The sequence below is a fragment of the Clostridiaceae bacterium genome, from assembly GCA_012840395.1.
Lineage (GTDB): Bacteria > Bacillota > Clostridia > Acetivibrionales > DULL01 > DULL01.
Genome location: DULL01000033.1, coordinates 1 through 50,320 on the forward strand (window position 1 = coordinate 1; position 50,320 = coordinate 50,320).

General features: G+C 38.8%; 45 protein-coding genes and 1 pseudogene. 33 read left to right on the forward strand and 13 right to left on the reverse strand.

Annotated elements, in window-relative coordinates; genetic code table 11:
* Positions 1–242 precede the first annotated feature (242 nt).
* From GXX20_03975 to ligA, 4 genes are all read left to right on the forward strand, one after another.
* Positions 243–1,427 (forward strand): glycosyltransferase family 4 protein, encoded by a 1,185-nt coding sequence (locus GXX20_03975; GenBank protein ID HHW30821.1) that lies wholly within the window; start codon positions 243–245, stop codon positions 1,425–1,427.
* 151 nt (positions 1,428–1,578) lie between these two features.
* On the forward strand, positions 1,579–3,246 hold the full coding sequence (locus GXX20_03980; GenBank protein ID HHW30822.1) for a ribonuclease J: 1,668 nt from the start codon (positions 1,579–1,581) through the stop codon (positions 3,244–3,246).
* 33 nt (positions 3,247–3,279) lie between these two features.
* Complete coding sequence (locus tag GXX20_03985; protein HHW30823.1) at positions 3,280–3,984, forward strand: M50 family metallopeptidase; 705 nt, start codon at positions 3,280–3,282, stop codon at positions 3,982–3,984.
* A 259-nt stretch (positions 3,985–4,243) separates the two neighbouring features.
* Positions 4,244–6,244, forward strand: a complete 2,001-nt coding sequence (ligA, locus tag GXX20_03990; protein HHW30824.1) for an NAD-dependent DNA ligase LigA — start codon at positions 4,244–4,246, stop codon at positions 6,242–6,244.
* 357 nt (positions 6,245–6,601) lie between these two features.
* Here ligA and GXX20_03995 read toward each other — a convergent pair whose 3' ends face one another.
* The 3 genes from GXX20_03995 to GXX20_04005 form a co-directional block, all read right to left on the reverse strand.
* Positions 6,602–8,338, reverse strand: a complete 1,737-nt coding sequence (locus GXX20_03995) for a glutamine--tRNA ligase/YqeY domain fusion protein (GenBank protein ID HHW30825.1) — start codon at positions 8,336–8,338, stop codon at positions 6,602–6,604.
* A gap of 116 nt (positions 8,339–8,454) precedes the next feature.
* On the reverse strand, positions 8,455–9,912 hold the full coding sequence (locus GXX20_04000) for a glutamate--tRNA ligase (protein ID HHW30826.1): 1,458 nt from the start codon (positions 9,910–9,912) through the stop codon (positions 8,455–8,457).
* Between the two features lie 354 nt (positions 9,913–10,266).
* Positions 10,267–10,617: a hypothetical protein gene (locus GXX20_04005; protein ID HHW30827.1), complete on the reverse strand. Its 351-nt coding sequence runs from the start codon at positions 10,615–10,617 to the stop codon at positions 10,267–10,269.
* 447 nt (positions 10,618–11,064) lie between these two features.
* On the opposite strand from GXX20_04005, the gene GXX20_04010 reads away from it, so the two are divergent.
* Positions 11,065–11,565 carry a superoxide dismutase family protein gene (locus tag GXX20_04010; protein HHW30828.1) on the forward strand — a complete coding sequence of 167 codons (501 nt, stop codon included), beginning with the start codon at positions 11,065–11,067 and terminating at the stop codon, positions 11,563–11,565.
* 96 nt (positions 11,566–11,661) lie between these two features.
* On the opposite strand, the gene GXX20_04015 is transcribed toward GXX20_04010, so the two are convergent.
* The 3 genes from GXX20_04015 to GXX20_04025 all read right to left on the reverse strand — a co-directional run bounded on the left by GXX20_04015 (position 11,662) and on the right by GXX20_04025 (position 14,716).
* On the reverse strand, positions 11,662–12,867 hold the full coding sequence (locus GXX20_04015; protein ID HHW30829.1) for a cofactor-independent phosphoglycerate mutase: 1,206 nt from the start codon (positions 12,865–12,867) through the stop codon (positions 11,662–11,664).
* A 191-nt stretch (positions 12,868–13,058) separates the two neighbouring features.
* Entirely contained in the window at positions 13,059–14,189 is a 1,131-nt protein-coding gene (locus GXX20_04020) for a sodium ion-translocating decarboxylase subunit beta (GenBank protein HHW30830.1), read from the reverse strand.
* A gap of 146 nt (positions 14,190–14,335) precedes the next feature.
* Positions 14,336–14,716: a hypothetical protein gene (locus GXX20_04025; protein ID HHW30831.1), complete on the reverse strand. Its 381-nt coding sequence runs from the start codon at positions 14,714–14,716 to the stop codon at positions 14,336–14,338.
* A 363-nt stretch (positions 14,717–15,079) separates the two neighbouring features.
* Between GXX20_04025 and GXX20_04030 the strand changes: the two genes are divergently transcribed.
* The 7 genes from GXX20_04030 (at position 15,080) to GXX20_04060 (ending at position 20,375) form a co-directional block, all read left to right on the forward strand.
* A complete protein-coding gene (locus tag GXX20_04030) occupies positions 15,080–15,901 on the forward strand; it encodes a tRNA threonylcarbamoyladenosine dehydratase (protein ID HHW30832.1) in 822 nt (273 codons plus the stop codon).
* 190 nt (positions 15,902–16,091) lie between these two features.
* Positions 16,092–16,769, forward strand: coding sequence for a hypothetical protein (locus GXX20_04035; GenBank protein ID HHW30833.1), 678 nt, complete (start codon positions 16,092–16,094; stop codon positions 16,767–16,769).
* Between the two features lie 42 nt (positions 16,770–16,811).
* Positions 16,812–17,474, forward strand: a complete 663-nt coding sequence (locus tag GXX20_04040; GenBank protein HHW30834.1) for a hypothetical protein — start codon at positions 16,812–16,814, stop codon at positions 17,472–17,474.
* 218 nt (positions 17,475–17,692) lie between these two features.
* Positions 17,693–17,899 carry a 4Fe-4S binding protein gene (locus GXX20_04045; protein ID HHW30835.1) on the forward strand — a complete coding sequence of 69 codons (207 nt, stop codon included), beginning with the start codon at positions 17,693–17,695 and terminating at the stop codon, positions 17,897–17,899.
* Between the two features lie 126 nt (positions 17,900–18,025).
* Positions 18,026–19,087, forward strand: a complete 1,062-nt coding sequence (locus tag GXX20_04050) for a 3-methyl-2-oxobutanoate dehydrogenase subunit VorB (protein HHW30836.1) — start codon at positions 18,026–18,028, stop codon at positions 19,085–19,087.
* A 4-nt stretch (positions 19,088–19,091) separates the two neighbouring features.
* Positions 19,092–19,838, forward strand: coding sequence for a 2-oxoglutarate oxidoreductase (locus tag GXX20_04055; protein ID HHW30837.1), 747 nt, complete (start codon positions 19,092–19,094; stop codon positions 19,836–19,838).
* Between the two features lie 3 nt (positions 19,839–19,841).
* The gene (locus GXX20_04060) at positions 19,842–20,375 is read left to right on the forward strand and encodes a 2-oxoacid:ferredoxin oxidoreductase subunit gamma (GenBank protein ID HHW30838.1); all 534 of its coding nucleotides are present in this window, start codon (positions 19,842–19,844) and stop codon (positions 20,373–20,375) included.
* Between the two features lie 256 nt (positions 20,376–20,631).
* On the opposite strand, the gene GXX20_04065 is transcribed toward GXX20_04060, so the two are convergent.
* Positions 20,632–20,952 (reverse strand): hypothetical protein, encoded by a 321-nt coding sequence (locus tag GXX20_04065; GenBank protein HHW30839.1) that lies wholly within the window; start codon positions 20,950–20,952, stop codon positions 20,632–20,634.
* A 457-nt stretch (positions 20,953–21,409) separates the two neighbouring features.
* Between GXX20_04065 and GXX20_04070 the strand changes: the two genes are divergently transcribed.
* The 9 genes from GXX20_04070 to GXX20_04110 all read left to right on the forward strand — a co-directional run bounded on the left by GXX20_04070 (position 21,410) and on the right by GXX20_04110 (position 30,118).
* On the forward strand, positions 21,410–21,736 hold the full coding sequence (locus tag GXX20_04070; protein HHW30840.1) for a hypothetical protein: 327 nt from the start codon (positions 21,410–21,412) through the stop codon (positions 21,734–21,736).
* A complete protein-coding gene (locus tag GXX20_04075) occupies positions 21,723–23,684 on the forward strand; it encodes a V-type ATP synthase subunit I (GenBank protein ID HHW30841.1) in 1,962 nt (653 codons plus the stop codon). Before GXX20_04070 ends, GXX20_04075 begins: the two co-directional genes overlap by 14 nt.
* A 2-nt stretch (positions 23,685–23,686) precedes the next feature.
* Positions 23,687–24,178, forward strand: coding sequence for a V-type ATP synthase subunit K (locus GXX20_04080; protein HHW30842.1), 492 nt, complete (start codon positions 23,687–23,689; stop codon positions 24,176–24,178).
* 68 nt (positions 24,179–24,246) lie between these two features.
* Positions 24,247–24,855: a hypothetical protein gene (locus GXX20_04085; GenBank protein HHW30843.1), complete on the forward strand. Its 609-nt coding sequence runs from the start codon at positions 24,247–24,249 to the stop codon at positions 24,853–24,855.
* Positions 24,856–24,870: 15 nt separating this feature from the next.
* Positions 24,871–25,875 (forward strand): V-type ATP synthase subunit C, encoded by a 1,005-nt coding sequence (locus tag GXX20_04090; protein ID HHW30844.1) that lies wholly within the window; start codon positions 24,871–24,873, stop codon positions 25,873–25,875.
* Positions 25,868–26,185: a V-type ATP synthase subunit F gene (locus tag GXX20_04095; protein ID HHW30845.1), complete on the forward strand. Its 318-nt coding sequence runs from the start codon at positions 25,868–25,870 to the stop codon at positions 26,183–26,185. Before GXX20_04090 ends, GXX20_04095 begins: the two co-directional genes overlap by 8 nt.
* Positions 26,186–26,292: 107 nt before the next feature.
* On the forward strand, positions 26,293–28,062 hold the full coding sequence (locus tag GXX20_04100; GenBank protein ID HHW30846.1) for a V-type ATP synthase subunit A: 1,770 nt from the start codon (positions 26,293–26,295) through the stop codon (positions 28,060–28,062).
* 1 nt (position 28,063) lies between these two features.
* Complete coding sequence (locus tag GXX20_04105) at positions 28,064–29,443, forward strand: V-type ATP synthase subunit B (protein HHW30847.1); 1,380 nt, start codon at positions 28,064–28,066, stop codon at positions 29,441–29,443.
* A 21-nt stretch (positions 29,444–29,464) separates the two neighbouring features.
* Complete coding sequence (locus tag GXX20_04110) at positions 29,465–30,118, forward strand: V-type ATP synthase subunit D (GenBank protein HHW30848.1); 654 nt, start codon at positions 29,465–29,467, stop codon at positions 30,116–30,118.
* A gap of 181 nt (positions 30,119–30,299) precedes the next feature.
* Here the strand turns inward: GXX20_04110 and GXX20_04115 are convergent, their stop codons facing one another.
* The gene (locus GXX20_04115; protein HHW30849.1) at positions 30,300–31,457 is read right to left on the reverse strand and encodes a hypothetical protein; all 1,158 of its coding nucleotides are present in this window, start codon (positions 31,455–31,457) and stop codon (positions 30,300–30,302) included.
* A gap of 468 nt (positions 31,458–31,925) precedes the next feature.
* Between GXX20_04115 and GXX20_04120 the strand changes: the two genes are divergently transcribed.
* The 6 genes from GXX20_04120 (at position 31,926) to GXX20_04145 (ending at position 38,206) form a co-directional block, all read left to right on the forward strand.
* The gene (locus GXX20_04120; protein HHW30850.1) at positions 31,926–32,900 is read left to right on the forward strand and encodes an SIS domain-containing protein; all 975 of its coding nucleotides are present in this window, start codon (positions 31,926–31,928) and stop codon (positions 32,898–32,900) included.
* 49 nt (positions 32,901–32,949) lie between these two features.
* On the forward strand, positions 32,950–33,819 hold the full coding sequence (locus GXX20_04125; GenBank protein ID HHW30851.1) for a fructoselysine 6-kinase: 870 nt from the start codon (positions 32,950–32,952) through the stop codon (positions 33,817–33,819).
* Positions 33,820–34,027: 208 nt separating this feature from the next.
* Complete coding sequence (locus tag GXX20_04130; protein ID HHW30852.1) at positions 34,028–35,371, forward strand: extracellular solute-binding protein; 1,344 nt, start codon at positions 34,028–34,030, stop codon at positions 35,369–35,371.
* 281 nt (positions 35,372–35,652) lie between these two features.
* The gene (locus tag GXX20_04135) at positions 35,653–36,531 is read left to right on the forward strand and encodes a sugar ABC transporter permease (GenBank protein ID HHW30853.1); all 879 of its coding nucleotides are present in this window, start codon (positions 35,653–35,655) and stop codon (positions 36,529–36,531) included.
* Between the two features lie 17 nt (positions 36,532–36,548).
* Positions 36,549–37,379 (forward strand): carbohydrate ABC transporter permease, encoded by an 831-nt coding sequence (locus GXX20_04140; protein HHW30854.1) that lies wholly within the window; start codon positions 36,549–36,551, stop codon positions 37,377–37,379.
* Between the two features lie 5 nt (positions 37,380–37,384).
* The gene (locus tag GXX20_04145) at positions 37,385–38,206 is read left to right on the forward strand and encodes a TIM barrel protein (GenBank protein HHW30855.1); all 822 of its coding nucleotides are present in this window, start codon (positions 37,385–37,387) and stop codon (positions 38,204–38,206) included.
* 37 nt (positions 38,207–38,243) lie between these two features.
* On the opposite strand, the gene GXX20_04150 is transcribed toward GXX20_04145, so the two are convergent.
* Positions 38,244–38,966 carry a GntR family transcriptional regulator gene (locus tag GXX20_04150; protein HHW30856.1) on the reverse strand — a complete coding sequence of 241 codons (723 nt, stop codon included), beginning with the start codon at positions 38,964–38,966 and terminating at the stop codon, positions 38,244–38,246.
* 276 nt (positions 38,967–39,242) lie between these two features.
* Here GXX20_04150 and GXX20_04155 point away from each other — a divergent pair, with 276 nt between their 5' ends.
* The 4 genes from GXX20_04155 to GXX20_04170 all read left to right on the forward strand — a co-directional run bounded on the left by GXX20_04155 (position 39,243) and on the right by GXX20_04170 (position 44,686).
* Positions 39,243–41,261 carry a diguanylate cyclase gene (locus GXX20_04155; GenBank protein HHW30857.1) on the forward strand — a complete coding sequence of 673 codons (2,019 nt, stop codon included), beginning with the start codon at positions 39,243–39,245 and terminating at the stop codon, positions 41,259–41,261.
* Positions 41,262–41,332: 71 nt separating this feature from the next.
* The gene (locus GXX20_04160; protein HHW30858.1) at positions 41,333–41,866 is read left to right on the forward strand and encodes a PAS domain S-box protein; all 534 of its coding nucleotides are present in this window, start codon (positions 41,333–41,335) and stop codon (positions 41,864–41,866) included.
* A complete protein-coding gene (locus GXX20_04165; protein HHW30859.1) occupies positions 41,793–44,189 on the forward strand; it encodes a diguanylate cyclase in 2,397 nt (798 codons plus the stop codon). Before GXX20_04160 ends, GXX20_04165 begins: the two co-directional genes overlap by 74 nt.
* A gap of 158 nt (positions 44,190–44,347) precedes the next feature.
* Positions 44,348–44,686, forward strand: coding sequence for a HEAT repeat domain-containing protein (locus GXX20_04170; protein HHW30860.1), 339 nt, complete (start codon positions 44,348–44,350; stop codon positions 44,684–44,686).
* An 86-nt stretch (positions 44,687–44,772) separates the two neighbouring features.
* Here the strand turns inward: GXX20_04170 and GXX20_04175 are convergent, their stop codons facing one another.
* The 3 genes and pseudogenes from GXX20_04175 to GXX20_04185 all read right to left on the reverse strand — a co-directional run bounded on the left by GXX20_04175 (position 44,773) and on the right by GXX20_04185 (position 46,730).
* Complete coding sequence (locus tag GXX20_04175) at positions 44,773–45,177, reverse strand: hypothetical protein (GenBank protein HHW30861.1); 405 nt, start codon at positions 45,175–45,177, stop codon at positions 44,773–44,775.
* A gap of 14 nt (positions 45,178–45,191) precedes the next feature.
* Positions 45,192–46,188 (reverse strand): annotated as a pseudogene (gene floA / locus GXX20_04180) (flotillin-like protein FloA).
* A gap of 41 nt (positions 46,189–46,229) precedes the next feature.
* Complete coding sequence (locus tag GXX20_04185) at positions 46,230–46,730, reverse strand: hypothetical protein (protein HHW30862.1); 501 nt, start codon at positions 46,728–46,730, stop codon at positions 46,230–46,232.
* A 419-nt stretch (positions 46,731–47,149) separates the two neighbouring features.
* On the opposite strand from GXX20_04185, the gene GXX20_04190 reads away from it, so the two are divergent.
* A complete protein-coding gene (locus GXX20_04190; GenBank protein HHW30863.1) occupies positions 47,150–47,959 on the forward strand; it encodes a sugar phosphate isomerase/epimerase in 810 nt (269 codons plus the stop codon).
* Positions 47,960–48,143: 184 nt separating this feature from the next.
* A complete protein-coding gene (locus tag GXX20_04195) occupies positions 48,144–48,947 on the forward strand; it encodes a hypothetical protein (GenBank protein HHW30864.1) in 804 nt (267 codons plus the stop codon).
* Between the two features lie 487 nt (positions 48,948–49,434).
* Here GXX20_04195 and GXX20_04200 read toward each other — a convergent pair whose 3' ends face one another.
* Positions 49,435–49,980: a biotin transporter BioY gene (locus GXX20_04200; GenBank protein ID HHW30865.1), complete on the reverse strand. Its 546-nt coding sequence runs from the start codon at positions 49,978–49,980 to the stop codon at positions 49,435–49,437.
* Positions 49,981–50,320 lie beyond the last annotated feature (340 nt).

Consider the following 50,320-nt stretch of genomic DNA (forward strand, 5'->3'; position numbering starts at 1 on the left):
GTTATTGTAATATTAAACTGAGCCATGGTTCATCCTCCTCGGTTTGGTATTTGATGGTACTTATATTCTAACCGAGGTATGAGCTTTGGCTCAACTTCTTTTTACACCATTATATAGACTTAATCTAGGACAGAATCATAATACATAAAAGTGAGGCAAAAGTTAAACAATAAACAGAGCTATTATCTTCTATAGCAATAATTAAAGAAACAGTAGTAATAATTTGAAAAATGGAGGAATCTATGCGCATACTTATGCTGTCTTGGGAATATCCTCCCAGAATAATCGGGGGAATATCCAGAGTAGTACATGACCTTTCCCACAAGCTGGGGGAAATGGGAAATGACATTAATGTAGTAACCTGTTGGGAAAATGGCACAAAAGAAATTGAACTTCAGGGCAATGTCACTGTTCACAGGGTTCGCCCATATGAGAACTCCAATAATTTTATACAATGGGTGCTGCAATTAAACTTTGCGCTGCTTGAATGCTGTATAAAAATAATTAACCAAAAAGGCAGCTTCGATATAATCCACTCTCATGACTGGATGGTGGCTTTTGCATCAAGGACTTTGAAGCATGCCTATAAGATTCCGCTCATTTCAACAATACATGCAACAGAATGGGGCAGAAACGGAGGGATACATAACAGTATACAGAGCTATATTCACGGAATAGAATGGTGGCTTACTTATGAGTCCTGGAAAGTAATAGTAAACAGTTATTATATGAAAAAGGAAGTAGCCGGTATATTTAATCTTCCTGAGGATAAAATCCATGTTATACATAATGGAGTTGATGTCAATAAATTTAATGATGTTGCCAGAGACCAGGATTTCAGAAGGAAATTTGCCCAGGATAACGAGAAAATTATATTCTTTGTGGGAAGGCTTGTAAATGAAAAAGGAGTCCAGATTCTTGTTGAATCAATGCCCAAAATAATAAAAAATTATTGGGACGTAAAGTTCGTAATAGCCGGGAAAGGACCCCAGTTAGACTATCTCAGACAGCGGGTTGGTGAACTTCAGGTTGCAGATAAAGTTTATTTTACAGGATATGTGAGCGAAGAAGAGCTTAAAAAACTGTACAAATGTGCTGATATAGCTGTATTCCCAAGTTTATATGAACCCTTCGGCATAGTTGCCCTGGAAGGTATGCTGGCAGAAGTTCCTGTGGTAGTTTCAGATACAGGAGGTCTTGGTGAAATAGTACAGCATGGTATTGACGGAATGACAGCATATGTAGGTAACAGTAATTCATTGGCCGACTGCATACTTGAGCTTCTATTTAATCCGGAAAAAGCTGAGAGCATAAGAAAAAGTGCCCTGACAAAGGTTTACAGCAGTTATAATTGGGACATAATAGCAAAACATACAATGGACGTATATCATCAGGTGTTATCAGAAAAAAACAAAAGCAGTTGGTGAAATAAGATGACGGCTCTTTCTTGCATTTCTGTCTTGCTTGTGGTCTTCCTGCAAAGCAGGGTAAATATTTTGTAATTTTATTCAATAATATGTTATAATGGTTCTGGTTTATAAGTGATCGGAAAATATAATGATTTACGGAGGTTTTTTTGTGGCCAAAAGCAAGAAAAAATTAAAAATAATACCTTTGGGAGGATTACAGGAGATCGGAAAAAATATTACAGTCTTCGAGTACGGTGATGATATAGTAGTCGTAGATTGCGGGCTTGCTTTTCCAGAGGATGACATGTTGGGTATTGATCTTGTCATACCTGATGTAACATATTTAGAAAAAAACAAGGAGAAAGTTAGAGGAATAGTTATTACCCATGGTCATGAAGACCATATCGGAGCACTCCCCTATGTATTGAAAGACATTAATGTACCTGTGTATGGGACCAGACTTACATTAGGTCTTCTTGAATATAAACTGGCAGAACATAAAATGCTTGCAGATGTAAAACTTAATACTATCAAGCAGGGAGATACTATTACCCTTGGTTGTTTTAAGATAGAATTTATCCGCTCCAACCATAGCATAGCAGATTCGGTTGCATTAGCAATATACACACCTGTTGGGACGATAGTCCATACCTCTGACTTTAAGATTGATTACACTCCAATTGACGGAGAACCCATGGATTTGAAAAGGCTGGCCGAGATTGGAAAAGAAGGGGTGCTGCTGCTTATGGCTGACAGCACAAATGTTGAAAGGCCGGGCTATACCATGTCTGAAAAGACCGTTGGAGCAACTTTTGAAGAAATATTCATGAATTCAAGGGGAAGAATACTGGTTGCCACTTTTGCTTCAAATGTTCACAGGATACAGCAGGTAATAAACAGCGCTGTGAAATCAAACAGAAAAGTGGCAGTATGTGGCAGAAGCATAGTAAATGTTGTAAATGTGGCAAAAGAGCTTGGCTATTTGACAATACCTGAAGGTGTCTTTGTTGACATAGACAATATTGATAAATATAGTCCCGACAGGGTGGTCATTATTACCACCGGAAGCCAGGGAGAGCCAATGGCAGGACTGTCAAGAATGGCTGCTTCAGATCACAGGAAGGTGGATATCGTTCCGGGAGACCTTGTTATCATTTCAGCATCACCAATACCTGGAAATGAAAAAATGATTTTCAAGGTAATTAACGAATTATTTAAAAAGGGAGCGGAAGTAATATATGAATCCCTGGATGAAATACATGTATCCGGACATGCCTGCCAGGAGGAATTAAAGCTTATACACACCCTGGTAAAACCAAAGTTTTTTATACCGGTACATGGTGAATACCGCCATTTAAAACGGCATGCAAACCTTGCTAACAGTCTTGGAATGCCCTTGCAGAATATTTTCATAATGGATAACGGTAATGTGCTGGAACTTACTTCTGATTCAGCAAAGATGAACGGAAATGTAACCGCAGGAAAAGTCCTTGTAGACGGTTTAGGAGTCGGAGACGTTGGAAACATAGTTTTAAGAGACAGAAAACATTTATCCCAGGATGGACTTATTGTAGTGGTTATAACAATTGACAATGAAACAGGGGCAGTAATCGCAGGACCTGATATTATTTCAAGAGGTTTCGTATATGTCAGGGAATCAGAAGATCTGATGGAACAGGTAAAAGCAATTATAAAAGGTTCCATTGAAAAGTTTGAAAACAAGGGGAAAAACGACTGGTCATCCAAGAAAAGCATCATAAAAGATGATCTCAGAGAATTTTTATATGAAAAGACAAAGAGAAACCCAATGATTCTGCCTATAATAATGGAAATCTAGTTTTAAATATTTTGTGAGGAGAAAAAGAATACAATGAAACGTTTCTGGAAGTATTTGCTGATTCTGGTAGCAGTAGTTGCCCTGTGGAATACAGGTATCATTAAGCCACTGAAACTTTTTGCGGTTTTTCTTCACGAACTTGGCCATGCATTTATGGGCTTAGTTTTTGGATATGGATTGCAGGAACTTAATATAGGCTTCAATGAAAGCGGATATGCCCTGGTTAAGAGCAAAAGCTGGTTTTCCTCTTTTATGGTGGCAAATGGGGGATATTTGGGAAGTGTGCTCTTTGCACTGCTGATTTTATATCTAAAAAGGACATTCTTTAAGAGATACATACTAGGGACTTTAGCAGTTATTTTCATGATCGTTTCAATAAAGTATTCTGGATTTTCATTTACATTAATATATTCCATAATTTTTACAGCATTGGTTTTACTGATTTATATGGTTGATAATGAAAATGTTATAGAGTGGGCAATAGATATAATGGGTATTTCCAGCCTTGCTTATGCTGTTTATGATACTTTTGTTGATACCATACTACTTCAGATTAATTTAAAGTTCCACCTGATCAGAGGCTGGAAAGTTGAGCAGCCTCTTACGGACGCAGTTCAGCTTGCGCAAATGACAGGAATACCTGCCATAGTATGGGGCATCATATGGATAATAATATCAATGTTTGCAATTTATATGGTGTTGCTAAAAGATAATAAATCAAGGAAACGCTATTATTGAGATGGCATTACAGAAGGTTAAAAGCAAAAAGTAAATGGCCAGCCAGCAGCCAATGGCAAAAGAGAAATAAAATCCAGTATAAAGTCAATATATAGCCAATGGCTTAAGTCAATAGCATAAGCTAATATAAGGCTAATAAGCTAATATAAGGCTGATAGTATAAGCCTAATAGCATAAGCTTATAACAAAAGTCAGAACTCAATAACCAATTATAATAGCAGAACTATAAAAACAGAACCAAAATCCAGGGGGATGTTTTATGCGGGATGATCCATTAAAAAGAATAGAGGAATTACGAGAGATAATAAGCTACCATGATTATAAATATTATGTAGAAGATAATCCTGAAATAAGTGACCATGAATATGACGCACTGTACAGGGAACTGGAGGAACTTGAAAGCCAGTTTCCCCAGTATGCTTCACCGCTTTCTCCTACTCAGAGAGTGGGGGGAAAGCCTCTTGAAGGTTTCCAGAAGGTATTTCATACGATACAAATGGGAAGCCTTCAGGATGTTTTTAGTGAGGGAGAGCTTTATGCCTTTGACAGGAGAGTTAGAGAAGCCCTTCAGGAAAAGGTCGAGTATGTTGTTGAAAGAAAGATTGACGGGCTATCTGTATCACTTGAATATGAAAACGGGTTATTTGTAAGAGGAGCTACAAGAGGAGATGGACTAATAGGAGAAGATATCACCCAGAACCTCAAGACAATAAAGTCCATTCCCATGGTGTTAAAAGAAAAATTGCCTCAGCTTATTGTAAGGGGCGAGGTTTTTATATCTAAAAATGATTTTATTAAACTGAACGAAGCCCAGGAAGAAGCAGGAATGCCCCTCTTTGCCAATCCAAGGAATGCGGCTGCAGGATCTCTGAGACAATTGGACCCTAAAATAACTGCCGGAAGAAAGCTGGATATATTTGTATTTAACATACAGAAAGTAGAAGGAAGAACCTTTGCCACTCATTCTGAAACATTGGAGTTTATGAAAAGTGCAGGATTAAAAGTCATTCCGGGGTATAAGGTTGTAGGCAGTATAGAAGAAGCTATAGAGGAGTTGAAACTTATAGGGGATCAACGAGGAGAACTGCCTTATGAAATAGACGGAGCGGTAATAAAAGTTAACTCTCTCAGGCAGAGAGAGATACTGGGAAGTACTACGAAAACTCCTAAATGGGCTGTTGCATATAAATACCCGGCGGAAAAGAAGCAGACCAAAATAAAACAGATTTGGGTAAATGTTGGCCGGACAGGCGTTTTAACACCGAATGCCCTATTAGAACCTGTTCGCCTCGCAGGAACAACTGTAAGCAGGGCTACTTTGCACAATATGGACTATATAAAGCAGAAAGATATAAGAGTAGGGGATACTGTCTGGGTTCAGAAGGCCGGTGATATTATTCCTGAAGTCTTGGATGTGGTGTTTACAGAAAGGACAGGGGAGGAAACAGAGTTCCAGATGCCGGAAAAATGCCCTGTCTGCGGAGCTCAAGTCGAGAGGGAAGAAGGGGAAGCGGCTTACAGATGTATAGGAATAGAATGTCCTGCCCAGCTTTCCAGAAGTATTATTCATTTTGCATCAAGAGACGCTATGAACATTGAGGGACTTGGCCCGGCAAATGTGAAGGTTTTACTTGATGGGGGCTTTATACAGGGAATTGGAGATTTATATTACCTCCATGAAAAGAGAGAAGAACTTGAAAAAATACAGCGGATGGGTAAGAAGTCGGTTCAAAATCTTCTAAACTCAATAGAAGCTTCAAAGAACAATGATATTGACAGATTAATTTATGGGTTTGGAATTAGAAATATAGGTTTGAGGGCGGCGCAACTCCTAAGCCAGAATTTTGAGTCAATAGATGCCCTTTCAAAGGCTTCAGTCGAAGATATAGTAAAAATACCTGAGTTTGGAGAAAAGATGGCCAACAGCGTTGTAACATTCTTTAAACAAGAACAAACTGCAGATACTATATCTAAACTTCGGAATGCAGGTGTAAATTTAAGAAGCCTTGGAAAAAAGGAAATCAAGGATAACAGGTTTGAAGGATATACATTTGTGCTGACAGGAACTTTGCCCACATTAACCAGGGCACAAGCTACAGAAATTATAGAGTCATTTGGAGGAAAAGTATCTGGAAGTGTTTCCAAAAAGACCAGTTATGTGCTTGCAGGGGAAGATGCAGGAAGCAAACTAGATAAAGCAAAAACCCTGGGAATAAGGATAATTGATGAAGAAGAATTCAGGAAAATGATCTCAACTTAAATTTGAAAATGATTTCAACTCAAATTTTTTAAGCAAACTCGCTTAGCATTGCATCAGTTCGGTTCCCGCTTGTAGAAGCGAGAAACTACTTAATGCTTTGTTAAGACATTGTTTTCAAAAGATTCTTAAGACTTTGGAATAAAATAATGGTAATCTATTCAGACTCCAGATAGATTACCATTATATATTTTTATTGGTTTATTTATCATCAGCTAGCAAACTCGCTTAGCATTGTTGCATCAATTCAGCTCCTGCTTATAGAAACGAGAGACTTCTTAATGCCTGATTAAATGAATTAATTGGATTAATTTCAATAATTTCAAAAATAAAATCCGGATACCTGATTTAACCCGATTTTTATTTTCCTTCTTTAGACTCAATTTTAGCCCAGGTATCTTTAAGCCCTACAATCCGGTTGAACACCAGCTTGCCTTCACTGGAGTCCTTATCAACGCAAAAATATCCCATTCTTAAAAACTGGAATCTGTCACCTACACTGACATTTGCCAGGGAGGGCTCAATCTTGCAGTTGGTCAGAGTAATCAGTGAGTCTTTATTAATATAAGATGTAAAATCAACGCCTTCTTTTTCTTCACCCGGATTTGGAACGGTAAATAAATTGTCATAAAGGCGAACCTCAGCATTCAAAGCATGAGCTTCAGATACCCAGTGGAGGGTTCCTTTAACCTTTCGGCCGTCCGGATTCCATCCGCCTCTGGATTCCGGATCATAAGTGCAATGAAGTTCCACAATATTCTCATTTTCATCTTTTACCACACTGTTGCAGGTAATATAATATGCATGCTTAAGCCTTACTTCCCGTCCTGGAGACAGCCTGAAGAATTTCTTGGGTGGGTCCTCCATGAAATCTTCCTTCTCAATATATACTACTTTAGAAAAAGGCACCTTCCTGCTTCCCATATCAGGATTCTCCGGGTTGATCTCCGCATCGAACCATTCTACCTGGCCTTCAGGATAATTATCTATTACCACTCTGAGTGGATTCAGAACAGCCATTACACGGGGAGCTCTGGCATTCAGGTCCTCACGGATACAATGTTCAAGCAGTGCAATATCTACTATGCTGTTGGTTTTTGCAACACCAATACGGTCACAAAAATCCCTTATTGCTTCAGGAGTATATCCGCGTCTTCTCAGGCCTGAAATTGTGGGCATTCTTGGATCATCCCAACCTGATACATATTTTTCTTTAACAAGCTGCAGCAGCTTACGCTTACTCATAACTGTGTAGTTTAGGTTGAGACGGGCAAATTCAATCTGCTGGGGACGCTCTTCAAACCCAAGGGATTCAAGTACCCAGTCATAGAGAGGACGGTGGTCCTCAAATTCCAAAGTACAAATGGAGTGAGTTATGCCTTCCAAATAATCTGAAATGGGGTGAGCGAAATCGTACATTGGATATATACACCATTTATCACCCGTCCTATGATGAGTTGCCCTCAAAATTCTGTAAAGGACAGGATCCCTCATGTTAAGATTAGGGGAGGCCATATCAATTTTTGCTCTTAACACACGGGAACCATCGGGAAATTCTCCTGCCCGCATGCGCCTGAAAAGGTCCAGGTTTTCCTCAACTGACCGGTTACGGTAGGGGCTTTCTTTACCAGGTTCAGTGAGAGTACCTCTGTACTGCCTTATTTCCTCTGCAGACAAGTCACATACATAAGCCTTGCCGGCTTTTATAAGCTGTTCAGCAAATTCATACATTTTTTCAAAATAATCTGATGCATAATATAACCTGTCGTCCCAGTCAAAACCCAGCCAGCGGACATCTTCCTTAATGGATTCCACGTACTCCACTTCTTCTTTTACAGGGTTGGTATCATCAAATCTGAGATTAGTAAGACCTCCATTAAAAGCAGCAATGCCAAAATTAAGGCATATGGATTTGGCATGACCTATATGAAGATAACCATTTGGTTCAGGAGGAAACCTGGTATGAACCCTTCCTCCATATTTACCGGTTTCTTTATCACGGTCAATTATATCTTGTATAAAACTGGTAGAAATCGCGTTTACTTTACTATCAGCATTATTAGCTTCTGAATTTTTAATGTTTTCATTATCCACCATAATCAAATCCTCCTTCCGAAGCATAGGGACGGTTCTTCTGCTTCCAAAGTTATTGTTCTCACGAAGCATAGGGACGGTTCTTTTGCTTCCAAAGTTATTGTTCTGTTACTTGCTTCCTAAATAGAGTTTTCAAGCTTTTCAAAACCTATGCGTATCCTTCTTAATGTTTCCTCTTTACCAAGAACCTCTGCCAGTTCTGTGGCTCCTCCGGGAGTAACCTGCTTTCCTGAAACAGCAGTACGAACCGGCCAGAGTATCTGGCTATTTTTAATTCCCATTTCATTTGCTTTTGCTATAAGGGCTTCCCAAATAGTATCGTTATTCCATTCATCCAATTTTTCTAAAACAATAAGTGCCTCTCTAAGGCTGGTTAAGGAGTTTTCCAGCGTAGTCTTCATCTTCTTGTTAATATAAATGGAAATATCATAATCCGGTAACTCTTTAAGAAAATCAATATTGTCAGGTATAGTATTCAACACCTCGGTCCTCGGCTGAAGCAGCTTGCTTACTTTAAATAGATCTATTTTATCTTCAGGCAATCCTTTATAATACGGCTTAGCAAGCTCATGGAACTTTTCCGGACTTAGTTTTCTGATATATTCTCCATTCATCCAGTTAAGTTTATTTATATCAAAGATAGCCGGTGATTTACTAATACCCTTTATGTCAAAGACTCCTTCAAGCTCCTTAAGGGAAAATATCTCCTGGGTTCCCCCGGGACTCCAGCCTAATAAAGCTACATAATTAATAATTGCTTCTACAAGATAACCCATGGATATCAGATCTTCAAAGGACGGGTCTCCTGCCCGCTTGCTCAGCTTCTGTCCCGAAGACTTTAGTATTAGAGGTACATGTACGTAAGTAGGAATTTCCCAACCAAAGGCTTCATATAACAGGTTGTATTTAGGAGCAGAGGACAGATATTCATTGCCCCTTACAACATGAGTGATCTTCATAAGATGGTCATCGATTACATTGGCAAAATTATATGTAGGAAGTCCGTCTGATTTAATCAGAATCTGGTCTTCCAGAGTGCTGTTCTCAACAGTGATTGTCCCATAAACAGCATCCTCAAAACTGGTTGTTCCAGTGTCCGGCATTTTCTGCCTTATCACATAGGGCTCTCCTTTTGCCAGCTTTTCTTCAACCTCTTCTTTGGAAAGGCCAAGACAGTGCCTATCATATTTATATACCTGCCCTGCAGCTTCACATTCAGCTTTCTTTTCAGCAAGCCTTTCTTTCGAGCAGAAGCAATAATAGGCTCCACCTAGTTCAACAAGCTTTTTTGCCCATTTAATATAAATATCTTTCCTCTCACTTTGTACATAAGGGCCATAGGGGCCACCAATATCAGGACCCTCGTCATGCTGGAGTCCTGCCATTTTTAAAGTGTTATATATAACATCTGTAGCTCCTTCTATGTATCTTTCCTGATCTGTATCTTCAATTCTGAGAATAAATTTCCCACCAAATTTCTTAGCTATCAGATATTCATATAAAGCTGTTCTCAAATTTCCAATATGCATATACCCCGTTGGACTGGGTGCAAATCTGGTTCTAATTTCTGCAGCCATGTTATAATCTCCTTTTTCAAGGTCTAAAGTTATTATTGATTATATTATTTTGATAAATTTTCGTCAAGAATTGTTAAGTGTATGGAAAATGCCACATTTAAAGAATTTCACATTATAAGAGCCATATTCAAAAAGCTCAAAGCTCTGTAATGAAATATAGCCCTTTTTCAGGTGCTTGCGTTATTAGAATTATTCCGGGAATTGCTGTTCATCAGAAAAATTCACTTGCCAAGAATTCATAAAAAATATAATAATATGCTAAATATATAATAAAATGCTAAATAAAAAAAGAAAACAATATGCTATAAGCAGGGAAGAAATAATCCATCCTCCTGCTTATAGCCTTAAAAATTCTTACCTTTCCTGGGATACTCTTTTATTGATCATAGCGATAGATTCTTTGATTGCATCGTGCAGAACATTCTTTTCTTTTGGTAAGCTGGCGGCTAGTTGCTGGAGGTGGGTTTTTGCATTCTCTCTTCCGCGAATTCCAAGAGATTTGATGGTTTGTAAAAGTACTTCTTCGTCCTTCTCACTTAATAAAGAAATTAACAGGTTGTAGGTATTTTCGTCAGTTGCATTTCCAAATTCAGCGGCAAACTCAACTTTGGTCTGCGAATCTGCTTTTGCCAATTCTTTGTTGATCTTATTCCATCGTCGCCATTTGATGAGTCTTGCGATTTTATCTTGCTTTTTACCTGACATATTATACCTTCTTTCTCCTTAATGGAATTATTGTATAATACAACTGAGACGTGGAAACTAATCTGGATAAGACTTAGAAGATAGTAAATTTTGCTAATAAAATATTATCATAATTATCATGTCCTGTCAATGAAATCAGTGAGATCAACAAAACCGGAGAAATCAATAAACAAAATTAAACCAATGAATCCAATGAATAAATAAAACAATAAAACTATAAATCATAAAGCAATAAAACAAAAAATCAAAAATTAAAAAATTAAAAAATCAATAAATCAATAAATCAATAAATCAATAAATCAATAAATCAATAAATCAATAAATCAATAAATCAATGTAATGTTCATCTCTGGAAAAATTCTTGTATCAAAATACATTTAGTTTACATAAACTATAATATAGCTATTGCATATTATGGAATAAGAATAATTGGAGGAATAAAATAATATGAATCTATATAAAATGCCCGGAACTCCAATTCAACCCTGCATGGCTTATGCCGTGATCAGGGGAGGCCCTCTTGCTCCTCAGATCAGGGGAATAGTATGGTTTATAGATGTACAGGGAGGAACCTGGGTTGTTGTTAATGTAACAGGACTTCCCAGATACACACCGGGAAATGAAAACGAAAAGCCCGTAGGCCCTCATGGATTCCACATCCATGAAAAAGGTAATTGTGAAATAGGGGATCCCAATGATCCTTTTTTGGCAGCAGGAAATCACTGGAATCCAACAAACCAGCCACATGGCAATCATGCTGGAGATTTTCCTGTGCTGTTCTCAAATGACGGGATGGCCTCCATGGCTTTCTTCACAAACAAATTCAAGCCTTTGGAGGCGGTAGGGAAAGCCGTCATCATACATCAAAGCCCTGATGACTATCAGACACAACCTGCAGGAGGCGCCGGCAAACGTCTTGCATGCGGCATAATAAAGAGGGCTTACTAAGCTTTGCACTAAACTTCAGATATGCTTTGCTTAATAAGCCCCGACATATAAAATTATTTTAAATAAATTACAAATAAGTAAGTATATTATGGCAAATTATTTAAGGAGCTTGTCCATCATAAGGTATCCTTCATTTATCATAATACCGCTTGACCTTGCCTCATACTCATCAAAGCTTTCAACACCGGAATCCTTACGCTTACTTTTCTGGTAAAGCACATAGGGAACCGGTTCGCCGGTATGGGTACGCAGAGACAAGGGGGTAGGATGATCCGGCAATAGCAATATCCTATAATCATCATACTTATCTAGCCCTTGTAACAAAGGCCCTACTATTTTTTCGTCAATAAGTTCAATAGATTTAACTTTATTCTCGATTTCATGCCTGTGCCCGCACTCATCAGGAGCCTCAACATGAATAAAAACAAAATCCTGTCCTGATTCAAATTCTTTAAGGGCAGCTTCAGCCTTGCCTGTAAAATTAGTGTTGATGTTTCCTGTAGCCCCTTCTACATCACATGATTTGAGGCCGGCACATATTCCAATACCTTTTACCAGGTCAACAGCAGAAATTACAGAGCCTTTTATGCCATACTTTTCATAAAAGCTTGTGAGAGAAGGCTTTCTCCCATTACCCCACAGCCATATTGAATTGGCAGGGCGAAGCCCCTTGGCGATTCTTGCCTTGTTTACAGGATGGTTTTTAAGGATATCATAACTCTTAACCATCATTTCAAGAAGCATTTTACTGTTATCGCCCTTGGGCAGATATTCTGTAATCTTCTTTTCCAGGATATCGTGAGGTGGGGTAAGGTCATATTTCGAGTTATCACCTCTAAGGACTAAACAATGACGGTAGCTGACCCCGGGGTAGAACTCCACTTTGCTGCTTTTTAAAAGAAGATTGAGTTCCTTTATAAGCTGGGCTGCCTCCTCAGAAGATATTTCATCGGAACTGTAATCCACCATTGTCTTATCTGCATATTCAACCTCATCCGATAGGGTAACAAGATTACACCTGAAAGAAACATCATCAGGCGACAGGTCAATACCCATGCTGACGGCTTCCAAAGAGGAACGGCCGGTATAATACCGCACAGGGTCATATCCCATAACAGAGAGATTTGCTACATCGCTGCCCGGAGGCAAACCATCCGGAATTGTCTTAACCATTCCTATTTCCCCATACTTTGCCAGAAAATCCATATTAGGTTTATATGCATACTGCAAAGGTGTTTTATTGTCTAATTCTGGTATAGGATAGTCAGCCATCCCATCTCCAAGTACAACAGCGTATTTCATGAGCATTGACCTTTCTATTAATTAATATCAACTAACAAAACTAATTAACAAACTAATATCGCACATTCCAGCCATCTAAATTTGCAAAGCTTTTTTTCTAATAACCAAAAACTATTTACTTATCTTTAAACTATCTGCTCTCATTTAACAGACTACTTTAACAAACTACTTTAACAAACTACTTTAACAAACTACTTTAGCATGCTGAGCAATACTCCGGCAGCAACAGCTGAGCCTATTACACCTGCCACATTGGGACCCATTGCATGCATGAGCAGGAAGTTGCTTGGATTAGCTTCTTGTCCGACTTTTTGTGAAACACGGGCTGCCATGGGTACTGCTGAAACTCCTGCTGAACCAATAAGTGGATTAACTTTTCCTCCAGTTGCCCAGTACATAATTTTTCCGAACAGTACTCCACCAGCAGTGCTTATTGAGAAAGCAACCAGGCCTAACAATATAATTCCTAAGGTCTTAGGATCCAGGAATGTTTCACCTGTTGCAGTGGCACCTACCGACAAACCTAAGAATATGGTAATTATGTTAATCAGCTCATTTTGAGCAGTTTTACTGATTCTTTCAACAACACCGCTTTCACGCATTAAATTTCCAAACATGAGCATGCCTATCAGCGGAGCTGCATCAGGCAGGAATAAGGATACTATTAAGGATACCAGTATCGGGAAAATAATTTTCTCAACTTTGGATACCGGCCTTAACTGCTCCATAACAACTTCTCTTTCCTTCTTAGTAGTTAGAGCTTTCATAATAGGCGGCTGTATAATTGGTACCAGAGCCATGTATGAATAAGCCGCAATTGCTATGGGACCAAGCAGATGGGGAGCTAATTTAGTGGTAACAAATATTGCAGTAGGGCCATCTGCTCCGCCGATTATTCCTATTGCTCCTGCTTCCTGAGGAGTGTAGTTCAATATTATTGCTCCAAGGAAAGTAAAAAATATTCCTAACTGGGCTGCCGCACCTAAAAGCAAGCTCTTAGGATTGGCAAGAAGGGGACCGAAGTCTGTCATTGCGCCTATACCCATAAAAATAAGCGGAGGATATATTCCAAGCTTAACTCCCTGATACAGGTAGTAAATTAGGCCTCCTTCATTATATGAGCCAAGGTTGGCAAAAGGAAGATTTGCCAAAAACATCCCGAAAGCTATGGGCAAAAGAAGCAGAGGCTCATACTTTTTTGCAATTGCAAGATAAATCAAGATGAAAGAAATAGCTATCATTACATACTGCTGCCAGGTTCCTGTAACAAAGCCCGAGGCTTCAACTAGATTAATTATTGTGTTTATAAAATCTGAAAACATTATTTTGACCGTCCCTTTTCAGTTATATTTTTCGTAGTTTTTAATGGAGATTCTCGCTTTATACCCTTCGTTATCTACGACATTAATGAACATCACATCGGGTAGTTCCTACCCTAGTTTATATTATAGCAATTCATCTTCTATAATTATAATCTTCCGGAAATTACCTCAGTCCTGCCTGCAATGTTCCAAACAGGAGAGGTTACTGGAATTCGTCTGTAAGAAGTTACCCTGATTTTTGTATCAGGTCTTGTCATTCCGCTTGCCATTATAGCCACTGTAAGTACTGCAATCAGTTCACTGTCTGAGTCAGCTGCCTTGGTTTGAGTGCTGACTGACTCACTGTATGAAGCTGTATCAGAACCTTCTGGCTGATTATCTGCTGAAGCGGGATTATCAGGCCTATTCTTTTTTGTATTAGAAACTTTGCCAAATAAAGAAATTATCAAAGAAAGGACCAGTAATGAACTAAAAACAACTACCATTCCCGTAATTATTACATTAATAGATAAGGATAAATTTTCCATGTCTGCACCTCCTTTAATGTATAAATGGTCACTGTGTTAAACTTATCACAATCTTATTTCATAGTCAATCTTATTTTAGTGATAAGTAATTTCAATAATATTTAATAGTATTTAATAAATATTATACATCCAATAATATAATATGTCCAAGTTAATATGATATAAGTTATAATATACTGGTAGAAACTATATGTGCTATAGAGAGCTCGCTTTGCTCGGGGATTAAACTATTAGCAAGTGCTATTTAAAGTTCTGTCTATATTAAATTATATAGTGCTTTATAGTACTTTATTATGCTATAGGCCGGCTAATTAAGATACCGGTTAATTTAAGTCAAGAGGTGAAAACAAAAGGAAGTTGAATATGGAACATGAATTTATCCGGGCAGAAATGCTTCTTGGAACCGATGGGTTAAATAAATTACGCTCCAGCAAAGTGGCGGTATTCGGTGTTGGGGGTGTGGGATCATTTGTAGTGGAAGCCCTTGCCCGCTGTGGAGTTGGCCATCTGGTACTAATAGATAAAGATAATATTGCCATATCAAATATAAACAGGCAGCTTCATGCCACCTCAAAAACCATAGGGAAATCAAAAGTGGAGGTTATGAGGGACAGAATTTTGGAAATCAATCCAAAAGCCCAGGTAACTGCCATACAGAAATTCTATTTGCCGGAAACAGCTTCCGAGTTATTAAGCAATGATTATGATTATATTGTGGATGCGGTGGATACGTTAACGGCAAAGATAGATCTTGTAGTAAGGGCGAAAGAAATGGGTATCCCCATAATATCAAGCATGGGGGCAGGCAACAAGATGAACCCTGCCATGTTCGAGGTAGCGGATATTTATGAAACTTCAATAGACCCTATTGCAAAGGTTATGCGAAGGGAGTTGAGGAAGAGGGGTATAGACTCTCTTAAGGTGGTTTATTCCAGGGAAGTACCAATGAAACCGAAAATACCTGGCGGATCTATTGCCTGTGAACAAATTGAAAATGAAAGAGATGATAGAGATGATAGAGATGATATGGATCAATTAGACCAGCAATTAAGCATTCAGCAAAGCGGACAAACAAAAAAAACAAGAAAAGAATTGCAGCCTCCCGGAAGCCTTTCCTTTGTTCCTTCGGTAGCGGGGCTTATTATTGCTGGAGAGGTAGTAAAGGACTTAATCGGAATGACATAATCAAAGATTGCAATGACATAATCAAAGATTTTACTGGAACAAATTAACCAGGGCAACTTAACCAGGGTAACTTAACCAGCACAACTTAACCAGAACGATTTAACCAAGATGACTTGACCGCTTAAAAACTGAGACAAGTGAAAGAAAGAAACAATTGCATGAAAAAGACCATTAAGAAGGGAAAGAGAAAATGCTGGACAGACGAATTAATATATTTACAGGGCACTTTGGCTCAGGAAAAACCGAAATCTCAGTAAATTACGCAATTAAACTTCAGGAAAGTGGAAATAAGACAGCTATAGTGGATTTAGATATAGTAAATCCATATTTTAGAACAGCCGATGTAAAAGAGCAGTTGGAGAAAATGGGCATATGGGTAATAACTCCCTTATATGCCAATACCAATGTGGATGTGCCGGCTCTTCCGCCGGAAATCAACACTCTATTTGAAAAAAAGGAGTACAAGGTTGTATTGGATGTGGGAGGAGATGATGATGGAGCCAGGGTGCTCTCCAGGTACAGGGAACAAATATTAAATGACGACTATGAAATGTTCTTTGTAATAAGCGCCAGAAGGCCAATGACAGATACCAGGGAAAAGATACTGGAAATGATTGCAGATATTGAGGCAAGCTCGAGGATAAAGGTTACCAGGCTCATAAATAATACCAATTTACTTGGAGACACAGGAATAAAAGATATTATTGAAGGACATAAATTGGTAGAGGAGGTTTCCTCCATATTAAATATTCCAATAGCTTTTACAAGCGGATTTGCAGAAACAATGAAAGAATATGAAAAAATCAGGGAAAAACAGAATATACCTTTATTTAAAATGGATAAGCTGATAAGACTGCCCTGGGAGTGACTACCCTGGGGATGGTGTGAAGCGTTAAGAAGGGGGATTAAAATGTACAGATATGAGTTTATACCAGATATTAAGCAAACAAAGTATTTAAATCAAGTGTGGGACATTCTGTGTGAATGCGATAAAGATTTTGTACCGCCCTTATCATACAGGAATGATACAAAGCAAAAGGACTTTTCGAATATTTATCAAAAGAACAAACAGTTAACGGCCGACCACAACGATGAAATAGTCAGCAATGACGGAAAAGTCAGCGAAAAAACAAGTGAAAAAACAGAAGGCGACAAACCAACAGGAAATAAGCCTATAGAGAATGAGCCTACTGAGAATAAGCCTACAGAATATTTTAACAATATGATCCAGCAGCATTTTATTCTGGCTATAGATGAAAATGATTATGTGGCAGGATTCCTTTCCTTTAAAATTGATTATGCCGCATTGGAGGAAATAACAAAAAACATATACATGTCAACGGCCTGCATAAGGAAAAAAGACAGAGGTAAAAGGATTTCCGGAGAATTTTATGAATATGTGGAGTATAAACTTCCGGAAGAATACAGGCGTGACAAAATTCTGACCAGAACCTGGTCAACAAACGAAAAACAGATACACATTTTCACAAAACGAGGTTACAAGCCTGTAAAAGTACTGCCAAATGACAGAGGCCCCGGAATTGATACCATCTATTTTCTCAAGCAGGTATAGCATATAATTTAGGTGTAGCATGTAATTTGGGTATAGCATGTAATTGGTGCAGCATGTAATTAAGGTATAGCAAGTAATTCAGGGAAAAATGTATTGCAAAATAACATTCCCTTTATGCAACTCCTCGGGAAAATAAGGTTGCATTCATTTTTTAAGAGTTTTATAATATGTAGAAACGTTTCGTTAGATTCACTATTTTAGATATGTGAGGTTAGATTATGGCAAAAGTAACTTTTTTTGAAGATATTTGCAAGGGATGTAAATTGTGCACCACCGTATGCCCTAAAAAAATTGTTGTTATGAAAACAGACAAGCTAAATGCAAAAGGATTTCACCCTGCAGGAATTACAGATATGGAAAAATGCATAGGCTGTGCCTTTTGCGCGGCTATATGCCCTGACTGCGTAATTCAGGTGGAAAAGTGAAGCACAGGGACGGTTCTTCTGCTTCCGAAGCATAGCGGTTCTTCCGAAGCATGGGGACGGTTCTTCTGCTCCCAAGAGAAATTCAGATACAAAAGCAGGGATTAGAATTAAGGAGGATACGTTTAAATGGGAGAAAAACTATTAATGAAGGGAAATGAAGTTATTGCTGAAGCAGCAATACGGGCAGGCTGCAGGCATTATTTCGGTTATCCTATTACACCGCAGACCGAAATTGCTCATTATATGGCAAAAAAGATGCCTTTGATAGGTGGCACTTTTGTGCAGGCGGAAAGTGAAATAGCTGCAATAAATATGGTATATGGAGCTGCCAGCGCAGGCGCAAGAGTAATGACAACATCATCAAGCCCTGGAATTAGCCTCAAACAAGAAGGGATTTCCTACGCTTCATGTGCCGAGCTTCCTGCGGTTATTGTAAATGTAGTAAGGTGCGGACCGGGACTTGGTGGAATACTTCCTGCACAATGCGACTATTTTCAGGCAGTAAAAGGCGGAGGTCACGGGGATTATAAAATGGTAACCCTGGCTCCCTGCAGTGTTCAGGAACTCTATGAACTTACTGTTGAGGCCTTTAATATTTCCGATAAATACAGAATTCTTACAATGATAATGGCTGACGGAATGCTTGGCCAGATGATGGAAGTTGTCGAGTTCAAAGAAAAAGAAGATATATATGCAGCAGATAAAAGCTGGGCTGTTACAGGTACCGGAATGAAGAGGGAACACAACATCATAACTTCAATATATATTGAACCGGAAGTACTTGAAAAACACAATCTAAAGCTTCAGGCAAAGTACGCGGCCATTGCGGAGGCTGAGACCAGAGTAGAAGTATATAACTGTGAAGATGCCGATGTAATAGTTGCAGCATTTGGAACTGTGGCAAGAATTATAAAGAACGTAATTAAAACTGCAGCCCAGGAAGGAATTAAGGTAGGCCTTATAAGGCCCATAACACTTTGGCCATTCCCGTCGGCAGCTTTTGAGAAATATGCAGAAGTGCCCAAGGCATTTCTTTCAGTAGAAATGAATGCAGGTCAGATGGTTGAAGATGTAAGGTTGGCGGTAAACGGAAAGAGGCCGGTTCATTTCCATGGCAGAATGGGCGGAATGATACCTACTCAAAAGGAAATACTGGACAAAATCAAGGAAATTGTAAAGGGGAAATAAAATTATGGCAGTAATATTTAAGAAACCACATGCGCTAACAGATGCTACCTTTCATTATTGTCCTGGCTGCACTCATGGAATAATCCACAGACTGGTAGCCGAGGTAATAGATGAACTGGGTATTGAAGGAGAAACTATAGGAGTATCGCCGGTAGGCTGTACTTACAATAACTATTTGTACTTTAACTGCGATATGGTTCAGGCAGCTCACGGAAGGGCTCCGGCAGTTGCAACAGGTATCAAAAGGGTACATCCAGATAAAGTTGTATTCACATATCAGGGAGATGGTGACCTGGCAGCCATTGGCACCGCGGAAATTGTTCATGCAGCCACAAGGGGAGAAAAAATCACTACCATATTTGTAAACAATGCAATTTATGGTATGACTTCAGGACAGATGGCTCCTACTACGCTAATCAACCAGGTTACTACTACAACCCCCTACGGAAGAAAGACCGAAGTCCACGGTTATCCTTTAAAAGTATGCGAGCTTTTGTCTACCATAGACGGAGCTGCATTTGTAGAAAGAGTAGCGGTAAATGATATTAAAAACATCAATAAAGCAAAAAAGGCAATAAAAAAGGCTTTCCAGGTTCAGATGGCCAAGAAAGGTTTTTCAATTGTAGAAGTACTTTCAAGTTGTCCCACAAACTGGGGGCTAAGCCCTGAAGAAGCCCTGAAATGGATTGAGGAAAACATGATGCCTGTTTATCCTCTTGGAAATTTTAAAGGAAAGGATCTGGAGGTGTAAGCTATGGTACATGAGGAAATTATTATCGCAGGTTTTGGAGGGCAGGGAATTCTGTCAGCCGGAAGGCTCCTGGCATTTGCAGGGATGCTTGAAAACAAGCATGTATCATGGCTCCCATCCTATGGTCCTGAAATGAGAGGAGGCACGGCAAACTGTAACGTGGTTATTTCAGATGAACCTATTGGTTCACCCATACTGAACAGTTGTACATCCCTTATAGTTATGAATGGGCCTTCCCTGAACAAATTTGAGAAATATGTTGAAAAAGGTGGAATCATAATAACTGATAGTTCCCTTGTTGACAGAGTTCCTGAAATTGAGGGAGTAGATGTATATCCCATACCGGCTACACAAATGGCCAATGATATGGGAAATGCCACATTTGCAAGTATAATTCTTTTAGGAAAACTTCTAAAAGTAACCAAAATTGCATCAATGGAGAATTTTGAACTGGCTTTAAGAAAAGTTCTTCCGGAAAAATATCATAATCTGATACCGGATGAAATGAAGGCTTTAAAAGCAGGTGCAGAATATTAGAGCAGTGTGGCGGCGGTACTTAAGGAATGTGGGAATAGATACAAAAATAAGTTGCAGAAGGGTGTTTAACTGTCAGGACACGATGTGGCAAGTGAAACATTCGCTTGCCATATCATTTTGCAGAACAAAAGGTTAATTTTTAGTTTTTCTAAGGTTTTTTAAATTAAGGTTTTTTTAAATTGAGAAAAATAACTTTTCCTGTGCCTTGGAAGCAGAAGAACCGTCCCCTTGCTTCCGAAGAACCGTCCCCTTGCTTCTATATATATACTTCCCTGTATCCTTTTCCTGAGATATAGGAAACTTCCTCAAAGGTATAGCCTCGAAACTTATGTTCATGGTCAAGGCTGGATTCTAAAATGCCTTCCATTTTGTGAATGTGGCCGTTTTCGGTTTTTATCGGAATACCGGTTATGCCGGAAAAATAATGAGTATGGTCATTATATGAAGAAACTCCGTAAAAAAAGTGAAAATGCAAGTTATTAACTCCAAGCATATGGCTTGCATAGCCCACTAATTTGTGCGGGTGTCCATTGGAATATTCTGATTCAAATTTGTATTTGTGCTTATGAATAAACATTATTACCACCAATATTATAATATGTTATTTTTTAAATATTATAAAGGAAAATAATGTATAAGTTCAAGAATATGAACAATGATCCGGATTGCGGACATAATCTGGGCATTCACCCTTCTTTTCTATTGACATTACTGATGCAATACGGGTATTATTGTTACTAGGTAATAAATAATAAAATAAATAACGATTAATTAAGTATATAATTAAAAACAATTAAATAAAGCCGTTAAATTAAAGATAATAAAAGATAACAAGCTAAAATAATCAAATTATTTAAATAGAGGCAATTTATAATAAACTTGTTCAGTGAGGGATTGCAAGACCCCCACTGAATCCCCGAACGAAGCGAGGTTGCTTTTTATTAACGGTTTAATAAAAACTATTATTATTATTAAACTGATGTATACCTAGGCATAATAGTTATATACATAAGTAAAGGCGAGGCGGTGAAAAGATGTCAGTTGAGATACTAAAATCAATCAGGCAGACAGAATTGGAAGCCGAACAAATAGTAAAGCAGTCTGTTGCCGATGCCAGACAGATATTGGCCGACGCAGAAAGCATGGCTGCCTCTATTCTTGAGAAAGCAGAGGAAGAAGCCCTCGAACAAAGCAGATCAATTATTTCCATGGCAGAGAAAGAAGCACAGGCCGAGGTTGAAAAAATAATGATGCAGGCGGAGAAAGAGTGCAAAAATATAAAGAAACAGGCAGAGAAGAATTTAGATGCGGCAGTAGAATTAATTATTGGGAGGATTATAAAGATCCATGGCAATAGTTAAAATGAATAAATTGTCCCTAGTAGGTCTTGACAGCCAAAAAGAGCATATTATTGAAGACCTGATGAATATAGGGGTAGTGGAAGTAAGATGTATTGAAGCTCCTGAGGAAACTGAGACATGGAAGGAATTGGTTACATACGACGGTGATGAGGATGAAGTAGCAAGGCTCGAAGAACAAATGACAAGAATAAAATGGGCTATTGATTACCTCTCACCCTATAACCAGGAAAAAAAAGGACTTTTTCAGCCAAAAAGAACTGTTGATAAAAACAGCCTCAATAACATAATTAAAAATCAGCAGGATTTATGGCATGTTATAGAAGAAATTGAAGCTACCGATGATGTTATTTCTTATCTAAAAAATGAAGAAAACAGGCAGGAAACCCTTATTGCCTCCCTTCAGCCCTGGAGGGAACTGGATGTTCCTGTGGATAGCGAGGCTACTAAGCATACAGGCATTTTACTGGGTACCACGCCTGCCGTGTCGGTTATTTCAGACCTTCAGAATGAACTGAAAGAAGCCTATCCGGCAAGTTATCTGAAACTTATCAGCTCGGACAAGGACCAGAATTATCTCATGGTTCTTTACCATATTTCAGGTGAAGAAGAAGTTCTTTCCGTATTGAAAAAATATGGCTTTTCGAAGGCTACTTTCAGGGATATTACAGGAACTGCCGAAGAGAATATAAACAAAGCCAGGAAAAATATTGAAAAGATAAACAAACAAAGAGAAGAAGAAGTTAGTAAAATCGCGGCTCTTGCTTCACGAAAAAATGAGCTGGAAGTTTTATACGACTATTTTACAGTGCTAAGGGATAAGAAAAAGGTACTGGAGAATATAGTGAAAACCAATATGACATTTATGCTTGAAGGATGGTTCCCTGAAGCAGAGAAAAATAGACTGATTGAAATATTGCAAAAATGGGATTGTGTTATAAACATCAGGGAACCTGAAAAGGGTGAAGAGCATCCTATTCTTCTGAAAAATAATTCCTTTGTACAACCCTTTGAGCTTATAACCGAGCTATACAGCCTTCCAAGCACCAAGGATGTGGATCCCAACTTCCTTATGTCGCCATTCTTCTTTGTATTTTTCGGCATGATGGTAAGTGATGCGGGATATGGCCTTGTAATAGCTTTACTGACAGGGCTTATACTATGGAAATTTAAACCGCAGGGAATGGCATATAAACTCATTAAGCTTGGTTTTTTCGGAGGAATTTCCACATTAATCTGGGGAGCTTTGTTTGGTGGATGGTTTTCTGACATTATAAGCATTGTAACTGGAGGAAGATTCGTTATCAAGCCTTTATGGTTCAACCCTCTTGATGATCCCATGCGCCTCCTTGTATGGTCCTTCATATTCGGCGGATTACATATCCTAGTCGGCCTTGGGATAAAGGGATATATGATGATAAGAGATGGCCTGATAAAGGATGCGATTTTTGATATAGGATTCTGGTATATATTCCTAATTGGTATTGGATTGCTCTTTGCAGGAGGAACTATTGCCACAGTTGGCAAATACATGGCAATAGTTGGCGCAATCCTGCTGGTTCTTACCCAGGGAAGAAGCAAGAAGGGAATAATAAGCAAATTTTTTGCCGGAGTCTTAAGCTTGTACAACTCAGTAGGCTACATGAGTGATGTACTCTCTTATTCGAGACTTCTGGCACTGGGGCTTGCCACAGGAGTTGTGGGCTCTGTTATAAATGCCATGGGAACCCTTTTAGGGTTTAATATATTTGGAATATTAATGCTTATAATAGTTTTCACAGTAGGGCATTTATTTAATATTGCGATAAATGCTCTGGGAGCTTACGTACATGCCAGCCGTCTCCAATACGTGGAGTTTTTCGGCAAGTTTTACGAGGGCGGAGGGAAACCCTACGACCCCTTTAAAATTAAAACAAAATACACAAATATCATTGACAGGAGGCAAAATTAGTTATGAAATGGTATGAATTTTTTCTTGATGGTACTTTTCTAGCATTAGCAGGGGCAGCTATAGCTGTAATTGTTGCAGGTATTGGATCTGCAAGAGCAGTAGGAATGGTTGGTGAGGCCGCTGCAGGGTTGATAAGCGAAGAACCTGAGAGATTTGGACAAACCCTCTTGCTGCAGGCACTTCCAGGAACCCAGGGTATATACGGATTGCTCACTGCATTCGTTATTCTTACCAAGATAGGTGTAGTAGGCGGAGCAGATGTTAATGTTGGAACTGTACAAGGACTGTTACTATTTGGAGCCGCGATCCCGATTGCTATAGTTGGTTATTTTTCAGCTATTGCTCAGGGCAGGGCTGCTGCCGCAGGTATAAATATTGTAGCTAAAAGACCTTCAGAACTGGCAAAAGCAATTACATACGCTGCAATGGTAGAAACCTACGCAGTTTTAGCATTGCTTGCTTCCATACTGATGGTATTCGGTATTCAGCTGTAATTCAGCTAATATCGGCCTTACATCTAATATTTGATTTAGCTAATAATAAGAACGAGGGAGTGTCCCGGATGGAAGGAATAGACAAAATTAAAGAAAAAATACTGGAAGAGGCAAATCAGCAGGCTTGCTCAATTATTGACAAAGCCGAAAAGGAAGCAGATGAAATTATAAAAAATGCCGAGGAAAAGGCTGCCGGCAAAAAAAGCCAGGAAGCAGAAAAGGCCAGGATGGAAGCAGAAAACAAAAAGAGCAGAATAATAGCTGCTGCCCATATGGAAACCAGAAAACGTAAACTCAAGGCCAAACAGGAAATGATAGATGAGGCATTTAACAAGGCAGTGAACAAGTTGAGCACAATGCCTGAAGACCAGTATATAGATATACTTGCAAATATGGCTGTCCAGGCAATAACAACCGGGACGGAAGAAATAATTCTCCCGGATAAGGACAGAAATAAGTTTGGCAAGAAATTAATCGATGCTGTTAATAAAAAGCTCAAAGGAAAGGGTGTCGCAGGCAAGGTATCACTTTCTGAAGAGAGCAAGAATATAACTTCCGGCTTTATAATAAAATCAGGAAATATAGAAATAAACAATTCTTTTGAGTCGTTAATAAGAATGGAAAGAGATAATCTGGAACCCGAAGTGGTAAAAATACTTTTCCCAGGGGTTTCCTGAAGGGAGGGAACAGATCTGGCAGCTGATACACATTACGCCTATGCAGTAGGAAGAATAAGGGCAGTTGAAAAAAGGCTCCTTGATAAAGGGAAATTAGACAGGATGATAGATTCAAAATCTCCTGAAGAAGCCATGAAGGTGCTTACCGATGCAGGCTACGGGTATTCATCAGGAGATGTATCTACTCCCTTCGATTATGAAAAATTATTAAAAGAAGAAGAAAAGAAAACATATAAGTTTCTGGAGGAAATAGCACCTGAGCCGGAAATATTCGGCCTTTTTCTCCTGAAAAATGATTATCATAATATAAAGGTTCTGTTAAAAGGGGAATTCTCAGGGAATTCTGATGAATCTCTACTGCTTCAGACAGGCACAATTTCAATCCCTGTGCTGAAAACGTCCATAAACAACAGGAAGTTTGACGCGCTTCCTGAAATTATGGCAAAGGGCATTAAAGAAGCCATTGACACATACGGCAGAACAACTGACCCCCAGGTAATTGACATTATACTGGATTCAACCTGTTTTAATCATATGAAGGAAAAAGCCCGGTTTTCAGAGAAAGATTATCTGATAAAAATGGTTGAGATTTTAATTGATCTTGCTAACATTAAAATTTTTATCAGGTTAAAAGCTCTTGATAAATCCATAGATTTCCTGCAGAAAGTCCTTCTGAAAGGTGGTAGCATACCTGAAGAAAAGTTCTTTACCGGTATGGGGGAATCAATGGATAAAATTATAGAGAATTTCAAGAACACCCCATATGAAAAGATATGCCAGGAAGGTATAACTTCCTATATGGCTACCGGAAGTTTAAGCATTTTTGAAAAGCTTTCAGATGATTATGTAATGAGTTATGTTAAGAAATACAAAAATCTCACTTTTGGAGTTGAACCTTTAGTAGGATACTTGATAGGAAAAGATACCGAAATTAAAAATGCCAGAATAATTATGGTTGGGAAAATAAACAACATTAATAATGATGTTATAAGAGAAAGGCTGAGGGAGATTTATGCATAAAATCGGAGTGCTAGGAGATAAAGACAGCATATTGGGTTTTAAGGCTCTTGGCCTGTCGGTATTTCCGGTAACAGATAAAAACGAAGCGGCTGAAACCCTGCACAGGCTGGCTAAAGAAGAATACGCAGTAATATATGTAACCGAGCAGGTTGCAGAAAAAATCCAGGAGCACATTGACAGGTACAAAGACAGCAGGCTGCCTGCAATAGTGCCTATACCGGGCAATCAGGGTGTGCTTGGAATGGGGATAAGGAACTTACAGAAAACAGTTGAGAGAGCAGTTGGAGCAAATATACTAGACGCTTTTTAATAGATGTTAAAAGCAGATTATAGATGGTAAAAGCAGATTATATTTGAAGTTATCAAACAGATAATACTCGACGCTTTTTAAACAGATGATGGAAGGAAGGGATTTTGATGAACCAGGGAACCATAGTTAAAGTATCAGGACCTCTGGTAATTGCCAAAGGTATGAGCCAGGCAAATTTGTTTGACGTCGTAAGAGTTAGCGAACAACGCCTAATAGGCGAAATAATAGAAATGCATGGGGACAGGGCATCCATTCAGGTATACGAAGAAACAGCAGGATTAGGCCCCGGAGAACCTGTAGTTTCCACAGGTGCGCCTCTGAGCGTTGAATTGGGCCCTGGTTTGATTGGTACAATATTTGACGGAATACAAAGACCCCTTGCAACAATCAGAGAACAGTACGGAAACAATATAGTCAGAGGAATAGATATAACTCCTCTGGATAGAAGTGCCAAGTGGAATTTTGTTCCAACAGTTGAAGCAGGGACAAAAGTAGTTCCAGGAGATATTATTGGTACCGTTCAGGAAACAGTGGTGGTAGAACACAAAATAATGGTGCCCTATGGAGTTGAGGGAACCATTGTTGAAATAAATAAGGGAGAATTCACATTAGAAGATACCGTTGCCAGGATAAAGGACAGCAGCGGAAAAATAGTGAATGTTACTATGCTCCAGAAATGGCCTGTTCGTAAGGGCAGACCCTATAAAGAAAAACTGCCCCCTGATACACCTTTAGTAACCGGTCAGAGAGTAATAGATACATTATTCCCCTTGGCAAAGGGTGGCGTGGCAGCCGTACCGGGTCCTTTCGGAAGCGGTAAGACGGTAGTCCAGCACCAGCTGGCAAAATGGGCTGATGCTGATATTGTAGTATATATCGGCTGCGGAGAGCGCGGAAATGAGATGACCGACGTTCTTCTGGAGTTCCCTGAATTGAAAGATCCACGGACAGGGGAATCTCTTATGAAAAGAACGGTTCTTATAGCCAATACCTCTGATATGCCTGTTGCGGCAAGAGAAGCCTCAATTTATACCGGCATCACCATAGCTGAATATTTCAGGGATATGGGTTATAGTGTGGCTCTAATGGCGGACTCAACATCCCGTTGGGCTGAGGCCTTAAGAGAAATGTCCGGAAGACTTGAAGAGATGCCTGGTGAAGAAGGGTATCCTGCATACCTGGGTTCCAGACTTGCCCAGTTCTATGAAAGGGCAGGAAGAGTGGTATCCATGGGGCAGGAAGGCAGAGAGGGATCAATAACAGCCATAGGTGCCGTATCACCTCCTGGAGGAGATTTATCAGAGCCGGTTACCCAGTCAACCTTAAGAATAGTAAAAGTATTCTGGGCTTTGGATTCAAGCCTTGCCTACAGAAGGCATTTCCCGGCTATAAGCTGGCTCCAGAGTTATTCACTGTATCTGGACAGGCTGGACAACTGGAATAACATGAATATAGCCAGGGACTGGAGCAATTTGAGAAGTGATGTAATGAGAATTTTGCAGGAAGAAGCAGAGTTGGAGGAAATAGTAAGGCTGGTAGGTATAGATGCACTGTCGGCAGGAGACAGGCTTACCCTGGAAGCTGCGAAGTCTATAAGAGAGGACTACCTCCATCAGAATGCTTTCCATGATGTAGATACCTATACATCCTTAAATAAACAATATAAAATGCTGAAACTCATAATGGCATATTACTACAAAGGCAAAAAAGCCCTGGAAAACGGAGTGGGAATAAAAGAACTGTTTGCACTGCCTGTCAGGGAAAAGATAGGAAGATGCAAATACGTAAAAGAGGACGAAGTTGATGCTGTTTTCAGTGAGATCGAGAAAGAACTGAACGAGCAGATGGATGCACTGGTATCAAAGGAGGTAAAGTAAAATGTTGAAGGAATATAAAACCATTTCAGAAGTTGCTGGCCCTTTGATGCTTGTAAAAAAAGTTGAGGGAGTAAAATTCGGTGAACTTGGTGAAATAGAACTTGCTAATGGGGAAACCAGAAGCTGCAGGGTTCTTGAAGTAAGTGAAGACAGTGCGCTGGTTCAGCTATTTGAAAGCTCTGCGGGAATAAATGTAGCAGAAAGTAAGGTAAGGTTCCTGGGAAAAGGAATTGAACTGCCTGTGTCCATGGACATGCTTGGCAGAGTTTTTGATGGACTCGGCAGGCCAAAGGACGGCGGACCTAATATCATACCAGATAAAAGGCTTGATATTAATGGGTTACCTATGAATCCCGCTGCCAGGGACTATCCTTCTGAATTTATACAGACAGGAATATCTGCAATAGATGGGTTGAATACTCTGGTCAGAGGACAGAAACTGCCTATTTTCTCCGGCTCAGGTTTGCCCCATGCACAGCTTGCTGCTCAGATAGCAAGACAGGCAAAGGTTCTGGGAACCGACAGCAAATTTGCTGTTGTGTTTGCCGCCATAGGAATTACCTTTGAAGAAGCAGACTTTTTTATAAGCGATTTTAAGAGGACAGGAGCTATCGAGCGTTCTGTACTTTTCACAAACCTGGCCAACGACCCGGCTATCGAACGTATAGCCACACCCAGAATGGCCCTTACGGCAGCAGAGTACCTGGCTTTTGAAAAGGACATGCACGTGCTGGTAATACTTACCGATATTACCAACTATGCTGAAGCACTTCGTGAAGTATCAGCAGCAAGAAAGGAAGTCCCCGGAAGAAGAGGATATCCGGGATACTTATATACAGACCTGGCTACAATGTATGAAAGGGCAGGAAGACAGAGAGGCAAAGCAGGAAGCATCACCTTGATACCAATACTTACAATGCCTGAGGATGATAAAACCCATCCAATACCTGACCTTACAGGATATATAACCGAAGGACAGATTATACTTAGCAGGGAGCTGTACAGAAAATCCATAATGCCTCCCATAGACGTTCTTCCATCCCTGTCCCGTCTGAAAGACAAGGGAATCGGAAAAAGTAAAACCCGTGAAGATCACGCGGATACAATGAACCAGCTCTTTGCGGCATACGCCAGAGGAAAGGAAGCCAAGGAACTGGCAGTTATTCTGGGAGAAGCGGCTTTATCAGATACTGATAAGCTGTATGCCAAATTCTCTGATATCTTTGAAAAAGAATATGTATCCCAGGGCTTTGATGAGGAAAGAACCATTGAGCAAACTCTTGATTTAGGCTGGAAACTCCTTTCCATATTACCTGTGGGAGAATTGAAACGTATCAGGGACGAGTATATTGAAAAATACCTGCCCTCCCAGGAACAATAACTGATGTAAGGAGATAAAGCTATGGCTATAATGCGTGTCAACCCAACCCGTATGGAGCTTACGAGACTGAAAAAAAGACTTGTTGTAGCTCGCCGGGGACACAAGCTTTTAAAAGATAAAAGAGATGAGTTAATGAAAAAATTCCTTGATCTTGCAAGAAAGAACAAGGAGTTTCGTGAAAAAGTTGAAAAGATGCTCATGGAAGTCCACTCAAACTTCCTGGTGGCAAGAGCTGTCATGTCTTCAGAAGTATTAGAGGAAGCTCTGATGTTCCCTAAAGAAAGGGTATCCCTTGAGGTATCATCCAAGAACGTCATGAGCGTGGAAGTGCCTGTGCTGGATTATAAAACCGAAAGCAATGATCCCGGCAATATATTCCCTTACGGCTTTGCAACCACCTCGGGAGAACTGGACGGGGCAATAAAAGCATTATCCGGTGTAATGCCATATATGCTGCAGCTGGCTGAGATGGAAAAAACCGCCCAGCTCCTTGCAGAAGAAATAGAAAAAACCAGAAGAAGGGTAAACGCCCTGGAATATGTACTTATACCCCAGCTCACTGAGACAATAAGGTACATTACCATGAAGCTGGATGAAAACGAAAGAGGCAACCTCACAAGGCTCATGAAGGTCAAGGACATGATGCTGGAGCAGGCCCGCCAAAGCAGAAAATAGTGGAAGCGCGGGGAAGCGCAGGGACGGTTCTTCTGCTTCCGAAGCAAGGGGACGGTTCTTCTGCTTCAGTCCTAACGCTTAGAAATTAATGGGACATTTTCTTTGCCACATTTTGAAAGCATTAAGGCGCAAAGGAAATGTCCCTTTCATATTATTCATCTTTCATATTATTCATTGAGTTCTAATATCTGCCGTACTTATCAAGCATTTTCATGGCATAATTATACTTATCCAAACTTACGGAAGGAGGCACACTATGGTCTGAATGATAGATATAGCCTCCTCCTTTCATAGCTTTAGTAATCTTAGTTTTAATTTCTTCTTCAATATCTTCATAACTTCCTGACAATTTTATCACATTGATATTACCCCAAAAAGTTAGGTAATTATTATATTGTTCTTTTAAGTGAATGACATTCATGCCTGTATTAGCTTGCAAAGGCTGAACAACATCAATGCCTGCTTCGATGAAATATGGGAGAAGTGTATCAATTTTTCCACAGCTATGAATAAAGAATCTTATATTATTACTCTGCAGGAAATCGCCTAATTTCCTGTGAAATGGCCATAATACTTCTTTATATAATTCGGGTGAGAATAGTGTGGAATTCTTGTATCCCAAGTCTTCTACCATATAAAAACCATCAGGCTTCATTCCGCAACCAATGGCATATTGAAGTATTTCTATAGTCAGGTCTGTGATAGTTTCAAACATATCCTGCATATAATTCTTTTCAAGCGCAATATCCATCAGAGATTCAGTGAATCCGTGATGCCTCCAGGTACCCTCATAAGGCCCATAACCATTGAAAAGTATAAAGTTATTACGTTTTCTAAATTCATCATAAATAAGTTTCATCTGATTCCAGGAAGGAGATTGATCTACCTTAAGAAAAAATGGTTCGCTATCGATTCTTGCTTCATCATTAATATCCAGGAAAAACCTTTTTTTCAGCTTTTCCCAGTCATCTTTTGTTTTATTGACATGCTCCATAAAGAGCATTGTGTTTGATTTATTTTTCAATTTTTTTGCCGTATACCCACATCTGTCAGTGATTACTATATATTCGTCAGTTTCTTCATGGATTCTAGTTTTCCATCTCATTGAATTGTCAAGATATAATATATCTATATCAAATCCAAAGTGATCATTTACCGGATTTCCTATATTCCTGCTTATATTTCCAAGGTTAAGAGTTTTAAGGTTTATATCGCGGGATAAATCCAATCCATCAGAGTAGTAGTTTATTAAAGTGTCTTCCCAGAAAGAATCATATTTTGGCACTTTATCAGCTTCTTCATGATTTATTATTTTTTTAATTCTTTCATAACCGGTCATTACTCTAAACCCCTTTCGCCCTTTATAATCCTTTATAATCCTTTATAATCCTTTATAATCCTTTATAATCCTTTATAATCCTTTATAATCCTTCATAATTCTTTGAGCGCCCCTACATTTACATCCTCCCACAATGAATTGAAGTCTTCCTTATGAAAGTCAAATGTACACCTTATTTCATTCAATAAAGTGAACATATGTTCACATATGAATATCATACCACATATGGAATAATAATGCAATATGATGTTTCTGTTCATTAGAGTATTTTTTTTGCATTCATCTCTCTGCTTCTTTCATAAATTCATACCTAATGGTACCATAGTTGAATACACCTTATCCCAACAATTCATCACAAAATTATATTGACAATATGCGATTATAAGTGTTATTATCTAGGTGTACAATATGGTAAGAATACATACAAACATATACAATATGGTATGAATCAGAAAGGATGAGGCTTTCATGGAGATCAAATCAATCATACAGGAAATTGTAAAAGATAGACAAAAGAAGGGCGGTATCCACAGTATTTATTTCGTAGCATGCGGAGGATCATTGGCTTCGTTCTATCCTGCAAAGGTTTTTGTGGAAATAGAATCAAAAAAACTTAGATGCGGCTGGTATAATAGCGGCGAATTTATTCATAATCCTCCTGCAGGTCTTGGGGAGAACTCTGTCGTAATTGTTGCATCCCACAGAGGGAATACACCTGAAACTATCCAGGCTGCTAAAACTGCCAGGAAAGCCGGATCTCCGGTCATTGCGCTGACATGGATCCCCGATTCTGAAATAAGTAAAAATTGTGATTATTTACTGGGATATACTTACGGTGATGATAAGGATATCGCAGGAGAAAAGACCATGGTAGGTCTTAAACTTGCTGTAGAACTTGTTCATCAGATAGAAGGATATAAGCATTACGAAAAATTCTATGACGGAGTTTCAAAAATTGACGCTATTGTCAAAAAAGCCTGCAAGCAGGTAGAAAAGAGAGCAGAAGCTTTCGCTGAAAACTATAAGAACGAAAATCTTATATATACAATAGGCAGCGGCCCTTCCTGGGGTTCAGCATATATTGAATGTATTTGCATATTAATGGAAATGCAATGGATTAATTCTTCATGTATAAATAGCGGAGAGTATTTTCACGGTCCCTTTGAAATAACTGATGCCAATACTGTCTTTATGATTCAGATTGCAGAAGGCAAAACACGTCCGGTAGATGAACGCGCTCTCAAATTCCTGAAACAATATGCAAAACGCTACGAAGTTCTTGATGCCAAGGAATTAGGCCTTTCCGTCATTGATGCAGATGTAATCGATTATTTTAACCATTCACTTTTCAACAATGTTTTTAACGTATACAATCACAAACTGGCTGATGCCCGCCAGCATCCTTTGACCACAAGGCGTTATATGTGGAAAGTGGAATATTAGGTTAAAAGTAAAACATCAGCATACTCAGCAGGCAAAGGAGGCATGAAATTTGGCTCTAAGGGTAATAGGTATAGGCGACAATGTGGCAGATCATTATCTTCATACAAATATGATATATCCGGGCGGCAATGCTTTCAATTTTGCGGCATATGCTAAAATGCTGGGCGCAGAAGCAGCATATATGGGAGTTTTCGGTGACGATTTTCCAGGTACTCATGTATATAACACCGGCCTGGAACTGGGAATATGTTTGGACCGTTGCCGTATTTACCATGGGGAAAACGGGTGCCCCAAAGTAAAGCTGGAAAACGGAGAGCGTATTTTTGTAAGCAGCAACAGGGGCGGGGTATCAAGAGAAAGGCCTCTTACACTAGACGAAGATGATATTGCTTATATTTCTACCTTTCAACTAATTCATACAAGTATAAACAGCTATATCGAACATAATTTACCCAGAATGTTTGCTACAGGTGTACCTATATCATTTGATTTTTCAACTTATGGATCAGATATATATTTCAAAGCATATTGTCCCTATATAACTTACTCAATTGTATCCTGTGGACATTTATCACATCAGGAAACCCTTAATATGATATCCAAACTGCATGGATTTGGCTCTGGCAACGTCATTGCAACTCGCGGGGCAGAAGGTTCAATCTTCTCTGATGGACATAAAATTTACCATCAAAAAGCACATATGGTAGAGGCAATAGATACCATGGGTGCTGGTGATGCTTACTTAACAGCTTTTCTACTTAAATATATCAGTTGGAACCTGGAAAACAAAGAAAAAACGATAGACCATCAACAGCGTGAAACAGCAATTCTTGCAGTCATGGAGGAGGCAAGCAGATTCGCAGCGCAAATTTGCATGATTGAAGGTGCCTTCGGTCATGGAGTCCCATATAAAAAGTAATTTTATACAAGAAGTAACTTTATAAATAATAGATATTTACAAGAAACAGACCTGTAAAAGGAGGGGTGTCTAGAAGAAGAGTTATAAATGGTTAATTGTTAACCGGAAGCAGTAGATCATCATTCAATATCCGGCAAAAAATCCGCTCTTGAGACTGACTTGCAAAAGAATTATCAATTGTTAATTGATTTAAAAAGGAGGATATCACATGTTAAGAAAGATTAAGACGTTTCTTATAATTCTTGTTGCCATAGCAATATTGGTTTCAATGGCTGGCTGCGGAGGTTCTGCAACTAATAAAGATGCTGATAGCACTTCTAAAGATACAACTCAGACAAGTGACAGCGGAAAACAACAGCAAACAGTAATAAAATTCCTGCATAAATGGCCGGAAGCTGAACGTATGCCTTACTGGGAAGATGTTGTAGCCCGCTTTGAAAAGGAAAATCCTGACATAAAGATACAAATGGAAGCTGTAGCTGATGAACCAATAAAAGAAAAACTTCGTGTTATGTTAGGTGGTGGCAGTGTACCTGATGTATTCTTTACATGGGCAGGAGAATTCTTAAACAAATTTGTCAAAGCTGGAGCAGCCATGGATATTACTTCATATCTGGATAAGGATCCCGAATGGAAGAACAGTTTTATAGAATCCCTGTTATTAAGCGGTGCTTCAGGTGGCAAACAATATGGCATTCCTATAAGAGTAAGCGCTAAATTCTTCATATATAATCTTGAGAAATTTAAAGAAGCAGGATTAGAACCACCAAAAACATGGGATGAGTTTATAAATATCTGCGAAACTTTCAAGCAAAAAGGTGAAATACCACTCCTCTTAGGCAACCAGGCTCCATGGGCATCCTGCCATTACCTGACAACCTTCAATGCAAAACTTGTACCGGAAGATGTATGGAGAAAAGACTACCAGCCTGCCAACGGAGAATTCACTCATCCAGGGTATGTTGAAGCATTGAAACTACTGCAGGATCTATATAATAAAGGCTACTTCAATGATGCACCCAACTCCACAACCCATCAGCAGACTCGTGAAATGTTCTACACAGGAACAGGAGCAATGATATATGATGAAATGCCCAACTTTAAGCTCCGTTATGAAACAAATATGCCTGGAAAATGGGGATTCTTCATTTGCCCACCTATAGAAGGTGCTGAAGGAAATCAGAACCTGGTAACAGGAGACCCTGACATGTTTGTAGTATCCAGCAAATGTGAAAATCCTGAAGCTGCAATCCGCTTCCTGAAATTCGTAACAAACATGGAAAACAGTCAAAAACTCTGTGCGGAACTTGGATTCCAGTCCTGTGTGAAAGGTGCCGTAAACGAGTCCAATTCACTCCCACAGGTTATAGAGGCTATGAATATAATCGCAGAATCCGACGGCCTTACCGGTTGGCTGGATACAGCAATGGAAGCTTCAGTAGTTGACAAATACCTGGCAAATCTGCAGCAGCTATTCGACGGCAAATCACCAGAAGCAATCATAAGTGAAGTACAAAAAGAAGCAGCACGTGTTGCTAAAGAATATAAATAGGTAAATAGTAGAAATAAACAGAAAATAGTGAAAACATAGCATTAAAATATCATAATAATTAAAATATAGTGTGGCTATTATAATACGGCTAATTTATAAAAACACGGCTAATTTATAAAAATCCGGCAATTTATAAAATTCAACCAATAGAATTATAATGGAAAAAGAAAAGGCTTAATTGCAAGAAGAAAAGGCTTAATAAAAGTAATGATGCACTTACGGTTTAACCCCGCCGTTTGTGCATCGTTACGATTATTTTCAATCTGCAAGGAGTGAAATGCATGTACAAAAATAAAGCGGCGGTAGCGCTGTATATGGTTCCGGCATTATTATTAGTGGCATTATTTGTTTATATTCCCATCGGACTGAATTTTTGGTATAGCCTTTTCCGCTGGAGCGCATTTTCAGTAGAAAAAATATGGGTGGGCTTTGAAAATTATTCCCGCCTGTTTCAGGAAACTGACTTCTGGGTGGCCTTAAGAAATAATGTATGGTACGCCGTTATTTCAGTTATTTTCCAGGTAGGAGTTTCACTGGTTATTGCTTCGGTCTTGGAAAGCAAGATGTTTCGCCCTTTAAGCCCCGTGTTTGCAACCATTTATTTTATACCATCGGTCATTTCAATAACTATTGTAGCTTTACTGTGGCAGATGCTCCTAAATCCCAATATTGGTATTTTTAATGGCTTTTTAGAATTAATAGGCCTTGGACGTTTTGCCACCGACTGGCTGGGAAGTTCCAAAACCGCAATATATTCTGTTATAGCAGTATCTCAGTGGCAGTATATGGGTTATACCGCAATGCTTTTTATAGTAGCTATCCAAAAGATCCCTGAAGACTACTATGAAGCCGCCATGCTTGACGGAGCCAATGGAATCCAGCAATTTCGTCATATTACCGTTCCCAACTGTAAAGAAATTATTCTCTTAAATTTAACAGTCACAATTATCGGCGCCTTCAAAGTATTTGATGAAGTATATGTAATGACCGGCGGCGGCCCCGGACGTTCCTCTGAAGTATTAGGAACCTATCTGTACCGGGCGGCTTTCCGTAACGACCAAATGGGCTATGCTACTGCCATTTCCAGTGTTTTGTTCATCATTACGTTTATACTGTCCATCATACAGATCCGCATGTATAATGTTAGAGGCACAAGGTGATTATAGGAGGGTAAAGGATGAATAATGTAAAACAAAAAACAACCAAGATTTTAATTTCCATACCTCTGATTATATTTGCTTTGTCGATTCTGTATCCTCTTGTCTGGATGTTTCTGAACGGCTTTAAAACAAATGCTGAATTATTCCTTGACCCCTTTGGTTTGCCGGGCAGCTTTTCAGGAGAAAACTATATAAAAGCCTGGAAGGCAGGTATAGGGAAATATTTCTTAAATAGTGTCTTTGTGACAGCAGTAACCGCAGCAATAACCACATTCGTATGTTCCATGGCTGCATTTCCCCTTAGCAGGTACCAGTTCAAAGGACGCAACTTCTGGTTTATGTTTATTCTATGTGGTTTGATGCTCGCGCCGCAAGTCAGCCTGATTTCAAATTACAAGCTGCTGCAGGCATTGAAGCTTTATGATACTTACTTTGCCCTGATCCTTCCTTATACTGCTTTTCGTATTCCATTTACCGTATTTTTGCTTTGGTCTTATTTCATGGCTCTTCCAAGAGATGTGGAGGAATCTGCCTGTATTGATGGCTGTAACAGCTTCCAGATATTCCTCAGAATGATTTTGCCCATGAGTACGCCAATAATAGCAACTTCAGTGCTGCTCACCTCCCGTTATGTATGGAATGATTTTATGTTTTCCCTTGTGTTTACAGAATCTTCAGCACTCAAAACAATTCCCTATGGATTAAACTCCATGAAGAGCCAGGCCGACACAGACTGGGCTGTTTTATTGGCAGGGCTTGCAATAGCCGCAGTTCCGATTATCATATTATTCATAATACTGCAGAAGTATTTCGTACGGGGCCTTACTTCAGGAAGTGTGAAAGGATAATAATCATGAAATTTGCAGCCATGAATTTCCACTATATACGGTATTCTTTAGAATACTTTTTAAATTCTGTATATAGGTTAGGATTAGATACTATTGAATTGTGGGCTGCTGCCCCTCACTTTTACATTGAGGATGTAGACAGGAAGCAAATACTCTGGCTTAAGAGAGAACTGGAAGCCAGGGGACTGACACTTTGCTGCGTAACTCCGGAGCAGTGTGTATATCCGGTAAATATTGCCATACAGGATAGAACTTTACGTGACCGCAGCATAGCCTATTTTAAAAAGACTATTGATATTGCCGGTGAACTAGGGTGCAGAAAGGTATTAGTAACGCCTGGGTACGGGTATTTTAGCATGCCACGGGAAGAGGCCTGGGAGATATGTGCCTCATCGCTTTCAGTATTGGCAGATTATGCTCACAAATCAGGAGTGGAACTGCTGCTGGAATGTTTGCTTACAAGCACATCAAATATTATTAATGATAGCTATGGAATTTCCTCAATGCTAAAGGAGATAGACAGTCCGGCCCTTAACGGCATGATGGATTTCTGTCAGATGGCTGCAGCCGGACAGGGAGTAGAAGACTATTTTCATGCTTTTGGCGAACGCCTCCACCATGTGCACTTCGTAGATGGTACACCTGGCGGACATCTGGGATTAGGAGATGGGAATCTTCCTCTGTACGAATATGCTCAAAAACTTATTTCTTTTGGGTATGATGGCTATTGCTCAATGGAATTCTGCGACAAAAGGTACTATATACAGCCGGATGAAGTAATGGAAACCAGCCTGAAATGGCTGCGAAACCATAAGCTGATAGACTAATTAGCTGATCCGCCACAGAACCTATATAGAACCCCAATTATATAATCATCTTAAACTTATCTCCCACTATATATTGAATAGAACGGTGAGAGAATACATTATTGGCATCCTTGTGTATAATGTAAAGTCTAAGCAGCGGATATCCTTTGCTCAGCTGAAGATACCGGGACAGCTCATAGGTAGCGAAAGTAAGCTCCAGTTCTCTATATTCAGTTGAAAATACAATTCCATATTTTTTTTCCAATATGGCAAACATGGAACAATCATTCAGATCTTCACCAAGCAGAAACTCAAATCGCTCGGGAAATCGTGATATATCCAGGGAAACAGGAACACCATCCACATACCGGATACGTTCAATTACAATAACCTTGTCGCCCGGTTTTAAATTAAAAACTTCCATGTCCTCCATAGTTGCATCTTCAATGACCGACTTAATAACCTTTGCACCAGGTTCACAACCCATCTCCTTGCAAATCTGTGTAAATCCTTTTGCAATGGGTGTCCTGAGCAACTCACGATTTACCTTTTTTTGAGTAACAAAGGTACCTTTTCCTTGCTTTCGTACCAAAAGGTTCTCTTTCACTAACTCATTTATGGCATTGCGTACTGTATTCCTGCTTACAGAATATTTCTTGCACAATTCAACTTCGGTGGGGATACGCTCCCCGCTTTTATAGACACCTGAAGTTATTTCATTTTTCAGGATATTCTTAAGCTGATCGTACAACGGATGTGCATTATTATTCTGAAGCTGCATATAGTCCTCCCTTTCAAAAACATTTTTCTTACTTATGAATAAATGTTAGTACGTTTATTATTATTGACACATTTAAATCATACTATAACATACTATAACATACCATGTCGTAATATGTCAATCAATCCATGGACGCGAACGAATTGTTATTTTTGTTGCCAAAATGTTTGATTTTATACAAGTATGTAAAAAAATGTTTGATTATATCCAATTTTGGGAATAAAATATTATAATAAAAGGGACCTGCTATGGTTCCCGCTGAAGAAAGGTAACGATGTGGTGATGAATACAAGCCCCATTCACATTGCAATTGCAGTTCTTACCTCAGCGTTGGTCTTAGCTTTGATACATATATGGTTAATAAGAAACAAAAAATTAAAATTTTTAACCCGAAGGTATGACAACAGTGAAACCCTGTTTAAAATGGTATTTGAACAGGCTCCCATAGGATTTGCCGTTTTAAAGGACTTTAAATTTTTTTCCAAAATAAATCCTATGGTTGAAAAAATATTGGACAGAAAAAAAGAGGACATTATAGGACTTAGCTGGATGGACTTTACTCATCCTGAAGATTTAGAAAAAGAAATGGAGAAATATTCCAGGCTAAAATCAGGTGAAATTGAAAGATATTCCATGGAAAAACGCTTTCAAAAACCTGACGGTACATATGTATGGGTGGATATTTTTATTGCGCCCTTTCACAACATGAATAATACTAATGAAGATCATGAAGCGCATCAAGGTATTTACCATCTTTTAATAATCCAGGATATAAACACACGCAGGAAGACCGAGGAAGCACTCCGGGAAAGTGAACGCAGTAAAACAGTTTTCCTTGCCCACTTGCCCGGAATGGCCTATAGGTGCAAAAATGACAGGAACTGGACCATGGAATTTGTATCCCAGGGATGCTATGAACTCACAGGCTACAAACAGGAGAGCATTATTAACAACAAAGAGATCGCCTTTAACGACATAATAGCGCCAGAGTACCGGGAAATATTATGGAACGAGTGGCAGCGGGTACTCCCCATAAGAAAACCTTTTCGCTACGAATACGAGATTATAACTGCCTCCGGCCAGAGAAAATGGGTATTGGAGATGGGACAGGGAGTATATGCTTCACCAGATGGCAACGGAGTATTCATTGCTTCAAATGAAAATGGAGTAAACATACCATCCAATAATAATGAATATAAACAAGAGGAAGCAGAAGTTGTTGCTATAGAGGGCATAATCATTGACATTACCGAACAAAAAATAAAAGAAGCCCAGATTCAATATATGAGTGAGCACGACTTTATTACCGGGATATATAACCGCATGTACTATGAGAAACAAATGATTAAATTGGACAAAAAGGACTGCCTTCCTCTCTCCGTCATAATAGCTGATATTGATAGTATACGCCTTATAAACGGTGCCTTTGGCTACACATTGGGAGATAAAATCATAAGGGATGTTTCAGCGATTCTAAAAAGATGCTGCAGGCCGGGAGATATTTTGGCAAGAATAGGTGGAGATGAATTTAGCATGCTGCTGCCAAATACAACCAGCCAGGAGACAGCCGGGGTAATAAAAGCGATCGAAGAAGCCTGCGCTCAGTATAACCAAAGTGGAGAAACCAAAAAATACAAAGTAAGCCTGTCAATGGGCTATGCAACAAAAGAAAAAATAGAAGAAAGCATTGAAGATGTGATAAAAAAGGCGGAGGAACATTTAAGAAACTGCAAGTTGCTTAACCGTAACAGTTCCCACAGCAATATAATCTCATATATCATGTCAACAGTATATGAAAAAAGCCAGGAAACAGAAGAGCATGCCAAGAGGCTTGCGGTTTTGTGCAGGGAAATAGGAGAAAAGCTCAACCTCTCCCAAAAATGTCTCGCAGAGCTGGAATTACTGGCTATGCTTCATGATATAGGAAAGGTAGGTATAGACAATGAAATACTCAAAAAACCTGATGTATTAACTGATGATGAATGGGTAATCATGAGGACCCATCCTGAAATTGGATATAGAATCGCAAAATCTTCCTTTGAGTTGGAACCTATAGCAGAATATATTCTTGCCCATCATGAACGCTGGGACGGAAAAGGTTATCCCATTGGGCTCAAAGGTGAAGAAATACCTTTGCTTTCAAGGATTCTTGCTGTTGCAGACGCTTTTGATGCAATGACAGAAAGTAGAGTATACCGAAGTTCACTAACAAAGGAACAGGCCGTTGAAGAAATAAAGAGAAATGCCGGTACACAGTTCGATCCTGTTATAGCCCAAATATTTATTGAAAAATAAGATTATAAAAATATAATTAAATTAATGAAGCAAAATTACCTATTGTGTCTTCTCATGAGGGAGAAAAACCTATGATAAAAGCATTTGCTGTGTTAATTTTACTAAGCATTATCCTGACCTGCCCGGTAAGCGCAAGAAGTGAGATTCTTACTGTTTCCAACGACTTTTCAAATATGTTTAATGAACATGGAGCAGTTATGTTGGTTATCAACCCTCAAGATGGAGCAATTCTTTATGCAAACAACGCTGCATTATCATTTTACGGCTACTCTAGAGAAGAACTTCTGTCAATGAAAATCTCTCAAATTAATACTTTAACTACCGAAGATATTCAGAAGGAGATGGCGGCGGCAGTATCAGAACAAAGAAACTATTTCATTTTCAAACATAAATTGAAAAGTGAAGAAATACGCAGTGTAGAGGTATTTTCCTATCCGGTGCGGTATGAAGGAAGAGAAGTTCTATATTCAATTATACATGACATATCAGAAAAAGTTCTGTTAGAGCAAAAAGAAGAAAGGATGATCATTGTTGCAAATAATTACCGGAGCTATTATTATAGCAATATTACTGGTATTACTAATACTGCTGGCAAGGAATCATAAAATAATTATACAATCCAAAAAAGAAATAGATAATTTGAATGAATTAAAACAAACATTTATTGACGCAAATAAAGATCTAATGTATCTAAAAGATGAAAATCTGAAATATGTTTTCATAAATAAAGCAGTTGAAGCTTTCTATAATAAAAAATCCGAGGAGATTATCGGACAGGATGACTTTAGCCTGACAGAAGAAGAATTTGCCCTTAAACGTAGAAAAACGGATATGGCAGTCCTGGAAAAAAATGCCTTAATCATTGACGAGGTAGTATGGCAGGGACGTACCTATAAAACCACAAAATTCCCTGTTAAATTAATGAATGGACGTTACGGGGTAGGGGCTTATGTAACAGATATTACCGATGAAAAAGAATCAGATAAAAAACAAGAAAAAAGAATACACCGCTATAAAGTACTTGCAGATATATTTACCCATAGCTTTAAAGACAAGCAGGAGCAGATGGACTATGTCCTGAATGAAGCTATTAAACTTACCGAAAGTCATTGTGGATGCATATTTTTATATGATGAAGAAAAAGAAGAATTGCACTTAAGATGCCTGGCAGGAGATGTAACTAATGAAGTGGATATAGCTGAAGTGAAAAGAAAATACCATTTAAATGATGCAGGCTTGTGGGGAAAAGTTATTCTAAAGAAGGAGCCTGTGGTAATAAATGATTTTGAAAATTCTCATCATGAGATAAAGGTATTCCCTGAAGGTTATGTTAAGATAGAAAAATTAATGTTGGTCCCAGTTGTAATTGATGACAGAATTAAGGCTGTTGTAGGTCTGGCAAATAAAAAAGGTGTATATGACAATAATGATGTATATGAAATAGATTTTCTAATGAACGGCACATGGAATGCTATAGAGAGAAGGGATGCCCAGGAAAAACTTTTCCAGGAACGGAATAAATATCTCCAGATACTAATCTCCATAGGTGATGGTGTTATAGTAATTGACAAAAATGGATATGTGGAGATGCTGAATAAAGCTGCAGAAAGGCTGACAGGATGGTCAAAGACGGAAGCCCGCGGAAAACATTACAAAGAAATATTTAAATTATCCCATGAACAAGAAGGTATGGAAATAACAGATCCTGTTGCAGAAGTTTTTGCGACAGATACTGTGCAAGTTTTAGGCAACCATGCCATGCTTACTTCCAAAGACGGCACAAAGTACTATCTGGAAGACAGCGCTGCACCAATAAAAGACGACATGAACCAGACTATTGGAGTTGTACTTGTTTTCAGGGATGTAACCGAAAAGAAAGAACAGCGTAAAAAGATTGAATTCTTTAGTTTCAGGGATACATTAACAGGCCTGTATAATAGAAGGTTTTTTCAGAACGAGATTGAGCGCCTGGACAATAAAGAAAATTTGCCTCTCTCTATCATTATGGCAGATGTAAACGGATTAAAGCTGACAAACGACATCTTTGGACACAGCTATGGGGACATCCTGCTGGAAAAGATATCAGATGTTTTCAAAAGGGTTTGCCGGAAAGAAGATATAATTGCCAGGTTGGGCGGAGATGAGTTTGTTTTGGTCCTCCCTAAAACAACCTATAAAGATGCGGAAAAAATAATTAAACGGATTAAGAAAGAATTTTCCCTGGAAAAGGTGAAAACTGTTAAATGCAGCATCTCTATGGGCGTAGATACAAAGGAAAAAATGGAGGAGAATATTATAGATGTTATAAACAGGGCGGAAGAAAGGATGTATTTGGCAAAAACAATCGAGAACAAGGAACTGGAAAGCACTGTGGTAGAAAATATTATTACTGCTCTCCATGAAATCAGCAAAAGAGAAGAAGAACATTCCCAAAGAGTAAGCGAACTTTGCAAGGAATTTGGAAAAATACTTAACTTGCCCGAAGTTGACATACGCAAACTTACTGAAGCAGGATATCTTCATGATATAGGGAAGATAGCGCTGGATCATGATTTACTAAGAGAGGGAAGACCTATTGATTCCCATCAAAAGAACGAGATAAAAAAACACTCTATTGTAGGATATAGAATTCTTAATTCTTTTGAGTGTACATTAGATTTGGCAGAAACAGTGTTGGCCCATCATGAAAGATGGGATGGAAAAGGCCATCCCAAAGGTCTAAAGGGAAACGAAATACCTCTGCTTGCAAGGATAATAGCCTTAGCTGAAAGCTATGACCGTATGATACATGGTTATGGCAGAAATAAAGTAATGAGTAAAGAAGAGGCCATAGAAGTAATCAGGCAAAATGCCGGGGTAAAATTCGATCCTCACCTCTCGGAAATATTTATTAATATGGTTACGAAAAATAACATAAATAGTCATTGAAAAAAATATGTCTATTATGTTATACTCTAACTTGTGCGTTGAATTATCCTGTCTTAAGCATAATTGCAGTAAAAATGTATTCAATGCTCTGCTACCCGTGAGCTAAAATAAGTTTTTTATAGATTAATAATTATATTTTAGGAGGGTGTGAGGCTAAAGTGTTTTTTATAAGCAAGGAAAAGAAAATTGAAAGCTGGGCAAAGAAAAAGAATTCCGAAGCTCTGGCAAAATTAGTTACCGATTCAAATGTTGATATCCGTGTAAAGGTTGTCAATGCATTAAGTGAAATAGGTGACTATAGAGCGGTAACTGCTTTGATAACTGCCTTAAAAGATTCTGATGCAAAGGTCAGAATGGCAGCTCTTGATGCTTTTATTAAAGTAAAAGATCAAAGAGGAAAAGAACATATCAGGTATATTATCGAGCACGACCCGGTAGCAGAAGTAAAAGAAAAAGCTGTAAAAGCTTTAAGTGTGCTTGCCGGCAAAGGATTGTAATAATATTTTTATTAATAAGAGAGAGGACGTTTCTGGCTTTCGGCTATTTACCTTTATTGGCCAGGCAACGTCCTCCCGTATTTTTATTAATCCCTGTACTTTAAAAATGACCTGTGTTTCCTGAGGGCTCTTGGTTTTCCAAGAATTTCAGAAAAGATAATTCCTGTTACAACGCTTTCTTTATCAAGTTTAATAATGTGATCCATAGGACTTATTTTTTCCCGGGTAGCATGGTTATCTGAGACTTGCAGGCTTGATTGCCTGTCAAATTCATAAGATAAACCGGAATCAGCATATTCACGGGATTTTTCACTTCTTTCCGGAATGTCTTCAGGTTTCTGTAACCTTTCAGGTTCAATTATTCTTTTTACCGGTCTTGAGCCTGGTATTGTCAAAGGTCTTGCACCATGCCTGTAACTTCTTGGAGAAACCGGAGACTTTGGCATCCTATTATTCATCATATTGTTCATCATGTTATAAAAACCATTCATTTTCTTTGCCCTCTCTATTTCTTATCATCAGGCTGGTTTTCGTTCTTGCCGGCACTGGAAATGGCTCTTCTCATCTGGGTGTCAGAAATAATATTTTCCATATTATAATAATCCATAACACCAAGTTTACCTTCTCTGAGAGCTTCTGCAATTGCTTTGGGAACTTCAGCTTCGGCTTCTACAACCTTGGCACGCATTTCAACAACGTAAGCCTTCATTTCCTGTTCCCTTGCCACAGCCATTGCTCTTCTTTCTTCTGCTTTGGCCTGTGCAATACGCTTGTCGGCTTCAGCCTGGTCAGTCTGGAGCTGAGCACCAATATTTCTTCCTACATCCACATCGGCAATATCAATGGACAGAATCTCAAAAGCAGTACCTGCATCAAGACCTTTTTCCAGAACAGTTTTGGAAATCAAATCAGGATTTTCAAGGACTTCTTTATGTGAAACCGATGAACCAACTGTGGTTACAACACCTTCACCAACTCTTGCTATAATAGTCTGTTCACCTGCTCCACCTACAAGCCTGTCAATATTTGCTCTGACAGTAACTCTGGCTTTTGCCTTAAGCTCAATACCGTCTTTAGCAATTGCAGCAATTACGGGAGTTTCTATTACTTTGGGGTTAACGCTCATCTGTACGGCTTCAAGAACATCTCTTCCTGCCAGGTCAATAGCTGCAGCTCTTTCAAATCCCAAAGGGATATCTGCTCTCTGGGCTGCAATAAGCGCATTTACAACTCTGTCAACATTACCTCCTGCAAGATAATGGGCTTCAAGCTTGTTTCTTGTTTATTGATACATCTATTCCGGCCTTTACTGCTTTAATCATGGGATTTACAACTCTGGAGGGTACTACTCTTCTTAATCTCATTGCAATAAGAGTAAATATGCCTATTCTAACACCGGCGGCATAAGCTGAAATCCATAGCCCAACGGGCACGAAGCTGAAAAACAGTGAGAAAAACAAAATTATAGCAGTAATTATGAAAAATACTATCAAAGCTTCCATGTAAAATCACCTCATCATTATTATTTTTATTCTGCTGTACTTTATTCTACAGCTCTTACTACGATGCGCCTGCCTGACACATCAACTATTTTTACTTTTGAATTCTTGGGAATAAACCTGCCTTCTGTAACTACATCCAATATTTCACCATCAAATTCAGCGGAACCGGAAGGACGGAGAATGGTTAATGCTACACCTTCCTTGCCAATGTAATTCTCAAGAGATTCTACGCTGGTATAACCTTCATCTTTTTTTAATGAATCGGATAGTACGAGTACTTTTTTCAGCCTTCCCCGGGAAGCTGAACGTAGTACAAGTAATAGTGCAACAACAATGATAACCAATATAATGGCTGTCATAATCAATGCATCAAGGAATGACTTAGCTGTAATTATTATGCCTAAAATAAGAAGAATAATTCCTGTTATTCCTGCTACTCCAAAACCGGGATTAAACATTTCCACAATTATTAGGAATAAGCCGGAAAAGAGCAGGAGAGCCTGGATAAGGCCAATGTTATATACAAAATCAAGTGGACCCATAATACACCCCCTTTATCTAAATCAATTATATAATATTTTGTAAGAGAAATAAACAGAAGACAGGCAAAAGGAAGTTAACGATTTACACGCATATTGTTCGTTTCAGCTACGAAGCACAAGATAGAGGGACACTTCTTATGGCAAAAGAAATGCCCCTTGCACGAGCAAGGAGTGTCCCTCTACCTCATGCTCCGTAAGCTTTGCTCATATATGTGCTTAGCAAATTGTTAACTTATATATTAAAGTATATGAAATAGTATTTAAAAGAATATACAAAGGAATATATAAAAGAATCTGGTTGTATGGTGACACTTATTCAGAAAAGTGATAATATTAACTTAAGGAGTTCCGAAAATCGGAAAAAATTCTGAAAGAAATCAGAAATTTTGCCTTACATTATTTATGAGGAGGCTGATGAGATGAAAGTTGCATTTTCTACGCTGGGATGCCCGGACTGGACCTGGAATGATGTGGTGTCCACCGCCAAAGACCTTGGATATGACGGTATTGAAATACGAGGAATTGGTTCAGAGCTGCATGCTCCTGACATATTAGAGTTTTCTGATGAGAACATAGATAATACACTGGAGAGGTTAAATAAGCTTGGACTTGAAATACCCTGTCTTACTTCTTCCTGCTTCCTGTTTGAAAAGGACAGGGCTGAGATCAATTTGAAAGAAGGCAGGGAGTATGTGGACCTGGCACAAAAACTGGGAGTGCCTTTTGTAAGGATGTTGGGAGATAGAAATCCCGAACCTGGAGAGAAAATAGATTTCCATACAGTTAAGGAGAATATTTCTGAGCTTGCCAGCTATTCTGATGGAAAGGGAGTTAAAGTACTTATTGAGACCAACGGGTTTTTTGCCGATCCGGCTCAGATACTGAAACTCCTGGATGCAGTAGGAAGCGGTAATCTTGGGGTTCTTTGGGATATCCACCACCCCTACAGGTTTATGAATGTTTCTGCAGATGAGGCTTATAAGGCTCTTAAGGATCATATTTGCCATGTACATATGAAGGACTCGGTTGTCCAGAATGGAAAGATAAAGTACAAGATGCTGGGCCACGGGGATGTGCCTGTGTTTGAGGCACTTAATCTGTTAATGGAAGACGGCTATAAGGGATATGTGTCTCTGGAATGGGTGAAGCGCTGGCTAAGCGATCTGGAAGAGCCGGGAGTTGTGTTTTCGCATTTTATAAGTCGAATTAGAAGAGCGATAGGAAAGTAAGATAGTAAGGGATAGTAAGGACTGATTCACACGCATATGATTCACTGTTATATGCTTTGGGAATCTGTCCTTACTTTTATATTTGAGGTGATTCGCTACTGTTGGGAAATAATTTAAAAATTTACAATATTATGGTAAAATGTGCCTGATGTTAAAATTTTTTAAATTATTTCGGAGGAACTTGATGAAATACAGGGTTATAATACCTTTGTTGGCTGCGATAGCCTTGTTTGTGTCAGGTTGTGGTAGTGATAATGTTGTTTTGGGCCCTAAAAGGGGAGTGGAGGAATATATTGAAGATACCATCCCTGTAAAGGGTCTGGCTAATCTGGATGTGTCAATTGAAAGTGGAAATCTTGAAGTCTATACTTGGGATAAGGATGAAGTTAAATTAGAAATCACCAAGCGGATTAGGGGACAGGAAGATGAAGAGGCCCTTAAGAAAAAGCTTGGTGATTTTAGTATAGATATTAATAAAGATGAGAATGTTGTTTCAGTACAGGCTGCTTATAAGGGGTCTACAAAGAATCCTGTCGATATAAGTACCGATATAAGGATGTATATTCCTAAGAAAGCAGCTTCTTTTGATTGTAATGTTAAAGTGGGGCAGATTAAGTTTTTTGATGATATAAGGTGCAACCTGAATTTTTTAATTGACAGGGCTAATGTTAGTATTAACAGAATGATAGGTAAACTTTCTTTAAATGCTGATATGTGTGATCTTAAGGTTTCTGAAGGGAGAATGCTTGAGGGTTCCAATGTGAAGATTAATATGGGTAATATTTATGTTAAGTCTGAGTTTGGGGATGAGGGAACTTATTTTTTTGATACAGGAATGGGTAGTCTGGAGGTTAATTTGCCGGATGGTTCTCCGGTGACTATTGAGTGTGTGGGCAGCCTGGAGGTTAATGAGTTTCCGGAGACTGGGCATGATACAAAGGTGTCGCTGAGAAGCGGGATGGGGAAGATTGCGGTGAGGAAGTATTAGAGGGGAAGAGGAAGTGGAAGTATTGCTCAGTGTGATTTGCCGCATAACATGAACTTCAGCAACGGATTGTAAATATATAAGCCTGCGAAAAATCCTACCCGGCATATTCGCCGTCCTGGCTCAGATGCCGGCTCGCGGCGTCCGTGCCGCGAATTACGGATTTTTCTTGCCTTATACATAAACAATCCGTAAGCTTCGTTCATACGTTATGCTTTGCAAATCACACATGAGCAATACAATTGAATTAACAGAGAGTGGTTATGTTAATTGGGATGTAGTTTTATTATAGATTATCCGTAAGCTTTGTTCATATGTAATGCTCAGTAAATCACACATGAGCAATACATAAGAGATAAGAGTTAAGTATACAGATATAGTTCGACAGCACAACAGTTTTAAATTAGAGATAGTAAGATTAAAGTAGTGAACGTTATGCTTAGCAAATTACTCATGAGCAATACATATGAAAAAAGAGATATAACATGGATTATCGTCTAATGGATGGTATTACTTTTGTTGCTATTATTGCGGCGACTGTGCAGAGGATTGCGTCTTTTATTATAAATGGCATCAAGCCTGTGGTGATGGCATACATGAAGGTTATGTCTGTGTTTTTAAGATAAAACTTAGATATGAAGTATACGTAAGGTATTCCAATGGCATATATTGCTACCAAACCTGACATGATAGATATAAGGGTATTTCTAAAGTTATGTGTATTAAGCAGTTCTGATATTTTTCCAATAATATAGGCTCCTGCAATGAAACCTAAGATATATCCAAAGCTTGGTTTAAATATGTACATTAGCCCGCCTCCTTGTGTGAATACAGGCAGACCTGCTAAACCCAGTACTGCATATATTATCTGGGATAGTGCTCCAAGCCTTGAGCCAAGTAGTATTCCTGCTAGTGTACAGAAAAAAGGCTGCAGAGAAAAAGGTACTACCGGGAGGAAAATTTTTATATATGCTCCTACCACCATTAATGCTGAGAAAAGTCCAGTTATTACCATATCTTTAGTTTTAATCTTCATATTGAATCCTCCCGAGAATTGTTTTAAACTATAATACATAAATGAGTTGCATTTGTCAACCAAAAAATAAATTATGGTTGACAATATGATGGTGGGCAGTTGTTATCTTAAGTTATAGGGGCATTCTCAGGGAATATTACAGTGATAATTATGTAAATATGTTGTTTTAAGATAAATTGACAAAATACAAGATAATAGTGTTTATAAGGCTTTAAACTATAATGATACCAGAAATTAAGACAGACAAAACGGCCAAAATAAGTTAGAATGGAACTATGGAAAAGAGAAGAAATTTTACACCGGAAGAAAAAGCAAAAATAGTGATTGAGGTCTTAAGGGA

Excerpts from the sequence above, each read along its gene's own strand:
- GXX20_04040 (HHW30834.1), top strand. The coding sequence starts at position 16,812 with ATGTACAGATATGAGTTTATACCAGATATTAAGCAAACAAAGTATTTA.
- GXX20_04075 (HHW30841.1), top strand. The coding sequence starts at position 21,723 with ATGGCAATAGTTAAAATGAATAAATTGTCCCTAGTAGGTCTTGACAGC.
- GXX20_04195 (HHW30864.1), top strand. The coding sequence starts at position 48,144 with ATGAAATACAGGGTTATAATACCTTTGTTGGCTGCGATAGCCTTGTTT.
- GXX20_04070 (HHW30840.1), top strand. The coding sequence starts at position 21,410 with ATGTCAGTTGAGATACTAAAATCAATCAGGCAGACAGAATTGGAAGCC.
- GXX20_04085 (HHW30843.1), top strand. The coding sequence starts at position 24,247 with ATGGAAGGAATAGACAAAATTAAAGAAAAAATACTGGAAGAGGCAAAT.
- GXX20_04010 (HHW30828.1), top strand. The coding sequence starts at position 11,065 with ATGAATCTATATAAAATGCCCGGAACTCCAATTCAACCCTGCATGGCT.
- GXX20_04030 (HHW30832.1), top strand. The coding sequence starts at position 15,080 with ATGGAACATGAATTTATCCGGGCAGAAATGCTTCTTGGAACCGATGGG.
- GXX20_04050 (HHW30836.1), top strand. The coding sequence starts at position 18,026 with ATGGGAGAAAAACTATTAATGAAGGGAAATGAAGTTATTGCTGAAGCA.
- GXX20_04055 (HHW30837.1), top strand. The coding sequence starts at position 19,092 with ATGGCAGTAATATTTAAGAAACCACATGCGCTAACAGATGCTACCTTT.
- GXX20_04120 (HHW30850.1), top strand. The coding sequence starts at position 31,926 with ATGGAGATCAAATCAATCATACAGGAAATTGTAAAAGATAGACAAAAG.
- GXX20_04100 (HHW30846.1), top strand. The coding sequence starts at position 26,293 with ATGAACCAGGGAACCATAGTTAAAGTATCAGGACCTCTGGTAATTGCC.
- GXX20_04065 (HHW30839.1), bottom strand. The coding sequence starts at position 20,952 with ATGTTTATTCATAAGCACAAATACAAATTTGAATCAGAATATTCCAAT.
- GXX20_04035 (HHW30833.1), top strand. The coding sequence starts at position 16,092 with ATGCTGGACAGACGAATTAATATATTTACAGGGCACTTTGGCTCAGGA.
- GXX20_04140 (HHW30854.1), top strand. The coding sequence starts at position 36,549 with ATGAATAATGTAAAACAAAAAACAACCAAGATTTTAATTTCCATACCT.
- GXX20_03995 (HHW30825.1), bottom strand. The coding sequence starts at position 8,338 with ATGGTGGATAATGAAAACATTAAAAATTCAGAAGCTAATAATGCTGAT.
- GXX20_04110 (HHW30848.1), top strand. The coding sequence starts at position 29,465 with ATGGCTATAATGCGTGTCAACCCAACCCGTATGGAGCTTACGAGACTG.
- GXX20_04000 (HHW30826.1), bottom strand. The coding sequence starts at position 9,912 with ATGGCTGCAGAAATTAGAACCAGATTTGCACCCAGTCCAACGGGGTAT.
- GXX20_04080 (HHW30842.1), top strand. The coding sequence starts at position 23,687 with ATGAAATGGTATGAATTTTTTCTTGATGGTACTTTTCTAGCATTAGCA.
- GXX20_04005 (HHW30827.1), bottom strand. The coding sequence starts at position 10,617 with ATGTCAGGTAAAAAGCAAGATAAAATCGCAAGACTCATCAAATGGCGA.
- GXX20_04095 (HHW30845.1), top strand. The coding sequence starts at position 25,868 with ATGCATAAAATCGGAGTGCTAGGAGATAAAGACAGCATATTGGGTTTT.
- GXX20_04135 (HHW30853.1), top strand. The coding sequence starts at position 35,653 with ATGTACAAAAATAAAGCGGCGGTAGCGCTGTATATGGTTCCGGCATTA.
- ligA (HHW30824.1), top strand. The coding sequence starts at position 4,244 with ATGCGGGATGATCCATTAAAAAGAATAGAGGAATTACGAGAGATAATA.
- GXX20_04160 (HHW30858.1), top strand. The coding sequence starts at position 41,333 with ATGATAAAAGCATTTGCTGTGTTAATTTTACTAAGCATTATCCTGACC.
- GXX20_04015 (HHW30829.1), bottom strand. The coding sequence starts at position 12,867 with ATGAAATACGCTGTTGTACTTGGAGATGGGATGGCTGACTATCCTATA.
- GXX20_03985 (HHW30823.1), top strand. The coding sequence starts at position 3,280 with ATGAAACGTTTCTGGAAGTATTTGCTGATTCTGGTAGCAGTAGTTGCC.
- GXX20_04200 (HHW30865.1), bottom strand. The coding sequence starts at position 49,980 with ATGAAGATTAAAACTAAAGATATGGTAATAACTGGACTTTTCTCAGCA.
- GXX20_04145 (HHW30855.1), top strand. The coding sequence starts at position 37,385 with ATGAAATTTGCAGCCATGAATTTCCACTATATACGGTATTCTTTAGAA.
- GXX20_04045 (HHW30835.1), top strand. The coding sequence starts at position 17,693 with ATGGCAAAAGTAACTTTTTTTGAAGATATTTGCAAGGGATGTAAATTG.
- GXX20_04190 (HHW30863.1), top strand. The coding sequence starts at position 47,150 with ATGAAAGTTGCATTTTCTACGCTGGGATGCCCGGACTGGACCTGGAAT.
- GXX20_04060 (HHW30838.1), top strand. The coding sequence starts at position 19,842 with ATGGTACATGAGGAAATTATTATCGCAGGTTTTGGAGGGCAGGGAATT.
- GXX20_04020 (HHW30830.1), bottom strand. The coding sequence starts at position 14,189 with ATGTTTTCAGATTTTATAAACACAATAATTAATCTAGTTGAAGCCTCG.
- GXX20_04185 (HHW30862.1), bottom strand. The coding sequence starts at position 46,730 with ATGGGTCCACTTGATTTTGTATATAACATTGGCCTTATCCAGGCTCTC.
- GXX20_03975 (HHW30821.1), top strand. The coding sequence starts at position 243 with ATGCGCATACTTATGCTGTCTTGGGAATATCCTCCCAGAATAATCGGG.
- GXX20_04150 (HHW30856.1), bottom strand. The coding sequence starts at position 38,966 with ATGCAGCTTCAGAATAATAATGCACATCCGTTGTACGATCAGCTTAAG.
- GXX20_04105 (HHW30847.1), top strand. The coding sequence starts at position 28,064 with ATGTTGAAGGAATATAAAACCATTTCAGAAGTTGCTGGCCCTTTGATG.
- GXX20_04130 (HHW30852.1), top strand. The coding sequence starts at position 34,028 with ATGTTAAGAAAGATTAAGACGTTTCTTATAATTCTTGTTGCCATAGCA.
- GXX20_04115 (HHW30849.1), bottom strand. The coding sequence starts at position 31,457 with ATGACCGGTTATGAAAGAATTAAAAAAATAATAAATCATGAAGAAGCT.
- GXX20_04175 (HHW30861.1), bottom strand. The coding sequence starts at position 45,177 with ATGAATGGTTTTTATAACATGATGAACAATATGATGAATAATAGGATG.
- GXX20_04025 (HHW30831.1), bottom strand. The coding sequence starts at position 14,716 with ATGGAAAATTTATCCTTATCTATTAATGTAATAATTACGGGAATGGTA.